General features: G+C 60.4%; 37 protein-coding genes and 7 pseudogenes. 16 read left to right on the top strand and 28 right to left on the bottom strand.

Translation table 11 applies throughout. The features are described 5' to 3' along the window. Positions 1–85 precede the first annotated feature (85 nt). A pseudogene (locus J8I87_RS44900) lies at positions 86–277 on the top strand (LysR family transcriptional regulator); the annotation flags it as partial. Between the two features lie 39 nt (positions 278–316). Beyond that, the gene (locus tag J8I87_RS23805; protein WP_245254112.1) at positions 317–1030 is read left to right on the top strand and encodes a substrate binding domain-containing protein; all 714 of its coding nucleotides are present in this window, start codon (positions 317–319) and stop codon (positions 1028–1030) included. A 456-nt stretch (positions 1031–1486) separates the two neighbouring features. Here the strand turns inward: J8I87_RS23805 and J8I87_RS23800 are convergent, their stop codons facing one another. Next, a complete protein-coding gene (locus tag J8I87_RS23800; RefSeq protein ID WP_209934423.1) occupies positions 1487–2008 on the bottom strand; it encodes a hypothetical protein in 522 nt (173 codons plus the stop codon). On the opposite strand from J8I87_RS23800, the gene J8I87_RS23795 reads away from it, so the two are divergent. Further along, positions 2007–2909 carry a LysR family transcriptional regulator gene (locus J8I87_RS23795; RefSeq protein WP_313065610.1) on the top strand — a complete coding sequence of 301 codons (903 nt, stop codon included), beginning with the start codon at positions 2007–2009 and terminating at the stop codon, positions 2907–2909. The genes J8I87_RS23800 and J8I87_RS23795 overlap by 2 nt on opposite strands. A gap of 22 nt (positions 2910–2931) precedes the next feature. Here J8I87_RS23795 and J8I87_RS23790 read toward each other — a convergent pair whose 3' ends face one another. Next, entirely contained in the window at positions 2932–3450 is a 519-nt protein-coding gene (locus J8I87_RS23790) for a winged helix-turn-helix transcriptional regulator (protein ID WP_209934412.1), read from the bottom strand. A gap of 411 nt (positions 3451–3861) precedes the next feature. On the opposite strand from J8I87_RS23790, the gene J8I87_RS23785 reads away from it, so the two are divergent. The 7 genes and pseudogenes from J8I87_RS23785 (at position 3862) to J8I87_RS23760 (ending at position 12171) form a co-directional block, all read left to right on the top strand. Continuing rightward, positions 3862–4977, top strand: a complete 1116-nt coding sequence (locus tag J8I87_RS23785) for an efflux RND transporter periplasmic adaptor subunit (protein WP_245254110.1) — start codon at positions 3862–3864, stop codon at positions 4975–4977. Further along, positions 4974–8156, top strand: a complete 3183-nt coding sequence (locus J8I87_RS23780) for an efflux RND transporter permease subunit (protein WP_209934410.1) — start codon at positions 4974–4976, stop codon at positions 8154–8156. The genes J8I87_RS23785 and J8I87_RS23780 overlap by 4 nt, the downstream gene beginning before the upstream one ends. 1 nt (position 8157) lies before the next feature. Further along, positions 8158–9636 (top strand): efflux transporter outer membrane subunit, encoded by a 1479-nt coding sequence (locus J8I87_RS23775; RefSeq protein ID WP_209934409.1) that lies wholly within the window; start codon positions 8158–8160, stop codon positions 9634–9636. A 126-nt stretch (positions 9637–9762) separates the two neighbouring features. Continuing rightward, positions 9763–10376, top strand: a pseudogene (locus tag J8I87_RS44895) (MFS transporter). An 8-nt stretch (positions 10377–10384) separates the two neighbouring features. Continuing rightward, complete coding sequence (locus tag J8I87_RS44885) at positions 10385–10936, top strand: hypothetical protein (protein ID WP_245254105.1); 552 nt, start codon at positions 10385–10387, stop codon at positions 10934–10936. Positions 10937–10964: 28 nt separating this feature from the next. Continuing rightward, entirely contained in the window at positions 10965–11777 is an 813-nt protein-coding gene (locus J8I87_RS23765; protein WP_209934407.1) for an isocitrate lyase/phosphoenolpyruvate mutase family protein, read from the top strand. Between the two features lie 79 nt (positions 11778–11856). Further along, the gene (locus J8I87_RS23760) at positions 11857–12171 is read left to right on the top strand and encodes an SDR family NAD(P)-dependent oxidoreductase (protein ID WP_409518790.1); all 315 of its coding nucleotides are present in this window, start codon (positions 11857–11859) and stop codon (positions 12169–12171) included. Between the two features lie 396 nt (positions 12172–12567). Here J8I87_RS23760 and J8I87_RS23755 read toward each other — a convergent pair whose 3' ends face one another. Beyond that, the gene (locus tag J8I87_RS23755) at positions 12568–13110 is read right to left on the bottom strand and encodes a TetR/AcrR family transcriptional regulator (protein WP_313065616.1); all 543 of its coding nucleotides are present in this window, start codon (positions 13108–13110) and stop codon (positions 12568–12570) included. Between J8I87_RS23755 and J8I87_RS46045 the strand changes: the two genes are divergently transcribed. Beyond that, a complete protein-coding gene (locus J8I87_RS46045) occupies positions 12997–13245 on the top strand; it encodes a hypothetical protein (protein ID WP_313065617.1) in 249 nt (82 codons plus the stop codon). The two genes, J8I87_RS23755 and J8I87_RS46045, sit on opposite strands and share 114 nt — an antisense overlap. Here J8I87_RS46045 and J8I87_RS23750 read toward each other — a convergent pair. The 19 genes and pseudogenes from J8I87_RS23750 to J8I87_RS23660 form a co-directional block, all read right to left on the bottom strand. Further along, positions 13245–13879, bottom strand: a pseudogene (locus J8I87_RS23750) (NAD(P)(+) transhydrogenase (Re/Si-specific) subunit beta); the annotation flags it as partial. The gene J8I87_RS46045 and the pseudogene J8I87_RS23750 overlap by 1 nt on opposite strands. 119 nt (positions 13880–13998) lie before the next feature. Continuing rightward, positions 13999–14646: a hypothetical protein gene (locus J8I87_RS23745; RefSeq protein WP_209934405.1), complete on the bottom strand. Its 648-nt coding sequence runs from the start codon at positions 14644–14646 to the stop codon at positions 13999–14001. 34 nt (positions 14647–14680) lie between these two features. After that, entirely contained in the window at positions 14681–15337 is a 657-nt protein-coding gene (locus J8I87_RS23740) for a cytochrome c (RefSeq protein WP_209934404.1), read from the bottom strand. Positions 15338–15347: 10 nt separating this feature from the next. Then, the gene (locus J8I87_RS23735) at positions 15348–16832 is read right to left on the bottom strand and encodes a flavin monoamine oxidase family protein (protein ID WP_209934403.1); all 1485 of its coding nucleotides are present in this window, start codon (positions 16830–16832) and stop codon (positions 15348–15350) included. Positions 16833–16903: 71 nt separating this feature from the next. Beyond that, positions 16904–18193, bottom strand: coding sequence for an acyl-CoA dehydrogenase family protein (locus J8I87_RS23730; protein WP_209934402.1), 1290 nt, complete (start codon positions 18191–18193; stop codon positions 16904–16906). Between the two features lie 168 nt (positions 18194–18361). Further along, positions 18362–19048: a TetR/AcrR family transcriptional regulator gene (locus tag J8I87_RS23725; protein WP_209934401.1), complete on the bottom strand. Its 687-nt coding sequence runs from the start codon at positions 19046–19048 to the stop codon at positions 18362–18364. A gap of 112 nt (positions 19049–19160) precedes the next feature. Beyond that, complete coding sequence (locus J8I87_RS23720) at positions 19161–20492, bottom strand: FAD-binding oxidoreductase (RefSeq protein WP_209934400.1); 1332 nt, start codon at positions 20490–20492, stop codon at positions 19161–19163. Beyond that, positions 20492–21733: a thiolase family protein gene (locus J8I87_RS23715; protein ID WP_209934398.1), complete on the bottom strand. Its 1242-nt coding sequence runs from the start codon at positions 21731–21733 to the stop codon at positions 20492–20494. Before J8I87_RS23715 ends, J8I87_RS23720 begins: the two co-directional genes overlap by 1 nt. Before the next feature lie 11 nt (positions 21734–21744). Continuing rightward, complete coding sequence (locus tag J8I87_RS23710) at positions 21745–23298, bottom strand: class I adenylate-forming enzyme family protein (protein ID WP_209934397.1); 1554 nt, start codon at positions 23296–23298, stop codon at positions 21745–21747. Between the two features lie 42 nt (positions 23299–23340). Further along, positions 23341–24471, bottom strand: coding sequence for a saccharopine dehydrogenase family protein (locus J8I87_RS23705; protein WP_209934396.1), 1131 nt, complete (start codon positions 24469–24471; stop codon positions 23341–23343). A 220-nt stretch (positions 24472–24691) separates the two neighbouring features. Beyond that, a complete protein-coding gene (locus J8I87_RS23700; protein ID WP_209934395.1) occupies positions 24692–25372 on the bottom strand; it encodes a c-type cytochrome in 681 nt (226 codons plus the stop codon). Further along, a complete protein-coding gene (locus J8I87_RS23695) occupies positions 25373–26872 on the bottom strand; it encodes a flavin monoamine oxidase family protein (protein WP_209934393.1) in 1500 nt (499 codons plus the stop codon). A gap of 67 nt (positions 26873–26939) precedes the next feature. Further along, a complete protein-coding gene (locus J8I87_RS23690; protein ID WP_209934392.1) occupies positions 26940–27905 on the bottom strand; it encodes a YCF48-related protein in 966 nt (321 codons plus the stop codon). Positions 27906–27938: 33 nt separating this feature from the next. Beyond that, complete coding sequence (locus J8I87_RS23685; protein ID WP_209934391.1) at positions 27939–30299, bottom strand: efflux RND transporter permease subunit; 2361 nt, start codon at positions 30297–30299, stop codon at positions 27939–27941. 63 nt (positions 30300–30362) lie between these two features. Continuing rightward, entirely contained in the window at positions 30363–32192 is a 1830-nt protein-coding gene (locus J8I87_RS23680; protein WP_209934390.1) for a DUF1302 domain-containing protein, read from the bottom strand. A 76-nt stretch (positions 32193–32268) separates the two neighbouring features. After that, positions 32269–33633 carry a DUF1329 domain-containing protein gene (locus tag J8I87_RS23675; RefSeq protein ID WP_209934389.1) on the bottom strand — a complete coding sequence of 455 codons (1365 nt, stop codon included), beginning with the start codon at positions 33631–33633 and terminating at the stop codon, positions 32269–32271. A 75-nt stretch (positions 33634–33708) separates the two neighbouring features. Next, positions 33709–34122, bottom strand: coding sequence for a RidA family protein (locus J8I87_RS23670; RefSeq protein ID WP_209934387.1), 414 nt, complete (start codon positions 34120–34122; stop codon positions 33709–33711). 14 nt (positions 34123–34136) lie between these two features. Next, a pseudogene (locus J8I87_RS23665) lies at positions 34137–34969 on the bottom strand (phytanoyl-CoA dioxygenase family protein). A gap of 182 nt (positions 34970–35151) precedes the next feature. Further along, on the bottom strand, positions 35152–35310 hold the full coding sequence (locus J8I87_RS23660) for a hypothetical protein (RefSeq protein ID WP_313065597.1): 159 nt from the start codon (positions 35308–35310) through the stop codon (positions 35152–35154). Here J8I87_RS23660 and J8I87_RS23655 point away from each other — a divergent pair. Both J8I87_RS23655 and J8I87_RS23650 read left to right on the top strand, forming a co-directional pair. Continuing rightward, entirely contained in the window at positions 35309–35674 is a 366-nt protein-coding gene (locus J8I87_RS23655; RefSeq protein WP_209934385.1) for a hypothetical protein, read from the top strand. The genes J8I87_RS23660 and J8I87_RS23655 overlap by 2 nt on opposite strands. Positions 35675–35985: 311 nt before the next feature. After that, complete coding sequence (locus tag J8I87_RS23650; protein WP_209934384.1) at positions 35986–37416, top strand: TetR/AcrR family transcriptional regulator; 1431 nt, start codon at positions 35986–35988, stop codon at positions 37414–37416. Between the two features lie 919 nt (positions 37417–38335). Here J8I87_RS23650 and J8I87_RS23645 read toward each other — a convergent pair. After that, complete coding sequence (locus tag J8I87_RS23645; RefSeq protein WP_209934383.1) at positions 38336–39040, bottom strand: hypothetical protein; 705 nt, start codon at positions 39038–39040, stop codon at positions 38336–38338. Between the two features lie 316 nt (positions 39041–39356). Between J8I87_RS23645 and J8I87_RS23640 the strand changes: the two genes are divergently transcribed. Further along, complete coding sequence (locus J8I87_RS23640) at positions 39357–39668, top strand: DUF4148 domain-containing protein (RefSeq protein ID WP_209934382.1); 312 nt, start codon at positions 39357–39359, stop codon at positions 39666–39668. A 566-nt stretch (positions 39669–40234) separates the two neighbouring features. Then, positions 40235–40669 (top strand): YybH family protein, encoded by a 435-nt coding sequence (locus J8I87_RS23635; protein WP_209934380.1) that lies wholly within the window; start codon positions 40235–40237, stop codon positions 40667–40669. Positions 40670–40947: 278 nt separating this feature from the next. Here J8I87_RS23635 and J8I87_RS44875 read toward each other — a convergent pair. Then, a pseudogene (locus J8I87_RS44875) lies at positions 40948–41160 on the bottom strand (integrase); the annotation flags it as partial. Positions 41161–41164: 4 nt separating this feature from the next. On the opposite strand from J8I87_RS44875, the pseudogene J8I87_RS23630 reads away from it, so the two are divergent. Further along, a pseudogene (locus J8I87_RS23630) lies at positions 41165–41873 on the top strand (transposase); the annotation flags it as partial. A gap of 581 nt (positions 41874–42454) precedes the next feature. On the opposite strand, the gene J8I87_RS23625 reads toward J8I87_RS23630, so the two are convergent. The 4 genes and pseudogenes from J8I87_RS23625 to J8I87_RS23605 form a co-directional block, all read right to left on the bottom strand. Continuing rightward, the gene (locus tag J8I87_RS23625; RefSeq protein WP_209934379.1) at positions 42455–43495 is read right to left on the bottom strand and encodes a transposase; all 1041 of its coding nucleotides are present in this window, start codon (positions 43493–43495) and stop codon (positions 42455–42457) included. A gap of 666 nt (positions 43496–44161) precedes the next feature. Further along, a pseudogene (locus tag J8I87_RS23615) lies at positions 44162–45606 on the bottom strand (aldehyde dehydrogenase family protein). A gap of 76 nt (positions 45607–45682) precedes the next feature. Next, positions 45683–46987 (bottom strand): MFS transporter, encoded by a 1305-nt coding sequence (locus tag J8I87_RS23610; protein WP_209934378.1) that lies wholly within the window; start codon positions 46985–46987, stop codon positions 45683–45685. A 75-nt stretch (positions 46988–47062) separates the two neighbouring features. Then, a complete protein-coding gene (locus J8I87_RS23605) occupies positions 47063–50113 on the bottom strand; it encodes an FAD-binding and (Fe-S)-binding domain-containing protein (protein ID WP_209934377.1) in 3051 nt (1016 codons plus the stop codon). Positions 50114–50276 lie beyond the last annotated feature (163 nt).

The raw sequence follows: 50276 nt of genomic DNA, 5'->3' as shown, positions 1-50276 counted from the left end.
CAACTGCAGATACGTCTTCTTATTCATGCGCGACACTTTAACAAACGTCAGTGTTGCAGTTCAGATTTGAGGCCGCCATGCCATCATGGAACAAATCGCGATCGAGAGGCTGACTGGACTGATTGCTTTTGCGCGTGCCGCATCGCTTGGCAGCTACACGGCCGCCGCGCGTTCGCTGTCCGTTTCGCCATCGGCCATCAGCAAGAGCATTCAGCGGCTCGAGCAGCATTTCGGACTCAGGCTGTTCAGCCGGACTACGCGCTCGCTGACGCTGACGCCAGAGGGGCGGGATCTTCTGGAGCGCACGCAACGGTTATTGCGCGAGGCGGAAGGTATCGAACAAGGCGTAGCCGCTGCGCGCGCGGAGCCGGCTGGAACGCTCAAGGTGACGGCGCCGTTGCCCGTCGGCGTGAACATCCTCGCCCCCGCATTGACGATGTTCCGCCGACAGCATCCGAAAGTGACCGTCGATGTCCGCCTGAGCGATCGTTACGTCGATTTGATCGAAGAAGGCGTGGATGTCGCCATTCGGGTCGGCGACCCCGGCGACACGCGATTGATTGTGCGTCGTCTTGCACCGCATCGGGTTTGCGCGTTCGCATCGCCGGAATATCTGCAGGAGCGAGGCCTGCCGCAGCATCCGAATGATCTCTTGCAGCACGATTGTGTGAACTTCAGATATCAGTCGACGGGGCAGGAGGCTGCATGGCCGTTCAACGTGGGGGGCAAACTCGTTGAATTTACGCCTGCGTCGGCTTTGATTGTCGACGCCAGCGACGCCATTGCCGCGGCTCTGGCCGCGGGTGCCGGAATCGGGATTTCGACGACGTATATCGCTGCGGCATACGTTAGAAGGCGTGAACTCGTACCGGTGCTGCATAAGTTCGCCTATGACCGATTCCATTTACATGCGGTGTGGCCCGAGAGCCGCCGCAGCAATCCGGCGGTACGAGCGTTTGTCGGATTTTTGCAGGACATCTTTCCGTCTCCCGCGCCCTGGGACGTGCTAGTGCAGGCTCATGCTTCCTAGCGCTTGTTGTCAAGGAATACGCGGTCACCGTCGATGGGCGATCCGTCACCACGCTCGTCCCTCGTCGCATCGAATCTTTGCGCCTTAACCGAGCTGCCGGAAATATTTCCATCGCAAAGTCGATAAACACACGCATCTTCCCGAGTAGAAGCCGCCGCGAAGCATAGTAAAGGGAGGTCATGCCCGCGTCCGAATGCAATTCGGGCAGCAAACGCACCGGCTTGCCGCCGGCCAGATCCGGCAGTACGTCGGGAAGCGCCAGCATCGCGACACCCAGACCGAGTATGGCGGCATCTGGAGGCGGGATCGCTCATCACGTGTCGACGGACACCACAATTGTCACTCGTACGATTTCGAACTAGAACCTCTGCTGGAGGCCGAGCATGGCGCCGAACTGGTTGGCTCCTGTCCGAACAGTCCCTAATGCCGCGACCGGCGCATTTCCCTTGTCGCTGTTCATGATGTAGCCAAGTGACATATAAGCCGACGTTCGTTTTGAAAATAGATACGTTGTGCGGGCGACAAAAAGTTCGCGTTGGCCACACTTCGGTTGATGTACCTAAGCGCTTGTACATCTTCAATCAGGTCGGGCCTGATGAAATATTCAAAGCCGAGGAAGAAGATATCGGACTGCGCGTGAACTGCTGCGGCGGTATTTCTCCGCATCCAACCTCCAGCAACCTTTACAGGTCCGACCATCGCGTAGGCATCGACGAGGTTTCGCGTGTCCGTAAACGCACTCGAACTCAACGGTGCCGACGCATTGGGACCGCCGCGCATCACATCGTATGATGTCGCCACCCCGAACTGCGTGGACTGGTAGGACAGCATCGCAGTGTATTGGCGGCACGCGATGAAGTCACCGGGCAATTGGCCTGCGCAGTTGGACGCGTCGATACGGCGCCCGCGAAGGACTTCCCATACAATATTGCGACCTGATTGCACGTGAGCGAACGCGTTGGACCGACTAGAAGCCATGGAAATGCTGCTGACCGCCGTGGACAGGGGAAGCCTGTCGGCGGCAGCACGCGAACTGAAGATCCCTGTCAGCACGCTCACCCGCAAGGTAGCCGATCTCGAGGAGTTGCTCGGAACCCGGTTGCTGATACGAACCACGCGAAAACTGACATTGACCGACGCGGGTATGTCATACGTCGCGGCGGCCCGACGCATTCTCGACCTCGTGCGTGAACAGGAGCACGAGGCCACCGGCGAGTTCGCGACCGCGAAAGGCGAGCTGGTCGTGACTGCGCCCGTGCAGCTTGGTCGCCTGCATGTTTTGCCTGTCATCAATCAGTTCCTCGCGCAGTATCCGGACATCACCGTTCGGCTCCTTCTCTCCGATCGAAACATCGACCTCATCGATTCGCACGCCGACCTCGCCTTGCGCATCGGAGAACTCGCGGATAGCAGCATGATCGCCACGCGCATCGGCTCATTGCGCCCGATCGTCTGCGCGAGTCCCGCCTTCCTCGCCAACCATACGCCGCCGCGCGAACCCGACGATCTCGTGAAGTATTCGTGCGTCGTCTTCAATAGCCCGTATCTGTCGCCGTGGCGTTTCCGCCTTCCCACGACGAACAAGATCTATGTGCTCGGCGTGAAACCCCGGCTCGAGGTCACGACACCCGACGCTGCCGTCAGCGCCGCCGTGGACAATGCAGGCATCACCTACGTATTCGAGCACGATGCCGATGAAGCGCTCCGGAACGGGAAGCTCGAGATACTCCTGCCACAGTTCGAGATCGAGCCCGTGCCCGTCCATCTGGTTCATGTGTCCAGAAATCTGATGGCCATCAAACTGCGGCATTTCATCGACTTCGCGGCGCCCAAACTCAGGCAATCGCTCTCCCGGTTCGGCAAGCAGAAGCGGCACTAGCGCCTTCTCGATTCCTTCAGGCTCACGACTCGTCGCTCTGGTCACCGAGTACCCGATCATTCCGGTTCTCGATGACGTCCTGCGTCGCCTTCGTTGCGCCCGGACCGGCAGCAAACCGCACGTCCCGGTACGTCAGCGCCTGCCCGCCCGCCGCGCGTACTTCCACGGCCGCTACGGGACTGCCGCTAGCATGCTCCACCAAGGTGATCGGCGGCTTTCCATTTGGCCTCAGCCACTTGTCTCCCCATTGCATGAGCGCGACCAGCACCGGGTATAAATCCGCCCCCTTCGAGGTCAAGCGGTAACCGAACGTGTTGGCGCGTTCGGCGACCGGGAAGCGTTCAAGGATATCCAGTTCGATCAAACGTTCCAGCCGGGCCGTGAGGACATTGCGGGCGATACCGAGCCCGCTCTGAAATTCGTCGAAGCGCCTGCTGCCTTGCGTGCACTCGCGAACGATCAGTAGCGTCCACCACTCGCCCACCTCGTCGAGGGCGCGAGCGATCGAACAGTCCATTTCATCGAAGCGTTTTCTATACATGATGGAACGTATCCTAGCCCAGGTTTCGTCACGCAACTTAACCGGATTGTGGGGAACAGCTTCCCGGTTTCGGCCAGTAGTGGGACGCAACGGTGTTGCCTATAGTTGCGTCACGAAACTTAGCCGGCAGTCGTTCAGGGGGAAGTCTCCCGGGATAGCGGCCAGATTCTGGACTACGCGGTTTTCTCCATACGAGAGAGCAAAGATCGATCATCTGACGGGCGAGCTGGGCCACGACCCTCTGCTGTAAAGCCTGTTTCCATAATTAGGAATGCCATGAATACTGAAGTTGATCAGGCCGAGGCGAGAGTGACGACTCCTGCCAACCCGGCGCCCTCCGGCTCTATTCGATGGGTCGGCAAAGGTGTCGCAGCCGCTGTGATCGTCGCCATCGCGGCCACGGCAGCTCACATGCACTGGTCGAGTGCAGCGCCCGTTGCCGCACCGTCGCCTCCGTCGGTTGCCATCAGCGCACCGTTGCAGCGTGATATCGAAGGCCGGCTCGGGTTTCTCGGCCAGTTCTCGGCCGTGAATCGCGTCGACTTGCGCGCGCAGGTCGGCGGCACGCTCGTGCAGATCAATTTCAAGGACGGCGACATCGTGCATAAAGGCGACGTGCTGTTCGAGATCGATCCGGAACCGTATCAGACCAAACTGAGCCAGGCGACGGCCGGACTCGAATCCGCGAATGCCCGGCTGGCACTCGCCACCCGGGAGCTTGCCCGCGCGCACGAATTGCAGCGTTCGGAGGCAGGAACGGTCGAGAACGTCGACCAGAAAGTCGCTGAACAACGAGCCGCTCAAGCGGCTGTCGACAACGCCAATGCGCTCGTTCGCGATGCCCGGTTCGACCTGGATCGCTGCAAGATCACGGCACCGTTTACCGGGCGCATCGGCACACACCTCGTCTCGACGGGCAATCTGGTATCCGGCAGCCGCGCCGGCAGCGGCCCCACGACGCTGCTAGCGACCATCGTCTCGCTGGACCCGATCTACCTGGATTTCGACATTAGCGAAAACGACTATGCCGCCTTCCAGCGTTCTCGTGGAGACCAGAAAGGACCGCTCGCAGACGCAGTGAACATTTCGCCCACAGGCGACAGTGACTATGCGCGCACCGGCACGCTCAACTTTATCGACAACACGCTCGACCGTTCGAGCGGAACCATTCATGCGCGCGCAACGATTCCCAATAGCGACCTGTCGCTCACACCCGGTGGCTTCGCACGCCTGCGGCTGGCAACGACTGCACCGCAACCGGCATTGCTCGTCCCCGATGCCGCCGTACTCCAGGATCAAACGGACCACATGGTGTACGTCGTCGGAGACGACAATGTGGCCACGCCCAGAAAGGTCGAGATCGGCGACCTTCGCGGCGGTCTGCGCGTGATCCGATCTGGACTTGCCTCGACCGACCGGATCGTGATCGACGGCATTCCGTCTGTCCGCCCCGGTTCGAAGATTTCTCCGCACACCGGTGCGATCCAGTTCTCGGCAGAGCACGGTGACGAAGGAGCCAAATCATGAAACTGACTCACTTCTTTATCGAGCACCCGCGCTTTGCAGCGGTGCTCAACATATTCGCTGTGCTCGTCGGCCTCGCAACCATGATGAAGCTGCCGGTGGCCCAGTATCCGAACATCGTTCCCACCACCATCCAGATCACGACCTCGTATCCGGGTGCATCGGCCGATACGATTGCGCGCACGGTCGCAACGCCGCTCGAGCAGTCCGTCAACGGCGTCGAGAATATGGATTACATTTCGAGCCAATCGACCAGCAACGGTCAGTTGACGATCACGGTGATCTTCAAGGTCGGAACTGATCCGAATACAGCGCTTTTGCTGACACGCAGCCGCGTGGAAGACACGCTGTCTCGCCTGCCTGCTGAAGTGCAATTGCAGGGCGTCCAGGTGAAAAAGACTATCCAGGCGCTGCTGCTCGGCGTTCACGTCTATTCACCCGACGGCTCGCGCAGCCCCGAATACCTGTCGAATTACATGCTCAAGGTGCGCGATCAGATCGCGCGTCTGCCGGGCGTGTCGGACTTTCAGTTGTTCGGCGAACGGCAGTACGCGATGCGCATCTGGATCGATCCGGACAAGGCCGCTTCGTATAACATCAGCGCCAATGAAATACTGGCAGCGCTTCGCGCGCAGAATGCCGCCGTGTCGGCAGGTGTGCTCAACCAGCCGCCTGTGTCGAACAATGGCACGGGTGCCTATCAGATCAATATCGACGCGCTTGGCCGTCTCACGACGCCCGAACAGTTTGGCAACGTCGTCGTCAAGTCCGATACGCAGGGACGTGTGACACGCATTCGCGATATCGGCCGTGTCGAGCTTGGCTCGGTGGACTACGGCTCCAAGGCTTACGCTGACAGGTATGCCGCCACGCCGTGGTTCGTCATCGCCACGCCCGATGCGAACGTGGTGCAGGTCGAGCACGACGTGTGGGCCAAAATGGCCGAGCTGAAGAAGAGCTTCCCACCCGGCGTCGACTACATCAAGATCTACGACCCGACTACCTTCGTTTCCCAGTCGATCGAGGAAGTCGCGAAAACGATCGGCATTGCCATTCTGCTGGTGGTTGGCGTCGTGTATCTGTTCCTGCAGAACTGGCGCGCCACGATCATTCCGGTTGTCGCGATTCCGGTGTCGCTGGTCGGCACGTTCGCCATCCTTTCGCTGTTCGGCGCGTCCATCAACAACCTTTCGTTGTTCGGACTGGTTCTGGCCGTCGGGATTGTCGTGGACGATGCCATTGTCGTGGTCGAGAACGTCGAACGGAACATGGCGCTCGCCATGTCGCCGAAAGAAGCCGCACATCGAACCATGAACGAGGTTTCGACGGCCATTATCGCCATCGCGCTCACGTTGTGCGCTGTGTTCGGCCCCACTGCATTGATGTCCGGCATCTCGGGTCTGTTCTTCAAGCAGTTCGCGATTACGATCGCCGCATCGACCGTCATCTCGTGCTTCGTTTCGCTTACGCTGAGCCCGGCTCTGTGCGCAGTGCTTCTCAAGCCGCACGAGATGGAAAAGTCTCACGGCGGGTCCACCGCGCTGGGTCGCCTCCATCACGCGATTTTCGGCCGGTTCAATGCGTCGTTCGAATGGCTGTCGTCCCGCTACGGAAAAATGACGGGCCGCGCCGTACGTGCGACCACCGTCATGCTGATCGTCTACGCGGGTCTGATTGGTGCGACTGCGTTGCAAATGTCGAGAATGCCGACCGGCTTTATTCCGGATCAGGACATCGGCTATCAGGCTGTGATTGCGTTCCTTCCTCCCGGCTCAAGTCTCGAGCGCACCGACAAGGTGATTCGCGAGATCAACGACATCGTGCTCGATACGCCGGGACTCAAAGGCGTGACGCACACGTCGCCCGTGTCGGGCCTCGACGTCACGACGGGCACGATTGCGCCCAACGTGGGAACGCTTTTCTACGGGCTTCCTTCGCTGTATGGCAAGCATGTCCCCGGCGTCAATGCGGCGTCGATGCTGGTCGAACTCCGCAAGCGGGTCGCGGGTGTCAAGGACGCTGTGGTCGTCGTGATCAACCCGCCGCCTGTGCAGGGGCTGGGCGCAGCGGGCGGCTTCAAGCTGATGCTGGAAGACCGTGGCGGACTCGGCCCGCAGGCACTCGCCGACGCCTCGCGTGCACTCGTGGCTGCTGCCAACAAGGACAAGGTGTTCGGTGGTGTCTTCACGCTTTACAACGCGGGCGCGCCATCCGTCTATGCGGACATCGACCGTTTGAAGGCAGAAAAGATCGGCCTCACGCCAACGGATGTGTTTTCGACGATGGATCTCTACCTTGGCTCGCAATACGTGAATGACTTCAACTTCATGGGCCGTACGTATCAGGTACGCGTTCAGGGCGATGAAGCATTCCGCCGGACACCCGAAGACATCGGACGGCTCAAGGTGCGCAACTCGACGGGCGACATGGTGCCGATCAGCAGCGTAGCGACGTTCAAAAACACGACCCAGCCGTATCGCATGCCGCGCTACAACATGTATCCCGCAGCGGAAATCATGGGTGCAGCCGGTCCCGGATATTCGTCGGGCGACGCCATCCAGCACATGGAACAGCTCGCAGCGCAGGTGCTTCCGAACGGCATCACGTACGAGTGGACCGACCTCGCTCACCAGCAGAAAGAACAGACCATGTCGCCGCTCGTGATCTTTGCTGCGTCGGCACTGTTCGTGTTCCTCGTGCTCGCTGCGCAGTATGAAAGCTGGAAGACGCCGCTCGCGATCGTGCTGATCGTGCCGATGTGTTTGCTCGCAGCGGCGATCGGTCTGAACATGCGCGGCATGCCGATCGACATTCTTGCGCAAATCGGGTTCGTGGTGCTCGTCGGTCTGGCCGCGAAGAACGCCATTCTCATTGTCGAGTTCGCCAGACAGCGTCAGGACGAAGACGGCGTCGATGCGGAAGACGCTGCAACTCATGCTGCACATGTGCGGTTGCGCCCCATCCTGATGACGTCGTTTGCGTTTATCGCAGGCGTGGCACCGCTCGCCGTCGCCAGCGGCGCCGGCTCTGAAATGCGGCAATTGCTCGGCACGACGGTGTTCTTCGGCATGCTCGGTGTGACGCTCTTCGGGCTCGCATTCACGCCGGCGTTTTACGCCTTCGTTCGCAAGCTCGGCATCAAGAGCGCGCCCGCCTTGCGGAACTCGGTAGTGGAGAAGTGAAATGAACGGCTTCGTATCCAGAACTTCGAAAGCTCTCATCGGCAGTCTGATCGTCAGCGCAATGCTTGCGGGCTGTGCCGTCGGGCCCGACTACGTCGCGCCTCACACCGAGATGGCGCCGTTTCACAACGCGAAGGTCGTGGCCGACCGGCAAACGACATTGCCCGCCCCGAACCTTGATAGCTGGTGGACGGGCTTCAACGATCCCGAGCTGGTCAAGGTGGTGCAACGGGCGCTGGATCAAAACCTGAGCCTCCAGGCTGCGATCGCACGCGTGGCGCAATCGCGCGCCGCGGCCCAGGCGGCAGGCGCCCGCCTGCTCCCGACCGTCGATGCCAATGCGGCGTACACGGCAGTACACCAGAGCACGCAGAGTCCTCTTGGCACGATTGCGAGCGCGTTTCCCAACTACAGCCGTGACCAGAAGGAGTACGTCGCCGGTGCAACGGCAAGCTGGGAAATCGATCTGGCGGGCGGCCTGCGGCGCGCACACGCGGCGGCCACCGACGAAGAGCAGGCCGCCGAGGCCGCTCAACTCGGCACGCGCGTGACGGTTGCTGCCGACGCCGCCGATGCCTATCTGCAAATCAGAGGGCTGCAGGCGCAACTGGCCGTCACCCAGGATCAGGTCGATACCGACGCGCGTCTGCTGGAACTCGTGAAAGCGCGCAAACAGGCCGGTGCATCGGACGAACGCGAGGTCGCGCAGGCTGAAGCCCTGTTGCGTCAGGCACGTGCCACCGTTCCACGCTTGCGCGTGTCGCTCGAAGCGCAATTGAACCGGCTCGATGTGCTGATGGGCCACCAGCCGGGGACCTATGCGGCAGAACTCGGCACGAACGCGGGTGTAATTCCGGACGTGCCCGCCATCGGCAGCGCGGATCAGCCCGTCGACGTGCTGCGGCGACGCCCGGACATCATTGCTGCCGAACGCCACCTGGCAGCCTCCAACGAAGCAATCGGCGTGGCAATCGCCGATTACTACCCGAAGATTTCGCTCTCTGGCGCACTCGGATTCGACAGCATCTCGGCCAGCCACTTCCTGAGCGCGAAGTCGTTCCAGCCAATCGGCACGGGTGCGCTGCAGTGGCGTCTGTTCGATTTCGGCAAGGTGGACGCCGAGGTCAAGAGTGCGCGCGGCGCTTACGCGGAGGCATTGGCGCAGTATCGGGAAGCTGCCCTCAAGGCAACCGAAGACGTCGAAGACGCGTTGATGACGCTGTCGCAAACGGAGATCCGTGCGCAGGAAATTCAACAGGAAGTCGCCGCATTGACGAAGGCGCGTGATCTTTCGGAGAAAGCATATCGCGCGGGTTCGATCACGCTCACCGATGTGCTCGACGCTGACCGGCAACTGCTCGATGCGCGCGACGATCTCGATGCAACGAAGGCAGACGCCGCTCGCGCCGCAGTGAGAACGTTCCGTTCGCTCGGCGGCGGATGGGATGCCCCGCATCAGCAACTCGCGCAAACGAAGTGACTCCGGTGCATGACTTAACCGGTTTGTGGGGAACAGCTTCCTGCTTTAGGCCCGTAGTGCGATGCAGTCGGCTTCCCTATAGTTTCGTCACGCGACTCAATTTGCAACCTTTTTGGAGAAGTCGACATGGATCGCCGCCTTCTAACACTGTCACTCGGCATGTTTGCGCTAGGCACCGATAGCTTTGTCTTCGCGGGCATCCTGCCTGAAATCGCACACTCGTTTGGCGTCAGCATCGGCGCTGCGGGTCAGCTGATCAGCGTCTATGCGCTGAGCTATGCATTACTTGGCCCGACCATCGCAGCGATCGCTGCGAACGTGCCTCGCAAGCGTCTGCTACTGAGCGGCATCGGCCTGTTTGTGATCGCCAATCTCGGCACCAGCGCGGCACCGAATCTCGGCATCGCATTGGCCACGCGCGCTTTCGCGGGTCTTGGCGCAGCATGTTCTCGCCGACTGCCAGCGGTACGGGTGCGTCACTGGTGCCGCCGGAGCGTCGCGGCTACGCGCTGTCCATCATCGTGGCGGGATTGACGACGGCTACCGCGCTGGGTTCGCCCATCGGTGCCATGATTGGCGGACTCGCAAGCTGGCACTGGACGCTGGTTCTCGTTGCCGCGCTCGGTGCCGCCGCGTTCGCGGGCATTCTCGCGTTCATGCCTGACGTGCCGTTGCCGCCCCCCATTCGCTGCGCGAACGCCTGTCTCCCCTCACCGATTCCCGCGTCGGACTCACGCTGACGACGACGGTGCTTGCGCAGATCGGCACCTTCATTATCTTCAGCTACTTCTCCGTCGTGTTCGACCGTGCAATCGGCCACAGCGCCCCCGTGCTGGGCGGATTGCTTGTCCTGTGGGGACTGGCAGGCACCTTTTCGAATCTGCTGACGGGACGAATCCTCGACAAGATCGGTTCACACAAGGTCGTTCTGATCAAGCTCACCATCGTCGCGATCGTCATCCTCACGATGCCGATCACCGGCGCACACCTCTGGAGTGCAGCAATCGCGGTGACGATCTGGGGAGCCTCCGCGTGGGGCGTGCTGGTGCCGCAACAGTTCCGTCTCGCGAGCCTGAATCCGCCGATGACGGCTGTGCTGGTCGGTCTCAACACGTCAGCGACCTATGTGGGTGTGTCAATTGCCGGTGCGCTCGGCGCGGCGGTGATACCTGTTATCGGCAGCCATAACCTGGGCTACCTCTCCGCCATTCCCGTCGTTATCGCGATCCTCGTCTCCGGGCTCGCGACGCGCTGCATCGCATCGTTTGCGAAGACAGCAAAAGGCGCCGTAGCGGCTTGAGCTTCAATCCTTTAAAAGGAAAACAACCATGTCTAACGCAAAACCATTCCGTCAGTTGCACGACAATTCGATCCCGCTGCGCTTGCCGAATGTCTGGGACGCCGGCAGTGCACGTCTCGTCGAGGCATTGGGTGCATCCGCAATCGCCACGACGAGCGCAGGTTTCGCGTGGGCGTTAGGCTATCCGGACGGCCGCGTGCTCCCTTTCGATGAGGTCGTGGCTTCTGTTCGCCGTATCGTCCGCGTACTGAACGTGCCCTTGTCGGTCGATATCGAGCATGGCTATTCCGACGATCCAAAGACCGTTGCTGACCATGTGATGCGGCTTATGGATCTCGGCATTGCCGGCATCAATATCGAAGACGGCCCGGACCCGGCATCGCTTCTCGCGCAGAAGATCGAAGCGATCAAGAATGCCCTCGTGAAGTCGGGTTCGGATCTCTACGTCAACGCACGCTCCGACGTCTTTCTTGCGGGCCTCGCTGAGAAATCCGAGCAAGCCGAAGAGTCGGTTGCTCGCGGCAATCTATATGCATCGGCCGGTGCGGATGGGCTTTTCCTGCCGGCCCTCGTGCAGTCACCCGATATCGAAACGATTGCGGGCGCAACGCGTCTGCCTCTTAACGTCATGGCCGTGCCAGGACTCGCCGATGCAGCGACGCTCGGCAAGCTCGGCGTGCGCCGGCTGAGCGCGGGCAGCGGCATCTCGCAGGTCGTGCTCGGCAAGGCGAAGGCCCTCGCGCAGGACTTTCTGAACGACGGCCGTTCCGAAACGCTCGCTAGCAATCCCTTGCCGTACTCCGAAATCCAGAACCTTTTCGCCGGACTGATCAAGCGATGAGTGAAAGACGTATCGCGAAGATTCGATCGTCGACGTCCGCTCGGACTTCTTTCACTACTGAACACACAAGGAGAGTTTCATGAACCTCAAAGGCAAGCGCGCGCTCGTCACCGGCGCAAGTCGCGGAATTGGCGCTGCAATCGCAAAGGCATTGGCGGCTGCCGGCGCAGATGTGGCAATCACCTATGAAAAATCGGCGGAAGAGGCCGCGAGCGTCGTCAAGGCGATCGAAGCGGAAGGCCGGCGCGGCGTCGCAATCCAGGCGGATAGCGCAAACGCATCGGCCGTGCAGGCATCCGTACAGAAGACGGTCGAAGTCGTGTTCCTCGCGAGCGCCAATGCCGGTTATGTCACGGGCACCACGCTCACCGTCGACGGTGGCGCCAACGCGTAAGGGTTGACACAGATGTCGGCGGGAGGTGCACGTGACGTCCGGCCTGACGGTCCATACGTCTATCGCTCCGTCGCAACCGCTGTATCGCGCTAAGGTCTGCTCAATGAGACGAAGCGGTCATTCGCGGGCGAATCTTGAGCGGCTACTTTTGGCCGATCTTTGCGCCACGCGGCTGACCCTGCTCGCCCCATAAGAGACAATGGTCGTGCTGTCGCCGCAATGGCCGCTTGTTTAGCCAGCACCGGTCATATCCGATCGTGCGATGGCCTCCTCATACTTACCGTCAGCCGGACCAACCGGTTGGAGCCGGTGAATTTCACAAGCAAATGGCGGGCTGATGCGCAGGCCGGAAGGGCGGCTCACACTCACGATCCTACGGCCAACCCGACATCGAATTCAGGAGGCGCCGTCTGTCGGGCGAGCGCCCGAGCCTGACAAAATAAAAGCAAGGAACCGGGTCAGCACCACGTCGAACCGCTCGTCAGGCAGGTTGCACGAGTCAGCGGCGCGCCGCGACTGCATTCCTTCGCGCAACGCCACCAGGCCAAGCGCTAGCATCTCCGCCGGAAGCGGCAACTGCGCTCCGGTGCATTCTGCGATCGTCGAGATGCAGCCCGCCATATGCTCCTGCTGCTTTCGAAACAGTGAGCAGAACTTCGCGCGGAACCGGTCGTCTCGGGCCGAGTGCAGTTTCGCTTCGATCCACAAGAGATACGACTCGGGCTGGTCGTTCAACAGTCGAAAGCAGTCGAGGGATGCCGCCATCATGTCTTCGCGAGTGGTGCACCGATCGAAGATCCACTGTGCGTCAGCTTCGACCTTGTCGTGATCGCGCTGAAGCAATTCGAGCAGCAGATCCGTTTTGCCTTCGAAGTTCGAATAGAACGCGCCGCGCGTATATCCGGCTGTGGCCGCGATATCTTCGACGCTCGCTGCAATGAAACCCTTCGTCGAAAAGATATCGCGCGCTGCATTCAGCAGACGTTCGCGCGTCTGCTCCTTTCTTTGCTCTCTGGTCAGGCGCTTCAGTTTCACTGGCGGAAGATCTCGTTGGAATGTGCGGCGCGCTGTTGAATTGCGTACCGCACATTGACGCCTTTCTCGATCAGCTTGTCGGTCAACTCCTTCAATGCATGCCGCGCACGTGCCACCGCAAGGCCATACCCCGGCCCGGCACGATCACCACGCTTTCCGCATTACCGGGCATGAACGCAGCGTCATCGGCGGAACCGGACTTCACCGGCCTTTGCTCCGTCGCACCCGCAGTCGCACCGCCCGCCTCGCCACCAAACCCGCCGAGAATCACGTTGTCGAACGACCGGTTCATCGCCTTGCACATGATGTACGACAGAATCGCACCCGACGAACCCACCAGCGAACCGGCAATGATCAGCATCGCGTTGTTCAGCGAGAAGCCGATTCCCGCCATCGCCCAGCCCGAGTACGAGTTCAGCATCGACACGACGACAGGCATGTCCGAGCTGCCGATCGGAATGATGATCAGCACGCCGAGGCAGAATGCGATCAACGTCATGGTGATGAACGGCAGCCAAGATTGCATGAGGAAGAAAATCACGCCAAAGCTGATCATCGCAAGCGCGAGCAGCAGGTTGATCAGATGCTGGCCCGCATAGACGAGAGGCGCGCCCTGGAACAGCCGGAACTTGTACTTTCCCGACAGCTTGCCGAACGCGATCATGCCCGACGAGCTTTTGACCGTTTCAGGCGTGGCAGCGACGCGTTGCTCACCGCTCCTCTGCTCCTTCGGAATACCGATTCTCAAATGAGTCATCTTCTTCACTTATCGTCCGTCGGGGGTGGGTCGCGCTAACGCGCGCCGTCTTGCGCGCGCTCCAGCGCACAATAGCCGTAATACATCGCCGCCATGAAGTACGCCCACGAGCACAGAGCTAGCGTATAAAAGTTGAACACGACGTTCGTCTCTTCTCCTGGGATCTTGTAGAAGTCGTAGATTCCCGCGATGCCGAGCGAAGTGACCAGCGCTACGGTCACGGTCATCGCGTGGAACATCGCTCCGGTGCTTATCAGTCTCGCGATGAAGTAGAGGAGATAGATCGAAAGCAGGATCCACATGGTCAGATAGTAGTAGGGAAGAAATCCCGCTATGAAATCCGCGCCCACCAGAACGAATGTCCCAGCAAAGCAGGCCGCGAAGACCAGCACGTCTTGACGAATCGATGGCTTGTAGCCGTGTGTTATCGCCATCAGGCCAGCGACGGCAATGACCGGCATGCCGAATCCGCGTGAGAAAGCGTCGAAGAAATGCGATATCTCATACGACACTGGCGAGCCCGTCGCAAAGAAGCCGACCGCATTCGTTGCGGATACACCGACGACCCATAGTTCCAGACCGAGAAGGTAGTTGCGCTTCTTCACGAACTTCCAGCCGTAGGTGAAAGAACTGAGCGCTAGCAGGACGCTGGAAATGACCAGAACGAGAGATCTTTGATCCATGATTGAATTCCCAAAACCGGATGCGCAGAGTTGATCAATTGTTGGCAGGTTCCAGGCTCGCCAGATAGTTGGCAATAGCCTTGAGATCCGCGGGAGAAGTGCGTGTCGAAATGCTCTTCATCATTCCTGTCGGCTCGGTCCGCGCGTCCGATGCGAACGCGCGAAACTGTGCCATGAGATAGTCGTAACCTTGGCCGGCGAGACGCGGAAACTGATCATGTCCCATGAGTCGCGCACCGTGGCATGCCGCGCAATTGCCCGCGGATACCAATTGCCGGCCTCGCTCACTCAGTTGAGGGTCCGCCTTGAAGTAACGATTCGTGATGGGCGTCACCCTGGAAAAGTAATCTGCGAAAAATTTAATCTGCGTGTCGCTCATCGTCATCGCCAGCGGCTCCATGTTCGGATTGCGCCGGGTCCCGTTTGCAAAGCTGTGCAACTGAGTCTCCAGGTATGGCGCCGGCTGGCCCGCCAGGCTCGGATAGCCTTGATGTTGTGAATTGCCCTTCACTCCATGACACACCACGCACGCGTCGGTCACGTGCGGCCACGCGCCTCCGTCCGCCTGATATGCCTCTGCTGACGTCGTCACATAGTTTTGAAGTCGATAGAGACCGAGTAAATCCGATCCGAACACAACAAGCAGGAGGACGATCAACGCGAGAGCGCCGAGCAATGCATATTTCTTCATTAGAGGTCTCCTAAGCTCGACGAAGCGCGTTCAGCGCCTGCAGGGCGCCGAGACGCCCAGAGCGCACGGCGCCGTCCATGTAGCCGGCCCAGATATCGGCAGTCTCCGTTCCCGACCAGATCAGGTTGCCGCATGGCGGCCGCAGCGCCTCGCCATGCTTGCTCCAGAAGCCCGGCGGTATCGCAGAGATGCAGGTGATCGTCCAGGGGTCGTCCCGCCCCCAGTCCTGATCGTGATAGGCCACTGGCGACAAGGCCTCCTCGCCCAATGCCTGCGCATAGAGTTCCATCTGCATGCGCTTTGCCGCATCCCGATCCGAAGGCACCATCGCTGTACTGATGAATGCATTGACGACGCCGATTTCTCCGCCAGGAGGCGAGTTGTCAAACGCCCAGAAGATGGGACCATTGACCTGAAAGATGCTGCCGTTCAATCCCTTGTCTCGCCAGAACGGACGGCGATAAACCATGGCCGTCTTGCGCGCCGGCGAATGAGCAGGCCAGGCGCGCTGTAGCGCGGCGCGCTTTTCAGGCAGCGGCGGATCGAATTGCACCTGATGACACAAAGCGGGATGGATGGCCATGATGACCTTCCGGGCCCGTACTCTTTCGCGATCCGTGTGCAACGTGATGACATCGCGATCCCAGTCCGAGATCCGGCGCACCGGAGACGACAGACGCACCTTCTCGCCGAGCTGCTCCGCCATCTTGTTGCTGAGGATTTGCGATCCTCCGATGAAGCGTGTTTCCTGCGCGCTGTGCCTGATGCTGTCTAGCTGCTCGTACTCGCAGTCCGCTGAGTTGATCATCGAAAGAAAATGCAGCAATCCCATCTTCGCCGGCGTCGATCCGCCAGAAAGGGAAACGCTCGTATTCCAGCCCATCCGATCTTCGGGCTTGATGTTCTGACCGGCCAGCCAGTCACCGACCGAGAGCTTGTCCAGTTCGCCGGCTCTCGCGGATTTCCAGGGCGCACCGGAGGGAACCTCGCGCGATAGCTTGCTCAGTCTTGCACCGACTGCTTCATCAGTGCCGAATGTACCCCTCAGATCGATCTCGACTCTGCCGTTGCCGCCAAGGATGACCGTCTTTCCCTTGTAGTAGGTGGGGAATGTGCCGACATCCAGTTCGCGGGCGAGATCCGCGACTGCCGTCTGGCCGGGACCTATCCACTGCCCGCCCACCTCGGAGACGTATCCGCCATCGATGTTGTAGTTGAGCGTCCGGCCCCCGACACGGTTCCTGGCTTCCAGCACCAGGAAAGACCCGCAGCCCGCCTGCCGCAGGTCTCGTGCCGCGGTCAGTCCCGCGAGCCCCGCCCCCACGATGACGACATCGAGCACATCGGATGAGCCATGCGCCGGCGTGACAGCCTCTGCGGACGATTGCCTCGCAGCCAGTGCGATCGTACCGGCTGCGGCCGAGGCGCCCGCATATTTGAGCCATTGCCTGCGCGGCAGGTTCGCGGAACGATCAGAAGAAAATTTCTTTGCCATATCTGCGTGTATTGCTCATTTGCAATCCTAATTTATGATCTTGCTCAATCGCCTTGCAGGAAAATCGTCATCTATTCCTGTGCCCATCCGTTCTGATACAGCTTTCCTGCCAGCACGCCCAGACGCAAGGTGAGGTGGTAGTTCTCGCCATCTTCGATCAGCGCAGACCGGGCATCGCGAAAGATCTTCTCGATTGGAAATTCGCGCGTGGTGCCATTGCCGCCAAAGAGCTGGAACGCCTCGTTCGTGATCTTCATCGCTTCATCCGTGACGCTGACCTTGGCCTGCGCCGTCACGTACGGGTGACTCTGCGGCGACATGCGCGCATAAGCGAGGCTGCGTCGCGCGATGGCGCGCGCCATCTCAAGACGGCGCAGCATGTCGCCGACGCGCAATTGGGTCATCTGATGCTCGATCAGAAGCGCTCCACCTTGCCTGCGTTGATGGCAATAAGCCAGTGCGAGTTCGAACGCAGCGCGGGCGACGCCGACGAACACCTGGCACATGTGCGTGCCGGCGTACGACCAGGTCGAAGCCAGATTGCCGAGATAATCGTCCTTCAATGCAATCGCAAAGCGCTTCGGCACCCTCACGTTGTCGAAATAGATTTCGCCCTGCGGCAGCGAGCGCTGGCCAATCTTGTCGAGCGGCTTGCCGCGCGAAATACCTGGCAGATCGAGCGGAATGATCACGCCCAGGCCGTTGGTAAAGGCACCATGTTCGCCCGCGCCGTAGTAGCCGTCGCCGTAATCCGCAGCCATGTAAGCCAGCGCGACCTGTGCGATCGATCCGTTCGAAATCCACGCCGAGCTCTGGCCGTTGATGATGATTTCGTCGGCCCCTACTTTCGCCGTGACGTTCCCAGTCGGCTGCTTCCCCGCCGCGCTGAGTTCATCGCGATAGAGAATCGCGGCGTCCGTACCACGGTCCGGCTGCGTGTTCATCCAGCAGCCGATCTTGCCGGTGCACATGTCGATCAGTTCCTGATTGCCGAGCGACTGGGCCATCATCAAAGGCGCGGTCGCAACGCCGATCGAGATTGCGAGCCCCGCGTCGCCCCAACCGAGCTCCTCGCCGATCATCGATTCGATGCGCACCGCGACCTCGGGCGGAAACTGCGCGATGAGTTGCGGATCAAGGCCGAGCTTTGCACTCTCGAACATGGCCGTCCAGTACGGCGACCCGGGAGCGATGACGTCCTCGGGCGTCATGCGATCCAGTTCCCGGCCGAGCGGGTTCAGCACGTCCCGGGCAAAACGATGGACGGTGTCCTGTATCGCTCGCTCCTCTTCGCTCAACGGAGTTTCAAAACCGGTCAGACCGGCCAAGGGCAACGCTACGGACTTGTGCAGACGAATCATTTCAGTGTTCCCCTCTTCTGGACGGATATCACCCGTCTTGCCGAAATTCCTGCTCGACGGTTAATAGATAACAATACAAAACATAGGTAACTCTACAAAACTAGTTGTTGAAAAAAAAGACAGGGTATTCCCCTGTCTCCGCTATTGCCGTGCTTGCGCCTCGGGCGGCTAGGCGGCCTCGACGTCCAGCGACTTTCCCCACACGAGGCTACGCGCGACCGCAAGGAAGGTCGATTCGAATCCTCGCATATAGGCGCGCTTATTGCGCGCGGTTCCGAGATGGAGCGTCATGCCGTCGACCATCGAAATGAGCAATACGGCGATGTGGGCGCTCTCGGCCGCCCCACGCTTCGGGTTCACGGAACGAATGAGCTCGGCGAACTCTTTCGTCAGCGTGTCGTACCACTCGTCGCGCATTTGCGCGCACTCGGGATCAGTGGAGGCGAGCGAAAAGAAATGCCACCACAACGGAATATTCTTCGAATCCTTCGCGTCCTGAAGGGACATGTCCAGGATGGCCTCGATCGTCTCACGCGGCGAAGCATTGTCCTTGAGCGCGCGTTTCAGCGCATCGAGATAGCCTTCGATGACGGGCGCCATGACCGCGCGCAGGATAGCGGGTCTTGTGGGGAAGTAGTACTGGAGATTGCTGACGCTGATTCCCGCGCTCAGAGCGACAGCACGCTGCGAGAATTCCATCGGGCCATTTTCGAGCAGAAGCTTCCGTGCAACGCGCACGATGGCGTTGCGCGTCCGTATGCCTTGGGCCCGCAGGCCGTCGGGCGGCGTTGCCGAAGATACTGCGCTCGATGTGCGCCCCTTACGGGTGGTGCGCTGCTGATTTGGCACGGTCATCGTTTCCGCCTTGATTGCAGTGGTTCTCATCGTGAAAGGAGAGGGTCACACTGACGGTTCTCTGGGTAAACATGACTATACCTTACAACGGCCTCGCATCATGTCGGCGGGCCTAGGCAACGCGTACCTTGTTGTTGAGCCGATCGTCGAGCATGTTCGCGACGCCTAACACGCTGTTTATCGCGCACCATCGCAACGGCTCGGGCCACGTCGATGGCGTGCGGTGATGCAGTCCTGCGAGCAGTGGATTCCCGATGCCACGAATCTGTTCGGCGATCATGTGTCCCACCATCGACTGGCTGGCGACGCCGTGTCCCGAACACCCGGCTGAGTAATAGATGTTCTGGTTCGTCCCCGTCGTGCCGACAACCGGCAGCGCATCATTGGCCAGGCTGATGTAGCCGCTCCAGCATGCGCGCAGCGCGATGCCATTCAAGGCCGGAAAGCGATCGTGCAGCGCCGTCCTCAACTCGCGGTAGTGGCCGTCGTCCCGCACATTCGGGGTCTTCGATCCGTAGGGGTAGTGGATTCGCTTGGTAGTCGCGACGAGCGTGTTGCGTGCGGTCAGGCGATGACTTTCCATGGTCCAGTGCGCCGTCACGATGCCTTCGCGCCGCGGCCAGCCCAGCGCCCTCAGTTGGGCTTCGGAAAGCGGCTCGGTCTCGATCGCCGAGACCCTCAACGGCACCACCTTGTTCACAAGAAGGCCCAACTGCGGCGTGTAGGCGTTGGTCGCGAACATCAGCACGGGGGCGCTCGCGCTGCCTCGCGGCGTGCGTACCTTGATGACGGGGCCATCGGTCCAGGATAGCAGTGGCGTGTTCTCGCAGATCCTCACGCCGGCGCGCAGCGCGGCGCGCCTCAAGCCCACCACGTACTTGCCGGGATCGAGCGTGCCGCCGCGGGACACATAGTTGCCGAACAGAAACGCCGGCGGGATTCCGCGGGCGCGCATTTCCGCCCGATCCAGAAACTCGGATTGAAAGCCCAGCTGGGCACCGATCCGCATGCCCTCGCGAACTTTCTTCTCCTGAGAAGGATCGATGCCTGCGCGGATCAACCCGGACTGGTTGTAATCGCAGTCGATCTTGTGCTCTTCGAGCTTTCCTTCGACGAAGTCCACGGCCTTTTCATAGAAGCTGACGATGTTCCTCGCCTTGTCGTGACCTATGCGTTTGAGGAAGAGGTCATATTCGAGTCCGAGGGCGCCCGCAAGATACCCTGCATTGCGCCCGCTCGCACCAAAGCCGGCGAACTCCCGCTCCAGCACGACCACGTTCACGCCATGCGCGACCAGCTCCAAGGCCGCGTAAAGGCCGGCGAAACCGGCGCCGACGATCACGACATCCGCACTAACGTCGCCCTCCAGCTCAGGCTGCGGGTCATCCGGTCTTTCCACCCATCCGCCCAGCGTCCGATACTTGTCCACGTCGCCCCCCTTCATCAAGTTTTGCTCAGAATGTGGATCGCGAGCGCGGCTTCCTCGACGCCCTGCAAGCCGCCGCCGTTTTCCTGAATCGCGTGATGCGCGCCCGGCACTTGCCGGACACCGGCTTCCCCGCGCAGCTGAGTGACCAGTTCGTAAAGCTGACCGATACCCGTCGCGCCCAGCGGGTGGCCTTTCGATTCGAGCCCGCCAGAAGTGTTGATGGGAATGCGCCCGCCTAGCGTGAACTCGCCGCGCTCGGCAGCGGGTCCGCCTTCACCGAGCCGCGCGAGCCCCAGGTTTTCGGCCTGGATGATTTCCCCCATCGCCGAGGCGTCGTGCACTTCCGCCACGTGCATGTCCTGCGGACCGAGTCCCGCCTGCTCGTATGCCTGCAGCGCGGCGAGGCGGCCGATGCTCTGCTCCGGCTGGTCGGCACGCCGATGCGTGAAGCTTCGAATCACGCTCGCCGCAATCCGGATGCATCGGTCACGGTCCGCGCCGATGCGCTCGAGTCCCTCTTCGGTGCACAGGATCGCCGCGGCGGCCCCGTCGGATATGGGCGCGCACATCGGTAGCGTGATCGGATAAGTGATGGGCGGAGCAGCGAGTATTTCCTCGATCGTGAACGACTGCCGGAACTGGGAGTAAGGGTTGTAGGCGGAATGCAGATGATTCTTCGACGAAACCGCCGCGATCTGGCGCTGCGTGGTGCCGTACGTCTTCATGTGATGCCGGCAGAACGCGGCATAGATCTTCATGAAACGGCTGTACGGCCTGTCGGACTCAGATCCGGGCGGCGGCTCGATGCCTTCGCCCAGCTTTGCCAGCGTCGCGAAGTTCTCATCGACGCGGGATACGTCCCAGCCCGCATTGAACAAGGCGAAAGACTTTGCCTTGTCTTCGACGTTCATCTTTTCCGCGCCGAGCGCGAGCGCGACATCGCAGGCGCCGGCCTTGAGGTGCTGGACGGCGAGATGCACCGCGGTGCTGCCGGATGCGCAGGCATTCTCGACGTTGAACACCGGAATCCCTTCGATCCCCGTCTTGCTGAAGACGACCTGCCCCGGAATCGACATCTGGCCTTGCAGCGCCCCGTTCGTGATGCCCGCATAGAAGGCCGCGCGCACGGCATCGGCGCTGCATCCGGCGTCCTCCAGCGCGCCGCGCAGCGCCTCGCCCGCGAGGTCGTCAAGGCTGCGCTCGAAGTGCCGGCCGAACACGGTCATCGCAATGCCGGCGATATAGATTTTGGTCATGATGGTTGAACTCAGATTCTGCGTTGCTCACCCTGCCAGTACTGCTCGCGCAGGTCTTTCTTCAACACTTTGCCGACCGTGCTGCGTGGCAGTGCGGCGACGAAGTCCACGCTTTTCGGCGTCTTGACCGAGCCGAGCTTCTCCTTGCACAGCGCGAGAAGTTCTTCGGCGCTCACGCTCTGGCCCGCGTTCAGCTCCACGACCGCCTTTACGGCCTCGCCCCATTTGTCGTCGGGCACGCCGATCACCGCGCAGTCCTGCACGGCCGGATGCGCCCAGATGACCTGTTCGACTTCGCTCGGGTACACGTTGAACCCGCCGCTGATGATCATGTCCTTCTTGCGGTCGGTGATATGCAGATAGCCTTCGGCGTCGATATGGCCGATATCGCCCGTATGCAGCCAGCCGTCGATGATCGTCTCAGCGGTCTTGTCCGGCGCCTTGTAATAGCCCTTCATCACGAGATCGCCGCGCACGCATATTTCGCCCGTCTCGCCTTGCGGCAGCTCGTCGCCCCGATCGTTCACGATCTCGACGCGAATGAGCGGATTGGGACGCCCAACCGACGACAGGCGTTCGTCGGGCGCCAGCTTGCCATCGACGAAATGCTCGGCCGGCGTCAGGTAGGAAATCGACGCCGGCGCTTCAGTCTGGCCGTAGCCGCCCGTCATGACTGGACCAAACACGTCGATCGCGCGCTTGAGCTTGTCCACCGACATCGGCGCGGCGCCATACAGAAAGTATTTGAGCGAAGAGAAGTCGCGCTTCTCGATGCCCGGAATATCGAGCAGGCGATAGATCACCGTGGGCGGCAGAAAAAACTCAGTCACGCGATGCCTTGCAATCGCGAACAGCAACTGTGCCGGGTCGGGCTTCGTCAGCACGACGACCGTGCCGCCGCGCGCCGTGCATGGAAGCGACAGCATCCCGGCGGTATGGGTCATCGGCGCGGCGGCGAGATTTACGGGACGCCCGGTGCCGTAGTGGAACGCCATCATGAATTGCGCGAAGTACGACTGAAACGCGCGATGCGTATTCATCACGCCCTTCGGCGTACCTGTCGTTCCACCCGTTGCCGAGAGCGTGACGACGTCGTCCATGTGGTAGTCGACAGACGGTTTAGTCGAAGGCTGATTCGCGCTCCACGTTGCAAGCGATGGCGCCCAGGGCAGGTCCGCATCGATACAGATCCAGAGCGCGACTTTCGGCAGGCTGGGACGCAATGCGTCGATCGCGGGTGCGAACGCCTGATGAAAGAACAGCACTTCGCAGTCGAAGAAATCGAGAATGAACTGGTTCTCGGCGGGCGCGTTGCGTCCGTTGACGGGTATCCAGGCCATCCCCGCACGCCAGAGCCCCAGCGTGCAGGCCCAGGCCGTGACGTCGTTATCCGCCCAGACGGCCGCTTTCGCTTCCTTGGCGAATCCGGCGGCAAGCAGCCCATTGGCGATGCGGCACGAGAGTTCGCCAATCTCCTGGAAAGTATGGCTGCGCTCGTCCTGAATGTAAGCGATACCCTCGGGGTTGATGCGCCAACCCCGGTCGAAGAAATCAATGATTGCCATTTCGCGTGTTCCCTTGATTCGGTTCGGATAGGGCAACGTGGATCAAAGCTGCGACACGGACGCACGCGCGAGCCCACGCTGCTCCAGGAACCCGAGCAGGTAACGATGTCCGAAGGCTTTCGAGCCGGACGCGAAGCCGACCTTCGCCGTCTCGCCATCGAGCAGCTTGATCGCGCAGGCCGTCTGCAGCGCGCCCGTTGCGATGTACGGCGTGATCCCATAGACCGTCGCGCGCACAGACGCGAGTTGGCCGCGTCCGATCGCGAAATCGACGGTGCGCTGAACCGTCGTGCGTTCGCGCGGCGGCATGGAGGGCGTGGTGGAATCAACCACCTGCTTCAGAATCGCGTCCTGCTGCTCGCGCGACAGATGCCGGTACTCAGCATCCCATTTCTGCCCGAACGCATGCACCGCCTGCATCACGTTGTTGTCGTAGAAGCCCACAGCCGAAATGCAGCTGCGCACCCGCGAATCGTGCTCGAAGTGAACCGGCAGCGACGTGCCGCCCCAAGGCAGACAGAACACCGGCTGCATGAACTCAGCAGAAGCGACGTTGAACGATGCGTTCGCCGCGTGTGGTGTGAGCTTCTTCTCCCACAGGTAGCACGCTTCCTGGCGATAGCCTTCGAAAATCGTCGCCGTCGAGCCCACGCTCACGCCGGCCGCCGCGCGCGGGCCGCGTGTCAACGTGGCCGTTTCCAGTGCATCGACACCGGGCGTTTCGAGCGCCAGTTCGGCGGCGATTTCGGCGTACGAGTACATGTAGGCGATCGACGGCGACACCAGCAGCCCCGCCTCGCGATACAGCGCGCCGAACTTCTCGCGCACCGAGCGGATATAGCCCTGCTCCCCGGTCGTGTCGAGATAGTGGCAGCCCGCCTTGAGCGCGGCCTCGACGGCGACCAGCCCGAAGTTGTAGAACGGCCCGACGGTGTTGCACACCACCCTGGCGCCGCGGAACGCTGCCGTGAGCGTCTCGACATCGTGTTCGGCTTCGATGATCTCGTAGTTCGCGGACTCGAGACGCACCACACGCTGCGCCATCATTTCCTTCGCTCGGCTTGCGTTGCGCGCGACTGCCGTAAAAGGTATGTCCTGGTCGATCAGCCAGTCCATGATCAACATGCCGGTATAACCACTTGCGCCATAAACAACCACGGGATGCTTTGCCATGTTTTCCTCCAGAATCGTGATTTCTCGAAAGTTGCGTCGATCAAATGCTGGACGGTGCCAGCAATGCCTGCGATGCAGGCGGTCGGCCATGTCGCCATGGACCGGCCTTTATTTAGAACATCATGATTAACTTAGTCATAGTTTCATATTTAAAGCCGTTGAAAAAAGACAGGGATCTCCTGCCTGCTTGCCTGTTTCCTTTTCTGTAGAGACGAGGCCGCTATTGCGTGCCGGAAGCCAGCTCCTCCGGCGCGAGGCCGGCGAGGTAACCGGCCACCGAACGGATGTCATCATCGGACAATGTGGCCGCTATGCCATTCATCGCGCCGCGCGGGTCATGACGCCGTCCGGATTTGAAGGCGGCTAGCTGACTTGCCAGATACGCCTCGCCCTGGCCCGCGAGGCGAGGCGCCTGATCTTTGCCCAACAGCGATGCACCGTGACAGGCCTGACAGCTTCTCGCCTGGATCAGGGCAAGCCCCCGCATCTCCAGCGCTTTGTCGGCCTGATGCGTTTCGTTTCTGGCGGGCCGCTGCTGGGCGAAATAGACGGCCAGCGACTTGATCTGCTCGTCGCTGAGCGCGCGCGCGAGCGGACCCATGTACGGGTTATCGCGCTGTCCGCTGGCGAACGCGTGCAACTGCGCGACGACATACGCTTGCGGCTGTCCGGATAGCGCCGGATACCAGGAATTGAACGACTGGCCGTGCGGTCCGTGGCAAAAGAAACACGTCTCCTGCGGCTGCGGCCACTGGCCGGCATTGGCCTCCTCCGTCTTGCCGATTTCGCTCATGGCCGTTTCGAAGCGCATGCCGTCGAGATAGTCGCGTCCATACAGGACGCCCACGCCCGTCATTCCCGCAACCGCAAGCACGGCGCCGATGATCATCGCCCGCTTCATCTAGGCCACCTCGCTTCGTTGGGCGAGACCCGCCAGCGCCTGCAAGGCCGCACGGTGGCCAGAGCGAACGGCACCATCCATCGAACCGGCCCATAGGTCGGCGGTTTCGGTCCCCGACCAGATGAGCCGGCCGACTGCGGGATGCAACGCTTTGCCCCACGTCGTCCAGAAGCCCGGTGGCAGTGGGTGGATACATTGGAGCGTCCAGGGGTCGACGCGCCCCCAGTCATGATCGTGAAACTGTTTGGGTTTCAGCGCCTCGGCACCGAACGCCTTTGCGTAGGTCGATGACAGAATCTGCTCGGCCGCCCGCTGATCGCTCGGCAGCATGCCCGGTGCGACGAATGCAGCGAGCACGCCGACGGAGGCATCCGGCGGCGAGTTGTCATACGCCATGAAGATGGGACCACCGACCTGAAGGACCATGCCCGAATAGCCGGCGTCGCGCCAGAACGGTTTCTCGTAGACGTGCACCGTCTTGCGCATAGGCGCACTGGCGGGCCAGTTCTGCTGCAACTGTGCGCGTCCTTGTGGCAGCGGTGGATCAAAAACGACCCGGTCACACAGAGCCGGATTCATCGCGACGATCACCCGGCGCGCGTGTATCACACCCTGATCGGTATGCAACTCGACGACGTCGCGATCCCAGCCCGCGATCTTTCGCACCGGGCGCGAAAGCCTCACTTTGTCACCGAGCTCGTTCGCCATCTTGATACTGAGAACCTGCGACCCTCCAACGAAGCGTGTTTCCTGCGCACCGCCTTTGAATGCTTCGAGCTGCTCGTAGTTGCAGCCTGCGCTGTTGATGATCGAAAGGTAGTGCAGCAGGCCGAGCTGGGCAGGCGCACCGCCCAGGGTCAGCTTCGCCGCCAGGGCGAGAAAATACCCTTCCTCGTATTTCACGCCCTGCTGCCGCAGCCACTCGCCGTAGCTCAGCTTGTCGAGCGCCGTTGCGTCCTTCGCTTTCCACGGTGCGCCGGACGGCACGCCGCGCGCCAGTTCGCCGAGCCTGGCACCGATCGTTTCATCGCCACCGGTCCCGCCGTGAAAGTCTTGGGCGACGCGCGCGTCTCCCGCCAGCACAACGCTCTTGCCCGCATACCAGCTCGGAAACGTATCGACTTCGAGTTCGCGCGCGAGATCGGCGATGGCCGTCTGACCCGGACCGATCCACTGGCCACCCGCCTCGGATACCACGCCTCGGCCCAGATCGTGGTTATACGTTCGTCCGCCGACACGATTACGCGCCTCCAGCACGACGAGCGATTCGCACCCGGCGCGTCGCAGATCGCGCGCCGCAGTCAGTCCCGCGAGTCCGGCGCCGATGATGGCGACGTCCACCACGCCCCCCTCTCCCACGGGCTTTGACGCGACGCCCTGCGCCAGCGATACCTTATCGGCTGCCAGCGATGCAGCGCCCGCTGCTGCAAGGTGAAGGAACCGGCGCCGGCTCTGTCCGCGCGGTTTGGCTATCGTTTTCGGTTCCGCATCGACTTCCATCGTGCTCCTCCTTTCTCCATCGTTATCAGTACCGCTACATACAAACAAGGCAGCAAGGCGAACATGCTCAGGGTTCTGTCAGCACGCCGTCCTGCGAGAACAGGATCGGCTTTCCGCCCGCATCGGGGAGCGTCGCAGTCAGCGTCGCGCGATCGGCACGCTGCGAGACCTCGAACGACGCGTTGCCCGCGCGCTGCTTCAGCACGAGACCGTCGAGACCCACGCCGATGACGCCGCTGCGCGTTGCGACGAGATCGGTAACAGAGCTTTTCGTGCCGGCGTTCAGCGCGGACCAGCTCGCGCCGCCGTCACTACTCTCGAACAGACTGCCGAGCAGACCGCCCACTACGATGCGGCCATCTGGCAGCGCCACGCCTGCCCACAACGAGCCTTTGCCGCCCGTCCGGAGATAGGTCCAGGTCGCACCGCCATCGGTCGACCTGAGTACAGTTCCCTGTTCCGCGGCGATATAAAGCGCGCGCTGGGCGTCGGCGAAAACGTGATACAGATTGCGATCCGCCTTCCCGCCTCCCGGCGGCTTCGGGAGGACCGTTCTCGTCCATGTCCTGCCGCTGTCGTGCGTCGCGAGCATGAGCGACCACAGGCCGACCGCGATCCCGTCCTGAGCGCTCGTAAAGAGCACGGAGAACAGCGGCTGGTCTACAGACAGGTCGATACGCTGCTTCTCCCAGGTCTCGCCGCCGTCGCGGGTCGCGAGAATCACGCCCCATTGGCCCACAGCCCAGCCGTGCGTGGCATCGATGAAGGTGACAGCGGAAAGCGTCGCGGACACGGGTACATCGCGAACCTGCCGCCAGTTGCGTCCATCGTCGTCCGACAGGATGATGACGCCGTGCTCGCCTACGGCAACCATGCGCGTGCCGGCACGCGTCGCGTCCGTGAGCATCATGTGCGATGGCGCGCTCCACGCATGAGCCGGCATGCCGGCCCATACCGCAGTCGTGCCAGGCGGTTGTGCGAACGCGACCAACGACGCGCATAGCGCCGTACAGGCGAACAGTGTCTTGATCATGGCTGAGTCTCTTTTATCGTAAGTGCATGGGCTTCAGTGGCTGAACAGGCCGGGCGCGCGCGCCGGCTTGCGGCGCGGAAACCAGCGCTCCAGCACCGACGCCAGGGCCGGCAGTGCCGTCATGGCCATCAGCAGGTTGACGAGAAACATGAATGCCAGCAGCTTGCCCATGTCCGCCTGAAACTTCAGTGCCGAGAAGCTCCAGGTCGCCACGCCGACGGCCAGCGTGATCGCCGTGAAGATCGTCGCCACGCCCACTTCGAGCATCGCGTGCTGAACCGCCTTCACAATGTTCTGACCGCCTGCGAGATGCACCTGCAAGCGGTTGTAGATGTAGAACGCATAGTCCACACCGATACCCACGGCCAGCACCATGACCGGTAGCGTCGCCACCGTCAGCCCGATCTGCAGTTCCTTCATGAACCAGTAACCGATGAACGTTGCGACCGTCAGCGGCAGGCAGCATGCGAGCATCGCGCGCCAGTCGCGGTAGGCGAGAAACACGAGGATCAGGATGGCGGCGTAGACATAGGGCATCATCGGCAACTCGCTGCGTGCCACCTCTTCGTTGATCGCGGCAAGCACGCCCGCGTTGCCTGCCGCGAGACGCACGTTGATGCCCGGAAATACGTGCGACGCGCGGTACTGCTTCACGTCGTCGAGAATGCGGCTGATCGTCGTGGCCTTGTGATCGGTCAGAAACAGGTGGACGGCCGTCATGCCGCAGTTGCCTTTCATGAATCCCTTCACGCGTCCGGCATCCACCGACACGGCGCCATAGTTTTCAGGGTCGATCGGCACGACGTTCATCTTCGGATAGTCTTCGTTGTAGCCTTGGTTGTAGCGGCGCAGCATCCCTGAATACGACTGCACCGATACCACGCCCGGCTCGTTGCGCAGCGCGCTCGTCAGATCGTCTTCGTAGAGTCCGACGGCGGGGTTGTCGCAGGCCTTGCCATTCGACTCGATCGCGAGCGTCAGCCAGTCGAGACCGATGTCGTAGTTCGCCGCGATCGAGGTCGCATCGCGGTTGAAGCGTGCGTCCGCGCGCAGTTCGGGCGCACCCGGCTGGAGTGTGCCGATCACCCGATCGCGACTTTGCCATGCGGCCAGCACGAACACCGCGATAGTCAGCGCGACTGTCAACGTCGCATATTTCGGCTGCGCGACCCGCGCCAGCCCGCGCAGCCATGACGAGCGCCGCTCGCTGCGTTTGAGCGCGCTGTCGGCATAGTCCTTTGTAAAATTGAAGCATGATGCCGCGACCGGAAGCAGGACGAGGTTCGTCACGATCTTGTAGCCGACACCGAGCGACGCCGTGATGGCCAGCTCGCGCACCATCGGAATCGGAATCAGCAGCAGCGTGATGAAAGACACGAACGCAGTGAAGAGCGCCAGCACACCGGGGATAAGCAAACCGCTGAAGCTATCGCGCGCCGCATCGAACGAACTGTTGCCATGCGCGATCTCACGCACGATGAAGTTGACCTGCTGCACGCCGTGAGAGACGCCTATCGCGAACACCAGAAACGGCACCAGCACGGCGAGCGGATCGAGGCCGAAGCCCAGCAGCTTGAGCGTGCCGAACTGCCAGACCAGCGACGTGAGCGAACAGGCGATCAGCAGCACCGTGAAGCGGATCGAATGGCAGTACCAGTAGACCGCTAACGCTGTCAGCAGAAGCGCGATACCGCAGAAGCCCAGCACGGCCGTGGCGCCATCGGCGATATCGCCAATCTGCTTCGCGAAGCCGATGATCTGGATTTCGTAGCCCGCGTCCTCGAACGGCTTGCGGATCTGCGCTTCGAGCAAATGGTTGAACGCGACGTAATCGAGCACCTGGCCGTTGCGATCGCGCTCGTTGAGCTCCGCCGTGATCATGGCGCTGTCTTCATTATGCGAGACGAGCGTGCCGACATAGCCGCCCTCTGTGGTCGCCCGGCGGATACTGGCTACGACGTCCGAAGTAAGCTGGGCGGGCGTGATCGTGCCGGAGATGATCGGCTCGGCGCGGAACCCTTCATCCGTGATCTCGTTCACGTACGCGTTCGGCGTCCAGAGCGACTGCACGCCGATGCGATCCACGTTCGGCAGATACGTCACCGCCTGCGTTACATTGTACAGACGCGTCAGCCCCTCCTTCGTCCAGATGGAGCCGTGGCGAGCCCGCACGACGAAGGTAATTCGGTTCGCACCGAGCAGATCGGAGCGATACTTCTGGAACGTCCGGATGTACTCATGGCCGACGGGCATCTGCTTCTCGAAGCCCGCGTCCATGCGCAACTGCACCGCGAAAACCGCCATCGCGATCGTGAACACTCCGGTCGACACGAGCACGGCCGCGCGGTAGCCGAAGAACAACTTTTCCAGCGTTTTCACAAGACGATTCAGCACGGCATTCTTCCTTCAAATGTTTCGATAGCACGCGGCATCAGCCCACCTTCCGGCGCTGCACGGTCAGAAATTCCGTGTCACGAACATCCCGACAAAATTGCGGTCCGCATACGGCTGACCGACGGTGTTGTGTCCGCCCCAGAACAGCGTGTAATTGATGCCCGCCTGCCACTTGGCCGGGTTCTGGTTGAAGAGCACATAGAGGTTTAGCGACTTCGCGCCTTGCATGTAGTTCGCAGTGAGCGTCGGCGTATAGCCGTAGAGTCCCGTGGCGAACGTGACGCCCGGCGTCACCTGCCAGCCGTGGATCAGCGAACCGTCGTAGGTCCAGTTGAAATCGATGGTGGTGCCCACGGAACTCGATGTACCCTGTGCCATACCGATCGGGTAGCCAAGGTTCGAGTTGTTGTTCAGCCACGGGAAATAGCCGGCCTGCGGCACTTGCCTGACGGCTTGCCCGTCGACCGTGCGGGTCACGCCGTTCGAACTCAAACCCGGGTAGTAGATCCACGTGAGTTCCGCTGTCAGCGTCGCAGAATCCGCTCCGATCAGCTTGAGAAACGGATACTCGCTGCGCGTCAGGGCCAGGATGCCGTTGATGTCGAACTGGAACCGCTTCATCTCGGCCCACTGCTGACAGTTGACGCCAGCCACACCATTCGTGTTCAGGTCGAGCGGGCCCCCGGCGCCATAGCAGCTCGACAGCGCCACGGCGTCATGCGGTCGGTACGACAGTTCGGTGCCGATGGCCCAGTCGCCCCACCCGAAATTCGCGCTGACGCCGAAGAGTTGGCGGTTCTGAAGATACGACCATTGTTCGGTGCCGTTGGCCAGTGATGAAAGTACCGGCGATTTGTCCGTGTAGTTGACGTAGTAGAACGCGAAGTTCGCGCCGAACGAACGTGGCGAATAATTGAACTTGAAGCCGAACTGCGGCTTGTACTTCGACGGCGATTGCCATGACACGGGAAGACCGATATCGTTGAAGGGCGGCCCGGCAAAGGCGCCGTTGACGAGGCCCGTATTGATCCCGTCGAGGACATTCTGGTTGCCGCTGTTCGGTCCGGCGATCGTGCCCGCACTCGGGCCCGCCACATTGAGGTTGTTCGTGCTGATGGTGAGCGGCTGCGTGCCGCGACCGAGGCTATTCGTCGTCGACCAGTACGATCCGACGGGCGGGTAGCGGTTTCCGTTCCACTGAAACTGGTAGTAGTCCTCTGTGCTAAAACCATGCGAAAGATCGGCGGCGAAGCTGATCATCGGCGCCGGAAGCAGCGCCTGCTTGAGCTGCGAACCCGGCACTAGCAGTTTCTGGATGTCGAGAGAATTCGTCGCGTTGATGCCGCCCATCGCGTACATGCTCTCGCCCCAGTTGATCACCTGGTTGCCGACCCGAACGTGTGCAGGATTCCCGGCAATCGTGAAATCCTTTTGGGCCCAGAGATCGAGCAGCTGCGCATCGTAGACGACCTGCGCAGACGCAGTGCTCGACAGCGGCGTTCTCGCGGTGTCCTTTGCGAGAAAGTCGTACATGCCCGTGCCGCGGATCATGAACTTGAGACCTTCGCTTGGCATCTTCAACAACAACTCGCTCGTCGCGCTGATATAGGCGCTGTATGCCTGTCCCTTGCGGTAATTCAGGTCGCCGTTATCCCCGAAGCCCCATTGATTGGTGTTAGCCGCTGCTCCGCAACCGGCCGAATTGGGATCGCCCGTGAGCGAGCAACTCGGATTTTTGGTCCGGATCGCCGCGCCCGCGGTCAGGTTGGTCACCCATGATGCCGTGAGATCGTTGAAGCCGGTTGTGAAGTCGTAACCATACGCACTCGATGCTGCCGTTCCGAGTACAGCCAGCGATACCGCAACATACCTGTCGATGATCTTCGTTGTCATGGTCTGCCCCACCGTCCCTCTCATTGCCGACGCACGCGCTCGACGTGCGTCGGCCCCCTTGTCGCTCAGCCAGGCGTCAGCGCTCGCTCACGGAGCGCAGCGATTCCGCCGTGTAGAAGTCGGCCCGGAAGCGCGGATTGTCGATATGCTCGTACCAGCGAAGGTCTTTCCCCTGCCCAATCGATGACGCATCCAGGACGTAGCGCCCGTTGATCAGGTCGTACTGCACGAATGGCTCGTTGTCGCAGGTGCCACCCAACTCCCACACTGGAATGGGGTAGCTCTCACGCACTTTCCAGAGCTTGCCCTGTGCGTCGTAGTCCTCGCCGACGAGCGCGAGCCAGCTGTCTTCGTCCAGATAGAAGACTTTCTTCGATGCGACGTGGCGCGCCGTCGGTTTGAGCGTCGCCTCGACGACCCAGACACGATGCACCTCGTAGCGACGGTGATCGGCAGCGATCCCATCCGGAGTTGCAATGTCGTGCAGCTTCGTCTTGAAGCTGTACATGCCGAAGTCGTTGTACGGGACGATCATTTCCCGCTTGCCCACCAGCTTCCAGTTGAACCGGTCAATGGGCCCGTTGAACATGTTCGATTCGTCGATCAGATACTGGTTTTCGAAACCGATCAGCGGCGCATCGTGCGTATAGGCGGGCATGCGTCTCACGCGGCGTTGACCCGGAAAGTAGTAGTACGTCTCGGAGTCTTTATCGAAGAACTGGCGCTGCACGAAGGCCTGTCCCGCGAGCGCCGCCGGCGAATCGACGGAGAAATAGGCTGCGAGACTCAACTGGTCGATGTCGGAAGGCGTGGTCTTGCCCGCCTTTCCCGATGGGAAAAAGAACACCTGCGGGCCGACTGCGTCGATCCAGTCGGTGCTGCCAGGACGCGGAGAAATAGCGGTGACAACTGGCGCCCATTCGATCCCTTCACCCCGATACCGCGTCTCGTAGTTCCGGATTGCTTCAGCGCCGCTCTTCGGTTGCGGGAAAGGGACGCCGGGAAACTGCGCGGTCTGCACGGTCTCGCCGTCCGCAGCGAGCTTCGCGGACGTGAGATTCTCTTTCGAATTCTGCTCGGCAAAGTCCGGCAACTGGCATTCGCGGTGTGACGGATACACGTCCATCCGATAGCCCTTTTGCTGCCTGATCAGTTGGATCTCGCCCGGCGACAGCTTGTCGGTGTACTTCTCGACGTTCGCCGCATCGATCGAATAGAGCGGTTTCTCGTCCCGATGCTTCCAGAAGTCTCCGCGAAACTTTCCATACTCCCAGCCGGACTGGGGTGCCTGCCTTCCGGCGAAGGCAGGCACCAGACCGTCCTTGCTAGCAGCCCGTTCAGCGCCGACGGGCGTGAGTTCGTCGGCAACGGCCACGGCGGTCAAGAGCGAAATGGCAGCCGCAACAACTGAGACGGCTCCGATTGTCTGCTTCCTCATCATGACTCTCCTTCGCAATGCACCTATTTCGTACTACGTAGTGTCGAAGCCGCTCTCCAATGAAGCGGACTGATTGACTCAGCGTTCACCGCACCCCGCGACAGCCACCGCGCGAATCTCGATGCACAGTTCGGGCATCGCCAGTTGCGTCACGCCGAGCGCCGTCCATGACGGGAATCGATCCGGAAAGAACTCGTCCTTCACCGCGGAAAAGGCCTCGATCTCGCCTCGAAGATCGGTATGGAAAGTCGTCAGTTCGACGACATCGGCAAGCTGCGCTCCCGCCGCTTCGAGTATGGCTTGCAGCGATGCGAAGGCTAGCCGGGCTTGCGCCCGCACGTCCTCGCCGGGTTTCATCTGCGCGTCGATCCCGACCTGGCCCGATACCCAGATGGTGTTGCCCACTTGCGTTGCCGGGGCGAAGTGATAGGTGTCGTACAGCGGCTGGAACGGCAGCGGAATGATCGATTGACGTTTGATGGTTTCAGTCATGCTGCGAATCTCCCTTAGACGAGTTGACGGAAGCACGGTGCACGGAACGGATCGCCTTTTTTCAGCGACGCCAACTCGTCGAGAAAGAGGATGCCCGCCGGGTAAAACCCGACACGCTCTGGTCCGGCAAAGGGCTGAATAAGGAGTCGTCGCCGAAGAAACGCAGGACCAGCGTGTGACGCTCAGGAAAGGCGGCATCGACCGGCCCACCGCCGTGTAGCACGCCGGGATGCAGCAGCAAGACGTCGCCGGGCTCCGTCGCCCACGAGATGATGTCGTAGGCAGTCGGATTGGCGCGACGCTCGAGTTCGATATTCGGCAGCCGAGGCCAGATTTCGCCGCCATGCAGAGGATCAGTAGGATCGTCTGCATTCTGGAAGGTGGTGCCGTCATGACGCGTGCCACGATGCGATCCTTTCACGATTTCCAACGCGTTCTGTTTCGGCACAGCCTCAAAGCTGATCCATGCGTTGCCGAAATGCATGCCTTCCCAAGGCAGGTACGACGTGTCCTGATGCCACGGCGAGCGCCCGCTCATGCCACCGGACTTGAGGAACAGTTCTTCGGCGAAAAACCAGACGTGCTTCGATTCCCAGAGATCGGCGAACAGCTGGCCGAGCGGTAGCGTGGCGACCAGATCGTCCAGCCGTCCCTTCGCATAGGGATTGGCATTGTCGTTGTGCGATTTCTGCACGGTGCCTTCGAGAAGGGTCGTGGCCATCGGCCCCGGATTCTCGATACCCCAGTCGAAAACTTCCCGGCACTGGGCCAACTGTCGTTCGTCGAGAAGGCCCTTGATCAGGACAGCGCCACCTTCGGCGAAAGCCCTGCGCGTGGATCCATCCATCGGTGATCTCCTGATTCGTAGATTTGCCACCGGCAGCGACCGTCGTCTGGCGGCGAACCTATTAGTAAGATATGACAAAGTTAGGTCATATTGACAAATATGAAGCGAAACAAAAAGACAGGGTATTCCCTGTCCTCTATCGCTCACTCACGGAAAACGGTTTCGTTCGCGCTCGCCGACCGTCAGACATCACACTCACATGCATGATCGGCGCGGGCCACGCATGCTTCGCTTTCAATCAACTTCTGAACGCCATCGGCGAAGCGCTGAAGCGCCTGCAGCGATCCATACACGCTCTTGTACTCTTCGCGACCGATCCGGCCATCGAGCACGACCAGCATGCCCGCATCACTCGCAATCCTTTCGATATCCATCACAATTCCCCTTCTGATCGAACACCAACCGAACCGCCCTCATGCGGCGCGCGGCGAGACGCCCATCGTCGGGCGATACGAGTCGGGAGGGAAAACGCGCCACGATCCGTCGCCGTGCCGAAAGAAGAAAATCGCACGGGACCCCGGCGATAAAAACGGCTCCGCGCGAACACACCGCATCGATCCATTTGACGCGCAACGCAGCCGGGTCACGCGGATCGGCGCCGTTGCGCTCGGAGCCAGCCATTTATCGATCACACTGCGCAAAGAAACCACGTCGCTGCTCATTTCCCGCTCCTTCCGTTCGGTCCCCGAGAATCTCAAACCGTAAATGCAATAGCATATGTGCGACCTATATATTACGTATTGTTGACCTAAGAATAGTTGTTGAATGACCTAGAATCAAGAACGAGATGGCGAGGGAAAACACTGAGTAGCGAAGTGAGGATTCAGTCTGGAGGGCCGCCCCAAAATGAGCGGCGAGAAGCAACGTCCTTTCGACCTTACATTGAACCAGAACAATTAAGTTCATGTAAGAGCCGCAGGCGGACGTCTCATCCAACAACATTACAAAGTTTTCTATTGGCGTTGGTGTGACCTATAATTGAGACGAAAAACGGAAACCTCTTTTGAGGAGCCAGCATGCAGAGGAAGGCGAAAGAAACGTTTGATGACTCGAATGGATCCGGGACCGGGTCGGGACCGTCCGCGGGACGCAACCGCGACCTGCGCATTACGCAAATCATCCGTGCGGCCCAACAGACATTTCAGGAAGATGGATACGCAGCGTTTACGACACGCGGCGTCGCGGGTCGCGTTGGAATCACGTTGGGAAACCTGCAGTACTACTTCCGCACGAAGGAGGACTTGCTAGGCGCCGCGCTGCAAGCGCATATGCAGCAGACACTCCAAGACTACAGAGCGATCGCCGGACGGCAAGGCGTCGGCGCAGCGCAGCGCTGCTCCGCGCTCGCTGATCAAATCATTCGGGACATCCACGAAACCGACCTCGCCCGGTTCATGTTCGAGGTGTGGGCGTTTTCCCGGCACGAGCCGTATGCTACGGAACTGGTCGACGAGACATACACGGAGTGTCGAAGGCTTTTCACGTACTTGCTGTCCGAGATTCACCCGACGCTCGCCATTGAAGAGTGCCTGGCACGTGCATCCGTCCTTATCGCTCAGGCGTCCGGCATGATGATCTTCGCGCGTCACGGCGGAGACTCCGACAAGGACTATGCCGAGTTCGTCCGCGTCACCAGGCGTTCGGTGAAATTGATTATCGAATCGCCCGCGCAGGCCCTGGATCACAACGCATCGTCTTGTCGCTCAAGCCATCACCGGAAAGACGCTGGCGATCGCGCCCAAACCCTTACATCAGGTCCTGGCGCCCCTCTTCAGCAGGAACTGTTCAATCTGAGCAATGTGAAGACGCGACAGGACGCCTACTATCGACCAACGATCCAGGGCAAGCGCCGGGAGGTGAAAATCAATGAGATCATCTCGACCGCCGCGAACCTCCTGGCATCCGAGGGATACGCGAATTTCACGCAGGTGCGGGTTGCCAAGGAGCTCGGCATTTTGCCGTCCGCGCTCCAAAACTATTTCGCCACTCGTGATGACCTGCTCCGCTCTACAATCGACGCGATGATGAAGTCCTATCTCGACCGCTACGCGGAAATGGGTAAGCCAAATGGAAAGCCTGCGCTCGAACGGCTGTGTGAAATCGTCGAGGATGCTTTCGAGGAAGCCCAGAATTCGAAGATATGCCGGTTCTCGTTCGAAATGTTCGCGCTCGCGCAGCATTCGGATATCACGCGTGAGCTGGTCAAACGACTCTACTCAACTTATCGAACGATCTACGTCGGGCTAGTGCGCGAGATAGACGCGTCTGCGACCGCTCGCGAATGCCTCGCACGGGCAACACTGATCGCCGCGCAGATGGAAGGCGCTGCGACGTTGATGTTCGGTGCGCAGAAGCAAGCGCCTGAGGTGTTTCGTGTGTTCGAACTGATGCGAGCCATGACGATTCGCATCGCGCACGGAGACTTCGCGACAAAGGACCCGACATAAGGCACACTTATGCGGCTGGCCTGGCTCATCGCCCCGTACCCAGCCGATAAAGACCGGCCGTCAACCCTAGATCCACCGAATGAACCAGGCGATGAACTCCCTCCTCCTGCGACGACTGGACCTCGAGAACCGCGTTGTCCCTGATTACGTCGTACGATCTACGCGGCAAATTCCAGTTCCCAACGGACGGCCAGCGCGATGCGGCGACGCCATCAAAGGAGAGCGTCCTGACTCGAAGCACTTGCCGACGCTCACGGACGAGTTGGCCCATACGCAACAGTGCGCAAGCGAGAAGCCTCGTCAACAAATGGGGCTGGCCTCGAACTTTCCGTTATTGCATCAAGTGAGTGCACACGTCGTCAAAGACTTTTCGGAAATTGTATAAAGTCGCAATGGCCCTCATCGATGCCCCGTCGGTCTGAACGTCCGGTTCCCGATATCCAGCAGCCGATCGAGTCTCCTGGGCGCCGCAACGCCGAATGACGGAAAGTGGCCGCGAACAGCTATCGCAAATCTGCTCGGGAGCCTCCGTGCGCCGACGATCCGTTTCTCGTTGGTGGCAGGATCGAATGCCACGGGTGACCGGGCGTTACTCCGGCTGCTATGTTCGCGCCACTGTGTCGGGCGATTCTTCCGACCATACGCTGGCGAGTGATGCGCACCTTCACACCTGCGGTGCAGGCACCCGTGGGTTGGATCATTGTGTCCCATTCGCGCCGGCATGGCACGGAAGTGAAACTCACCGCCCGCACGTAAATCGTCGATGATTCACCTGTCAGGGCCGAACGGCTCCGGCTGGCCGAGCCTCTTCCCACAGGCGTGGCGGCCGCTTTTCTGTTGGCATTTCCAGAGTGCGCCAGTCGGGAAGGTTTGGCATGAGCCATCGACCTGATTCCCCCGTGGCGCCGTGCGCTTTGACTCAGTGCAGCGCGCGAGATTGCGCCGGCATGTCCTTGTGATGCTCGGGCGTGTCCTCTTCGTACTCGAGGAACTCGTCCGGCATCGGCGGCGCGACGTCCGCGGCCGGGTGCGTCGCCTCGGGCGCGGCGGGCACGTCCACATGATGCGCGCCCATCACCGCACCTGCACCGGGCGCGCTTGCCGAAGTGAGCACGGTCGCCTCGGCCTCGCTTGCTGGGCGCGTGGTCGCATCGGGAGCCGCCTTCCATGCAGGCTCGTCGCGCTGTTTCTGCGCGCCGCGGCGGCGCATGACCTCGGCGAATTCGGAGAGGCCCAGTTCATCGAGCGCCGAATGCTCGCGCGCGATTGGGCGGTCCGTCGCAGGCCACGCCCACGGAGAGCCACGCAGCGTGACCTGCACCGCATGTTCCTCGCGCAGCGTCGCGCACGCGAGGTCGGCGCGCGCCTCGTCGCTCACATGCACGCCGATGCGCACCTCTTCGCCCGGCGGCGGCGTGTTGCCGGACGGGGCCTCCGCAGTTCGCCGCACATCGCCCGTCGTCGAGAAAAAGCTCGTCACGAGACGCTCGATGCCGGCCAGCACGCCCTCAGTGTGCGCTGGCAGGTCGATGTCGCCCGCCGCGAATCCGCGTTGGAGCAGCCTTTCCTGCGCGTGGCGCGCTTCGTCGTGGGTCTTGAAAACGCCGGTCACGGTCTGTTTCATAGCACCCTCCTTCGTCAGATGGCTACGCTCGCTTACATGATGCGCCGAATGGCGCGCGCTGTGCGCCACGCTTGACCGGCTGCCTGTGGGCGAACGGCCGAGAATGGCCCCCTTCTCGGACGCTCGACAACCGGTGGGCGTATTTCTCTTTTCGGAAGTGCGATGGTCATTCGAGCGCTGGCGCCTGACTTTCTTCTCTTTGTACAGTGCGCCACTTTCCGGTGACTGGACTAAGGCAAAATAAACGCGGGAGTCGCGCGCGACCGGCGGCATCGCACCGCTTGCGTTGCGCCAATCGGACGCGTGGAGATGCGCTATGGAAAACTTCCCGAGAAACTGCTCGACGCCTGCTGCGTTGGCACTCCTGCTGATCGGATGTGCCGCCGCCGGCGTGCCGCAAAGCGGACCGCATCTGAGCCCAACAGAGTGCCGTGACCTTGCCGCGCTTAGAAGCAACGCGCCTCCGACGAGGGCGCAACAACAAAGCGAGCTCTCGGCCCTGAGGAAAGCGGGCTACAACCCGTCGCCATGGAACGACGACCCAAAGTTCCCAGAGGATCTACACGCCGCGCAGCGCCTAGTCGACCATTGGTTCGAAACGGAGTGCCAGCAGTTTCAGCCCGGGTGAGAAGCCCCGGAGCGTCACTACGGACCTCCTCAGACTTAGCGCGCAGCAACCGTGCGTCGCATTGCGGCGCAGCGGTGTGCCGCCAACGACCCGGGGCCACCTTCGTTTCGCCCATCATCGGGCTGATCCGGTCTAACTGGGGCCGCTGCGTTGTATCGTTGTACCAATCCGGTTTATGACGCTGCACCGGGTTCAGGCATCGCGGATGCTCACGTGCACAGAGCATGGTGAAGGTTCTGGCCGGTGAAATCCCCGACGGTCGGAACTCGTGTTGGATGGGCCGGGCGCTTTATCAGGACGCCTGGCTTCTTTGTCAGCCACCGTCGTCCTCGCAGCCGTCCGCATTGCCACGCCTTCTGATTGGGCATCGACAAGAAACACTTGCGAATTGAATGGCCAGCCTGAATGCAACCGACGCGTGTGTCTAAGCGACGATAAGAGCGAATGACGCTTCTTAGCCGAATCCGGCTCGATGCAACCGCTGAGACCGACCCACTTCGGCCTTCGAATCCTACAACAACTCAACGGCCGTACGGCAACGGCCTCATGAGTGGAAAGGAGAAACCATGACAACCGATGAATCTGACATTCGTGACCTCCTCACCAAACGGGACGACGCGCTTGCACGCGGCGACGCCGCAGCCGTAGTAGCGACGACCGACCCGGATATCGTCAGCTTTGACCTCCAGCCGCCGCTGCGCCTGATCGGCGCGGCAGCCCGCGATCCGGCTGACCTCGACGCTTGGCTCGCTACCTGGGACGGACCGATCACCAGTCGCTTCACTGACCCCGTGATCCACATGAGCGGCGACCTGGCCGTGGCTCACGGGCTGACGAACCTGCGAGGCGACAAAAAAGATCAGGGCTCGGTGGACGCCTGGTTCCGCAGCAGTTTCGTGCTTGTTCGACGTGCATCCGGTTGGCGCATTGTGCATGAGCATCACTCGTTTCCGATGAAGATGGACGGCAGCAATCTCGTCGCCAGCGATCTCAAACCCTAGAGACTGAGCAGGTGTGATTCGGTGAGCAAGCCAAACCCGGCTAGCATCGCGCGTCGTGGCACTTCAGTCCAACCGGCACGGGCCATGCCGGCGGACGCGACGCATCCGATCCCTTCGCTGGGCGATTGGGGCGGTAGGCGCTGCGCGAAACACACGCCGCCCAAGCCGCGTCGGCTGAAGCCGCAAAGCAGCCGCTGGAGTGACCGCGCTCTCGGTCAATCCAATGACAGGTGATGGCCGGTCAGCGACCAATCGCTAACCGGCCTGACAACCTAGACCTAGACCTCCGTCTGCTCGCCCATTTCAAGTGCGTCATCTACCTCGATGCCGAGGTAGCGCACTGTACTTTCAAGTTTCCGGTGGCCGAGCAACAACTGAACCGCCCTGAGGTTCTTCGTGCGACGATGGATCAAAGACGCCTTGGTCCGGCGCATCGTATGGGTATCGTAGGCCGTGTCGTCAAGGCCGATTGACCCAATCCACCGATGAACCGCCACGCTCGTCCTGCACACCTGGGGCTCGGCGCTCACGCATCACCCGCACGTGCACGGCATCGTCCCCGGTGGCGGGCTGTCGCCTGACGGCGAGCGCTGGATTGCGTGCCGGCCCGGCTTCTTCCTGCCGGTGCGCGTGCTCTCACGCCTGTTCCGCCGGCGCTTCCTCGAAGCGCTCGAAATGGCCCACCGGCAGGGCCACCTTTGCCCGGTGGCTTGCGCCGCTACGTACCTGCGAATGGGTGGTCTACGCCAAGCGCCCGTTCGCCGGACCGAAGGCGGTGCTCGAGTACCTCTCACGCTATACGCACCGCGTCGCCATCTGCAACCAGCGCCTGATCGCCTTCGATGAGCGCGGTGTGACGTTCCGCTGGAAGGATTACCGCGCGAAGAGACGCACCCTCTACAAGACCATGACGCTGGAGGCCGGCGAATTCATGCGCCGCTTCCTGCTCCATGTGCTGCCCGGTGGTTTCCATCGCATCCGTCACTACGGGCTGCTCGCCAACCCGGTGCGCCGCGCCAGTCTCGCCAGGGTGCGTGAACTGCTGCACGTTGCACCCGAGATCAGTCCGTCACCGGACGACCACGTCACCGAAACCCGGCCCGTCTTCATCTGCCGGCACTGCGGCGCACCGCTGATCGTCATCGACATCCTCGCGCGCAGCGCCCCGATCCGCGCACCGCCAATACGACGGGATCAGACATGAGCATCACGGTTCCCCGATCTCCCCGTCCAATGTTGGCGCTGCGGCAACGCGACCCACGGGCGGACGTTTGCGCGTATCACTTCGCCAGGCATCCCGCACGTCCGCGTCAACATCGCGATTGCACGACGGAACCGCTTCGCTACGGCGTCAGCGCCCGTCCGGCATCCCGCCTGACCGCGTCGCACCCGACACCACTGCGCATCCCGGCCGATCAATCGCCATAACCGCGCAGCCTCCAGCCGCACTGGGGCACTCCCCGGTTTCCTCCATCGGGTTTATTCGACGCCTGCCGACATGCGCGGCGGCATGCACATTCCTGCGGCCGATGGCAGGCATCGAATAAACCTTAACGGGTGCAGTCCCATGCAATCCGCATACACCGTCTGAAGCTCGCAAGTCGGCGACCGGCAGCACGCGACCCAGGCTGTGTGGAAACCTGAGGGAATTCCAATGCGATGCATGACCTTGCCTCAGCCGCGCGTGTGGCTGCCTTTGCGGTTATCACGGCGTCGGCGACTAAGTGAGCCTCTGCGATGTCTTCTGGGCGAGTTCAAGGGCTTTTTTCAGGACCTACGGGGTGCTCACACACCCACCTGTCGCATTGCCTCCATCGTCTTCTTGAAGCCGAGGATTCTTAGCACCCGTGCAAGGTTGTATGCGAGTACGTTCAAACTCATCTCGGTACCTACGTTGGGTAACCTGCGCATCAGGAAGTGTGTGTAGCCCATCCAATGCCTGAACGTTCCGAAGACATGTTCGACGGTTCGTCTGCGCGCTGTCATCGCATCAGGTGTCTTGTCCAGCCGACGTTGAACTGCCTCCAGCACCGGTTCATGCTCCCATCGACTTATCCGTCGCTGGTTGCTCGGAGTGCACTTTGGCTTCATCGCGCATTGCGAACAGGCGCTGCTCCGGTAACGGTGTAGCTGCAATCCGTGTTCTTCGCTGGTGTAAATTGCCCGTTCTCCAGCTGGGCATTGGTATTCGTCGTCCCGCGTCTGTTCGCGCAGGCGCTCGATCTTGTCCTTCAGCCGGGTCGTCTTTGCTTCCAGGTCTGCGGGTTGCGTACGATCTGCGGTCTCCAGCGCATTCAGATACCGCTGGATACTCTCCTCGATCTGCTTCTGGCGCTTATCAACCTTACCTTCGGTGAAGTTGCGATCGCGTGTATTGACCGCCTTGAACTTGCTGCCGTCAATGGCGACCAGTGCTTGCGAGAACAGTTTCAGATCACGGAACAGCATCACGAAACGGCGACACACGTTACGAATGCCAGTGCCGTTGTCACGACGGAAGTCAGCTATGGTCTTGAAATCCGGCGTCCAACGTCCCGTAAGCCACATCAATTCAACGTTGCGCTGGCACTCACGTTCCAGACGGCGGCTTGACTGGACCCGGTTCAGGTAACCATAGATATAGATCTTCAGCAGCACGCCCGGATGATAGGACGGTCGACCGGAAGTCGACGGCATCGCGCCATCGAAGCCTAGTGATGCAAAGTCAAGCTCTTCAACAAACGCCTCGATAATCCTGACCGGGTTGTCCTCTGCGACGAAGTCATCCAGGCACTCCGGAAGCAGTGTCACCTGCTTGCGATCTTCACCTTCTATGAATCGCTTCATCCGTCACCCATGCTGAATGAGTTAATCCAGATTAGGTGATCAGTGTGCTTTCACACAAGCTCGACCCGAATCTGCCGTTCGACAGCCGCTGTCTTCTCCGTCCATTCTTGGGTCACTACGGTCATACGTTCACGTCCAGGTTTAGTTGAGAAGAACCGCGCCAACTATGTTTCTACTGGCATACACGTCTCTAACGTTAGCGTTGTCGACGACGAAGCCAATGGTCTCGTCAATGCGGGTGCCCACACCGAGCGCTAGACCGTAGCCTGTCGCGTTTATCGACTGCATCACCGCGTCGAACTCGGTTCGCTCGCATCGGAACACTTGGAGAATCGTTCCACACATCTCACGCTTCAAGCCATCGAGAGAATCAATATCAGTGATGGTCGGTAAAACGAACGTGCCGCTGGCACATTATGAGGTAGAGGAACCTGGATCATCTTCCTTCCTGCTAGGCGCATCGATCGACACGCATAAGATCCGGGCGTCGAAAGACTGGTCGCGTCGCTCCGACTGTTGAACCGGCCTTCCAAGTGCTGCGGAAGACCGAGGCCATTCTTTTTCACACCGCAATACTCGCCAATGATCCGAACGTTTTAACTTTGAGGATCCTCGGCTGTTCGCATTAACTAGTGCACCTCATACAATGGGGCGAGGGATCCTAGGTCACACGATACCCGCCGCGATGTAAGCGGTTTTCACCGTCGTGAAGAACTCTCGCGCATAGCTGCCCTGCTCTCTCGCTCCGTAGCTGGACTTTTTGCGACCGCCGAACGGCACATGGTAGTCGACCCCGGCCGTCGGCGTGTTGATCATCACCATGCCGGCCTCGACGTTTCGCTTGAAATGGCTTGCGTACTTGAGCGACGTCGTGCAAATTCCCGCGGACAATCCAAAGCGCGTATCGTTGGCTACTGCAAGCGCCTCGTCATAATCATTGACCTGAATGACCGACGCAACCGGGCCGAACACCTCTTCCTGATTAATCGTCATGGATGGGTGCGTACCGGTCACCAATGCAGGCGCGAGAAAAAATCCTTCCGTGTCGGCATCTACACGAGCACCGCCGAACACGCTTCCGCCTTCACGCCCTGCGAGTTGAATATATCGCTCGTCCTGCGCAAGCTGCCTCGCATCGACGACCGGTCCTATCTGCGTTTGCGAATCCAGCGGGTTGCCTACCTTCAGCACTCTCATGCGTGCATGCATTGCTTCGACGAATGAGTCGTGAATGCCGCTACTGACGATCAGACGACTCGATGCAGTGCAGCGTTGTCCAGTCGAATAGAAAGATCCGTTGATGCAGGCTTCGACAGCAACGTCCATATCGGCGTCGTCGACCACGACCATCGGGTTCTTACCTCCCATTTCAAGCTGCACCTTTTTTCCGCTCGACACGCATTTCGCGGCGACGGCTTGACCCGTCATCGCCGAGCCCGTGAAGCTGATTGCGTCGACGTTGGATGACATCACCAGCGCTTCGCCCACCGCCGCACCGGGGCCCATCAACAGGTTGACGACACCCGGCGGAGCCCCGGCGTCAAACAGGATCTTCACGAGTTCCCAAGCACATCCCGGCACCAATTCTGCTGGCTTGATCACGACACAATTCCCATACGCAAGCGCCGGTGCAATCTTCCAGGCCGGTATTGCAATCGGAAAGTTCCACGGCGTGATGAGACCGACTACGCCTATCGGTTCACGCGTGACCTCGACCGTCAGACCTGATCTAATCGATGGAAGCAATTCACCATCGGTTCGCAACGCTTCTCCGGCGAAGAACTTGAAGATCTGCCCCGCTCGCTGCACTTCGGCGGCTGCTTCCGAAAGCGTCTTACCCTCTTCTCGCGATAGCAGTCTCGCCAGCTCCGCCTTCCTAGACAAGATGATCAAGGCCGTCCGGTCTAATAAGTCAAAGCGTTCCTGTGGACCACTCTTCGACCATGAACGAAAGGCCTCACGTGCCGCAGCGGCTGCGATTTCGGTCTGCGGCGCATCGGCATCGGCGTACTCACCGATTACATCGTTGCTGTCCGAAGAGGGCTCACATTGGGTCGCCAGTGATCGCCGGCCACCCATTCACCGTTGATCAGGTTTCTATACTGATTCATTTAACTTCGCCAAATAAAAGAAGTCTTTCCGTGTATCGGATGTCTTTGAACGGTTATGCCGCCCTGTGCAGACCGGTTACGTCGCGAGTGGCGGTGTCGACACGACGACCTCCGGTTCGTCGACGCGTTTCCCAACGACCAGTGCGTAGACGAGCGCAGCAAGAAGCGCGATACCGGCGCTGATGAGGAAGGCGTCGACAAACGAATGCGTCCGATCAACGACGACACCGGTAACAAAAGGCGCAAACGAGCCGCCGAAATAACCGCCGAAGTTCTGAATACTCGCGAGGGATGCCGCCATGTGCCGGGGCGCAGCCACGGACACAAGCGCCCAGCTCGCGCCGCACGCCATTTGGACAAAGAACATCACTACGCTGAGATAGAAGATCGCAAGCGTCAGATTCGGGGTGAACGCAGCGGGCACCGTGAATGCGGCCCCGCCAATCAGACCAACACAGATCGGCCATTTTCGGCTTCGAATCGGCGCGATACCGCGGGCCTGCAACGCATCGGCAACGAAGCCGCTCGACAGCATGCCAATCGTGCCGAAGAGATACGGGATCGACACCAACCATCCGGTGCTTGAGAGCGACAAATGACGCTCGCGCTCGAGATACGCAGGCAGCCACGTCAGATAGAGCCACAGCATATAGATGATGCCCGCATTGCCAAGAATCATGCCCCAGGTGCTACGCGTCAGAAACAGACCGCGCCATTCCGACATGGTCATCTTTCGCTCGACCTTGGTATCACTTGCACCTTCGTTCAGATACGCAGCTTCTTCATCTGAAAGCTTTACGCTTCTTCGGTCGCGATAGATCAAGTACCAGCCAATCGACACCGCAATTCCGAAGCCGCCCATGATCATGAACATTTGCCGCCAACCGAACGACAGCATCATTACGGTCAAGATCGGGGGCGCGAGAGCCGGCCCAATCGTCGACGAAGTTATGAAGATGCCCGTAGGCCGACCCCGCTCGCGAATTCCGAACCACTCGCTGACGACCTTCGCGCCAGCGGGAAAGTTTGGCGATTCACCTACTCCAAGCGCGATGCGCGCAATGATGAACTGATGAAGACTCGTTATAAGCCCTCCACTAAGCTGAGCGGCGGACCAGACGAACATTCCAAGTCCAAGCATCACTCGCGATCCGAACTTGTCCAGTAGCACGCCAACCGGCAGTTGCGCAAAGGCGTAGGCGAACGAAAAGGCAGACAGCAGTATCCCCATCTGAGATGCCGACAACCCGAGTTCACCGCTGACGGAATGGTTTGCGATAGACAACGTGCTGCGGTCGAGGTAGTTGACGATCCCGGCCAGCGTCAGAAGCGCTATCGATACCACCTGTATGCGCTTTAACTTCTTCGACTTCTCCATCACATCGGTCTCCTTATATCATCATAATAACTTTGTCTGCACGGCGAACAGCGCTGCGTCGACAGTTGAATTTAATGACTATCGGCGGTAGATTTCCGCGAGCACCTGCACGGGATGACGAAGCGTCTTGCCTCGCAGACGCTTGACCTGACAGCGGCAGGAATAGCCTGTTGCCAGGACCTCCGGACCTTCCTCGCTCACGAGCGGTTGAGCGGACGCAGGAATCTGGTACGCCCACGACAGCGCGAAAATGTCGCTCGATGTGGTCACGTTCCTCGCTTCATGACCGTAAGTGCCGGACATTCCGCAACAGCCCGTCGAAGGCATCGCCAAGTCCAGACCTGCTGCGGCAAAGACCGTTTTCCAGAGTGCTGTAGCTTGCGCGGCATTCGTCTTCTCGGTGCAATGAGCTAGTAACGTGAACGACCCGCGTGCATCTTTGGGCGCGCGCGACGCGCTGGTCGCAGTCGCGAGCCACTCTTGTGGCAACAACACATTCGGGACGTTTTCGCCCCCGAGTACTTTGGAATATTCCTGGCGATACGTCAGCGTCATGGCCGGATCGACGCCAACCAGCGTGACACCTGTGTTTGCAATATCGATCAGCGCCTGCGCGTTCTTTTGCGCGGCCCGCGCGAACCGCGTCAGAAAGCCCAGAACGTGAAGAGGCTTCCCATTCGGATGAAAGGGTGCGAAAAACACACGAAATCCCAAAGACTCCGCAAGCGCGACAAAAGCAGTCTCCACGTCGCCATTGAAGAAGCTCGTGAAGGTGTCGCGAACAAAAACCACGCAGCGGCTCCGTTCGCTTGCATTCATCCGCATTAGAATCTCAGGCGTCGCGATAGCGCATCGGTTCGATTTCCCGGCTTCGCTCTGCGCGATACTGGGTGTATCGACTACCCCAACAATATGCTTAAGCAAAAGTCGTGCAAACCGATTTTCCACAACGCGGTTGTAAAGCTGTCGCCCCCCTGGCACAGAGACCAGTCGCGGAATCGTGTGTTCGAGAGAAGCGATCATGTAGTCGCGAGCCGGGCGAAGATATCGTGTGTGGTAATGCTCCAGAAATCGCGATCGGAACTCCGGCACGTTCACCTTGACAGGACATTGAGCGACGCAAGACTTGCAAGCGAGGCAGCCGCTCATCGCCTCATATACTTCGTGCGAGAAGTCATCCTTGTTTCGCCCTCGACGCAACGAATTGATGAACCGTACGGGCAAGCGTTTCGCACGCGGCCGAGCGATCAGATCGGTACCTGCGGCCACCTGCAGACGTAACCACTCACGCATCAACGACGCACGGCCTTTCGGAGAATGAATGCGTTGACGTGTCGCTTTCCATGAAGGACACATCGAATCGTCCGGATCGAAATTGAAGCAAGCGCCATTGCCGTTACATTGGACGGCGTCACTGTTCGCTTCCCACACAGCTTGGCTGATCTCACGATTGAGTTCACCCGAGAAAGTGGCGGAATCGATCTTGAGAAGCGTGCCATCCACGCCTGCCGGTACGGCGATCTTGCCCGGATTGAGCTGGTTATACGGATCAAACGCTGCCTTGATTTGCTGCAAGGACGGGTAAAGGCGCCCAAAGAAGGTCGGTGCATATTCCGAACGCAAGCCCTTCCCGTGCTCTCCCCAAAGAAGTCCTCCGTATTTCATCGTGAGCGCCGAAACGGCATCCGAGATGGGCCTGATCAAGGCAGCATCACCGGGGTCCCTCAGATCGAGCGCAGGACGCACGTGCAGCACGCCAGCGTCGACATGCCCGAACATCCCATACTTCAAACCATAGGAATCGAGCAACGCGCGAAACTCTGCGATGTACTCCGCAAGCTGCTCCGGAGGAACAGCCGTGTCCTCGACAAACGGTTGCGGCCGCCTTCTTCCGCGTACGTTGCCAAGCAGGCCGACTGCGCGCTTTCGCATCGCATAGAGACGGCTGACCGCCGCATCTCCCCAGGCGATCGTGTGACCCAGACGGCGAACGCTTTGCTCCGTGCAAATGTGCTTAACAAATTCAGCGATGCGAGTCTGAAGCTGACCGAGATCATCGGCGCTGAATTCAATAAGGTTGATACCCTGAGCGCTTGCTTCCTCGTTATGGTCCGGAAAAAACTCGGATATCGAACTCCAGACAATGTCATCCCGGGCCAGCGAAAGTACCGTGGAATCCACCGTCTCGATCGACAGCGGTCGATGCTCCATCAGTGCACGCGCATCCCTTAGCGCATCCATGAATCCCTCATACTGGATATTCACCAGCGCTGAATGAAGCGGTATCGACAGCACGTTCAATGTTGCTTCTACAACGAAGCCGAGCGTACCCTCCCCGCCGCAGATGAGGCTATTCAGGTTCAGCCTTCCGTCATGCTCGCGAAGATGCGCGAGATCGTAGCCCGTCAAGCAGCGATTAAGCGGCGGGAAAGTGTCCCGTATGAGCTCAGCCCGGCTGTCGGAAACTTCGCGGGCAATTTTGTAGGCCCGTCCGACAATATCCGTCCGTGCGCAAAGTTGATCCAGTGCTGCATCGTCGACCGGTTCGGAGACGAGCGGAACGCCTCCAAGCAATACGCTCTTCAGAGCGATGACATGGTCGCGCGTTTTTCCGTAGGTACAGCTGCCTTGTCCGCTGGCGTCCGTGCTGATCATTCCACCAATCGTGGCGCGATTCGACGTCGACAGTTCCGGAGCAAAGAATAATCCGTGCGGTTTGAGAGCCGCATTCAATTGATCCTTGACGACGCCTGCCTGAACCCTTGCCGTGCGCTTGATCGGATCGATCTCAATGATGCGGTTCATGTGGCGGGACAGGTCGACGACAATACCGTCGGTCAATGACTGACCGTTGGTCCCGGTTCCACCGCCTCGGGGCGATACCACGATGCTTCGAAATCGCTCCTCGGCGAGCAGCCGCGCGATGCGCTCAACGTCGTCGGCGTTGCGAGGGAAGATCGCAGCCGTCGGTTTGCGCTGATAGATCGAGTTGTCCGTTGCGAGTACCGTGCGAGTCGCGTGGCTAACGTCAATTTCGCCTTCCAATCCGGCAACTCGCAAAGCTTCGAGAAACGCTGCTTCAGAGGTAGTGTCTCGTGCTTCTTCTAGTTTTAGCTTTATGACCTTCATGTCGCTTTACCTTTAATGCGTCCTTGGGCGGCACTCTGCGTACGTTTGCTTCGCCTGCGTCCATCAGAAGAAGAGGCCTGACGTGTCGTTGCCATTTCCGCATTCGGAGAGAAAACGCGAGGTCACGAGTCGGCCGTCCGACATTCGGGAGTTAAGGCTTACT

Source organism: Paraburkholderia sp. LEh10 (assembly GCF_017814945.1).
Classification (GTDB): Bacteria; Pseudomonadota; Gammaproteobacteria; order Burkholderiales; family Burkholderiaceae; genus Paraburkholderia.
The sequence above is the reverse complement of the archived record's forward strand: the minus strand, read 5'-3'. Positions and strand labels throughout refer to the sequence as shown.

Bases quoted from the DNA above. Each gene is read 5' to 3' on its own strand.
- J8I87_RS23780 (WP_209934410.1), top strand. From the start codon at position 4,974: ATGAAACTGACTCACTTCTTTATCGAGCACCCGCGCTTTGCAGCGGTG.
- J8I87_RS23735 (WP_209934403.1), bottom strand. From the start codon at position 16,832: ATGGCAAAGAAATTTTCTTCTGATCGTTCCGCGAACCTGCCGCGCAGG.
- J8I87_RS23690 (WP_209934392.1), bottom strand. From the start codon at position 27,905: ATGATCAAGACACTGTTCGCCTGTACGGCGCTATGCGCGTCGTTGGTC.
- J8I87_RS23700 (WP_209934395.1), bottom strand. From the start codon at position 25,372: ATGAAGCGGGCGATGATCATCGGCGCCGTGCTTGCGGTTGCGGGAATG.
- J8I87_RS23695 (WP_209934393.1), bottom strand. From the start codon at position 26,872: ATGGAAGTCGATGCGGAACCGAAAACGATAGCCAAACCGCGCGGACAG.
- J8I87_RS23625 (WP_209934379.1), bottom strand. From the start codon at position 43,495: ATGAAGCGATTCATAGAAGGTGAAGATCGCAAGCAGGTGACACTGCTT.
- J8I87_RS23705 (WP_209934396.1), bottom strand. From the start codon at position 24,471: ATGGCAAAGCATCCCGTGGTTGTTTATGGCGCAAGTGGTTATACCGGC.
- J8I87_RS23795 (WP_313065610.1), top strand. From the start codon at position 2,007: ATGGAAATGCTGCTGACCGCCGTGGACAGGGGAAGCCTGTCGGCGGCA.
- J8I87_RS23650 (WP_209934384.1), top strand. From the start codon at position 35,986: ATGCAGAGGAAGGCGAAAGAAACGTTTGATGACTCGAATGGATCCGGG.
- J8I87_RS23660 (WP_313065597.1), bottom strand. From the start codon at position 35,310: ATGCTGGTCGTGCTCGATGGCCGGATCGGTCGCGAAGAGTACAAGAGC.
- J8I87_RS23775 (WP_209934409.1), top strand. From the start codon at position 8,158: ATGAACGGCTTCGTATCCAGAACTTCGAAAGCTCTCATCGGCAGTCTG.
- J8I87_RS23725 (WP_209934401.1), bottom strand. From the start codon at position 19,048: ATGACCGTGCCAAATCAGCAGCGCACCACCCGTAAGGGGCGCACATCG.
- J8I87_RS23680 (WP_209934390.1), bottom strand. From the start codon at position 32,192: ATGACAACGAAGATCATCGACAGGTATGTTGCGGTATCGCTGGCTGTA.
- J8I87_RS23800 (WP_209934423.1), bottom strand. From the start codon at position 2,008: ATGGCTTCTAGTCGGTCCAACGCGTTCGCTCACGTGCAATCAGGTCGC.
- J8I87_RS23765 (WP_209934407.1), top strand. From the start codon at position 10,965: ATGTCTAACGCAAAACCATTCCGTCAGTTGCACGACAATTCGATCCCG.
- J8I87_RS23785 (WP_245254110.1), top strand. From the start codon at position 3,862: ATGCACTGGTCGAGTGCAGCGCCCGTTGCCGCACCGTCGCCTCCGTCG.
- J8I87_RS23720 (WP_209934400.1), bottom strand. From the start codon at position 20,492: ATGAAGGGGGGCGACGTGGACAAGTATCGGACGCTGGGCGGATGGGTG.
- J8I87_RS23710 (WP_209934397.1), bottom strand. From the start codon at position 23,298: ATGGCAATCATTGATTTCTTCGACCGGGGTTGGCGCATCAACCCCGAG.
- J8I87_RS23790 (WP_209934412.1), bottom strand. From the start codon at position 3,450: ATGTATAGAAAACGCTTCGATGAAATGGACTGTTCGATCGCTCGCGCC.
- J8I87_RS23715 (WP_209934398.1), bottom strand. From the start codon at position 21,733: ATGACCAAAATCTATATCGCCGGCATTGCGATGACCGTGTTCGGCCGG.
- J8I87_RS23730 (WP_209934402.1), bottom strand. From the start codon at position 18,193: ATGATTCGTCTGCACAAGTCCGTAGCGTTGCCCTTGGCCGGTCTGACC.
- J8I87_RS23760 (WP_409518790.1), top strand. From the start codon at position 11,857: ATGAACCTCAAAGGCAAGCGCGCGCTCGTCACCGGCGCAAGTCGCGGA.
- J8I87_RS23645 (WP_209934383.1), bottom strand. From the start codon at position 39,040: ATGAAACAGACCGTGACCGGCGTTTTCAAGACCCACGACGAAGCGCGC.
- J8I87_RS23640 (WP_209934382.1), top strand. From the start codon at position 39,357: ATGGAAAACTTCCCGAGAAACTGCTCGACGCCTGCTGCGTTGGCACTC.
- J8I87_RS23740 (WP_209934404.1), bottom strand. From the start codon at position 15,337: ATGAAGAAATATGCATTGCTCGGCGCTCTCGCGTTGATCGTCCTCCTG.
- J8I87_RS23655 (WP_209934385.1), top strand. From the start codon at position 35,309: ATGCCCGCATCACTCGCAATCCTTTCGATATCCATCACAATTCCCCTT.
- J8I87_RS23670 (WP_209934387.1), bottom strand. From the start codon at position 34,122: ATGACTGAAACCATCAAACGTCAATCGATCATTCCGCTGCCGTTCCAG.
- J8I87_RS23675 (WP_209934389.1), bottom strand. From the start codon at position 33,633: ATGATGAGGAAGCAGACAATCGGAGCCGTCTCAGTTGTTGCGGCTGCC.
- J8I87_RS23745 (WP_209934405.1), bottom strand. From the start codon at position 14,646: ATGGATCAAAGATCTCTCGTTCTGGTCATTTCCAGCGTCCTGCTAGCG.
- J8I87_RS23635 (WP_209934380.1), top strand. From the start codon at position 40,235: ATGACAACCGATGAATCTGACATTCGTGACCTCCTCACCAAACGGGAC.
- J8I87_RS23605 (WP_209934377.1), bottom strand. From the start codon at position 50,113: ATGAAGGTCATAAAGCTAAAACTAGAAGAAGCACGAGACACTACCTCT.